The organism is Pandoraea pneumonica (assembly GCF_049918595.1).
Classification (GTDB): domain Bacteria; phylum Pseudomonadota; class Gammaproteobacteria; order Burkholderiales; family Burkholderiaceae; genus Pandoraea; species Pandoraea pneumonica_A.
Genome location: NZ_JBNCRZ010000002.1, coordinates 1,209,943 through 1,267,613, shown reverse-complemented (window position 1 = coordinate 1,267,613; position 57,671 = coordinate 1,209,943). Strand labels below are relative to the sequence as shown.

Sequence of the window (57,671 nt, the reverse complement as noted above, 5' to 3'; positions counted from 1 at the left end):
GGCAAGACGACAACCATGCGCGCCGTGTCAGGCATGATCAAGCCGACGTCCGGGGAAATTACGCTCGGCGAGAAGCGCATCGACGGCCTCGATTCGCATCGCATCGCCAAACTCGGTCTGGCGCACTCACCCGAAGGCCGACGCGTGTTCGCCACCATGTCGGTGACCGACAACCTGCGTCTCGGCGCTTTCCCGCGCTTGACCGGCAGCCGCCCGCGCGGCGATGTCGCCGCCGATCTCGAGCGTGCGATGGATCTGTTCCCACGCCTGAAAGAGCGCCGCAATCAGTTGGCGGGCACGCTCTCCGGTGGCGAGCAGCAGATGCTCGCGATGGCCCGCGCGGTGATGCTGCGCCCGGACATCGTGCTGCTCGACGAACCGTCGATGGGCCTCGCGCCGATTTTGGTCGACGAAGTGTTTCGCATCATCGGCAACCTGAAGTCCGAAGGGGTGACGATGTTGCTCGTCGAGCAATTCGCGGCGGCGGCACTCGCGGTGGCCGACTATGGCTACGTGCTGGAGAACGGGCGCATCTCGGTGCACGGCCCGGCCGAGCGTCTGCGCAACGACGATGCCGTGCGTGCGGCCTATCTCGGCGGCGGTCACTAAACGTCAAAACGGGCAGTCCTTGCGGGCTGCCCGTCTCGTCTTGCCGAATCTGCGAACTGCCGCGTTGGCGTTCTAGCGGTTCACATCCACGACCACCCGGCCGTGAATCTCTCCCTTCACAATGCGTCGTCCGATGCCGATGGCGTCGTGCAAACCCACGTCGTGCGAAATGCCGCCGAGCTTTTGCGGCTCGAGATCGCGCGCCAGACGCTGCCACGCCTGTTCGCGCCGCGCGCGCGGACACATCACACTATCGATGCCATGCAGCGTGACGCCGCGCAGGATGAACGGTGCCATGTTCGCCGGGAAGTCCATACCCTGCGCAAGCCCACACGCAGTGGCGATACCGCCGTAGCGCAACTGCGCGCACGCGTTGACCAGCGTGTGCGACCCGACGGAGTCGACAACCGCAGCCCAGCGTTCTTTCTGAAGCGGTTTGCCGGGATCGGAGAGCAGACTTCGGTCGACGACTTCGGCAGCGCCCAGCGCTTTCAGATAATCGGCCTCGTGAAGCTTGCCGGTCGACGCCACGACGCGATAGCCGAGCGAGCTAAGCAGCGCGATGGCGACCGACCCCACACCGCCTGACGCCCCGGTTACCAGCACGTCGCCGTGATGCGGTGTGAGTCCGCTGTGCTCGAGCGCCATCACCGAGAGCATGGCGGTGTAACCGGCGGTGCCGATAATCATGGCGTCGCGCGTCGTCAGGCGTTCGGGCAGGCGCACCAGCCAGTCGCCTTTGAGACGCGCTTTCTGCGCCAGACATCCCCAATGCGTTTCGCCGACGCCATAGCCGTTGAGCACGACGCGGTCGCCCTTTTGCCACGCCGGATGCGACGATTCGAGCACCGTGCCCGCGCCGTCGATACCCGCCACCATCGGCCATGCGCGTACAACCGGGGCGCGCCCGGTGATCGCCAGACCGTCTTTGTAGTTGATCGTGGAGTAGTCGATGGCGACGAGTACGTCACCGTCGACCGGGAGGGTATCGTCTTCCAATGCGGTGACGGCGGCCTGCGTGGCACCGTCGGACTGCGTCAGCAAAATGGCGTTGAACATGCCTTGGGGTCTCCGAAGCTGAAGGGGGGAACTTCGCTACCGCTTACTGCCAATGAAAAATTGCCGAGCGATGTGGCGGCCGGGGCCGCCGTGACAAGCTATCGCGGGAGTGCCGCAGCAATGGCATCGCGGGTTTCTCGTGTGAGCACGCGAACCAATTCCGCCGCCGGTAAAACGCGCGCGAGCGGCGCGGCTTGACCGGCCCATTGTGCCGCATAGCCGCTGTGCTTGTGGGCCTTGGCGGCGGCGTTGAGCGACTTGCCCGCGTCGTACGTGATCGGGTAATCGGGAATGGCCGGGCGGCCCGGCACTTGTTCGAGTTCCCAGAACCGATTGGCGAGACCGCGCGCTGGGCGTCCGGAGATGGCGCGAATCAGTGCCGTACGCGGTGGTTCTGCGCGCGTAAGGGTCTCGCGATACGCGGCGTCCGCGCCCGATTCCGGACAGGGAACAAAAGCCGTGCCCATTTGTGCGGCCTGTGCGCCAAGGGCGAGCACGGCGGCAATGCCTGCGCCGTCCATGATGCCGCCCGCTGCGATCACCGGCAGCGAGGTGAGTGTGACCAGTCGGCGCACGAGCGCGAAGGTGCCCAACTGCTCGTCTTCGGTGCGTTGCCGGTCTCCCTCGTCGTTGAAGCGTCCGCGATGGCCACCGGCTTCCCAGCCTTGCGCCACGATGGCATCGATACCTGCCGCTTCGATGGCGGCCGCCTCTTTCTCATTGGTCGCACTGGCAAAGAGCACGATGCCCGCGGCTTGCAAGGCATCGATCCAGTCTTGCGACGGCAAGCCGAAGTGAAAGCTGATGACGGCCGGGCGTTCTTCGAGAAACATCTCGTACATCGCCGCGTCTTCCACGAAGCTCAGATAAATCTCGCGCAACGACGCCGGCGGCTGCGCATCGAACTGCGCGAATTCGGGCGCGAGATAGGCGAGCCATGCGGCTTCGCGCGCGGCATCGGCTTTCGCCGGCACGTGCGTGAACACGTTGACGTTAAACGGACGGTCAGTCAGCGCGCGCGTTTGGCGGATGACCTCGCGTGCGGCCTTGGCATCCATATTGCCGACGGCGAGTGAACCGAGCCCGCCCGCGTTGGAGACAGCGGCAACCAGTGCCGGGGTGGAGGCGACGGCCATAGGCGCCTGAATAATGGGCGTGGTCAGGCCGAGGCGTTCGGTGAGGCGACGTGTTGTCATGGGGGAGCCTGCGATCAAAGCGTGGCCGCGAGTTCGCGCAGGGCGTTGAACGACTCGTGCAATTCGGCGCGCAATACACCGACCAATTCGGCAGCAGGCATGGCTCGGGCGAGCGGTGCCGCCTGACCGGCCCATTGCGCGGCGTAATCGCTGTTGCCCTTGGCTTTGGCTGCCGCATTCAGCGCCTTGCCCGCATCGTAAGTCACCGGATACGCGGGTAGCAGCGGACGCTCGACCGCTTCCTCAAGTTCGTAAAGACGATTCGCGAAACCACGTGCGGGGCGCCCGGAGATGGCGCGAATGAGCGCAGTGCGTGGTGGCGCGCCACTCGTGAGCCGTTCGCGATACGCAGCGTCGGCGGCCGATTCCGGACAGGCGACGAACGCGGTGCCGAGTTGCGCGGCTTGCGCCCCGAGGGCGAGCACAGCAGCGATACCTGCGCCGTCCATGATGCCGCCCGCCGCAATCACGGGCAGCGACGTGTGCGTGACAAGCAAGCGCACCAGGGCAAGCGTGCCGAGTTGTTCGTCGTCGGTCGGTACGCGATCGCCGAGGTCTTCGAAGCGTCCACGGTGTCCGCCCGCTTCATAACCCTGCGCCACGACGGCGTCGATGCCCGCGGCTTCGATCGCGCGGGCTTCCGCCAGATTGGTGGCTGTGGCGAACAACGTGATCCCGGCAGCGTGCAGCGCATCGATCTTGGCTTGCGACGGCAGGCCGAAGTGGAAGCTGACGACGGCGGGACGCTCTGCGAGCACCATCTCGAACATGTCGTCGTCGGCCACGAAGCTCTTGTAGATCTCGCTCAGTGTGGCGGGCGGAGCGGCATGGAAGCGCGCGAATTCCGGCGCGAGATAGGCGAGCCATGCCGCATCGCGCGCGGTATCGAGCTTCGCGGGCGCGTGACAGAAGAAGTTGACGTTGAACGGCTTGCGCGTCAGCGCGCGCGTGTCCTGAATGGCTTTGCGGGCGGCTAGGGCGTTGACCGAGGCTACGCCCAGCGAACCGAGTCCGCCTGCGTTCGAGACGGCAGCGGCCAGCGCGGGCGTGGACGTGCCGGCCATAGGCGCCTGAATGATCGGGGTGAGCAAGCCGAGACGCTCGGTGAGCGGATGAGAGGCAGGGGAGCTACGCATGGCGATCTGCACCTTTCATGAGTCGGTGGGTTCAGTAGGGGGCGGCAGCGAGGACGCTGCTGGGATGAAGCCGACAACGCAGGGCGAATGTCCACTATGGCACATGCCCAACGCGATAAAAGATACCACTGAAATGCATCTTTGTGCCAACCACCCCGTCTGAATTCACGGGGTGGTGGATGGCGGTGTGTCGGGTTCGCCCATCAGATCGGCGGCCCGCGACCGTGTCATGTCGGCACGGCGGAAGTAGCCGACGACGGTGGCCACACTGGTGTGTCCGGTCATTGCCATGGTCTCGGCCAGCGGCACTTGTTGGTGCGCGGCTTCGGTCACAAAGCCCGAGCGCAGTGAGTGCGCGGAGAAGTCGCCTTCGAGCCCGGCGAGTTGGCAGCGCTCGCGCACGATGTCGCGCACGGCGGCTTCGGAGAGCGGCTCGCCGACATGGCCGCCACGTCGCACGCGCCTGAATATCGCCCCTTCGGTAATGCCCGCCGTCGCCAGCCAGTCGGTCAGTGCCGCTGCCGCTGCGCCCGTCACGGGCTTATCGTTTTCCGCGAGATCGGCGCCGTGCTGATTGGTTTTCGACCACGTGAGCGTGAACACGTAACTTTCCGGCCCGGTGCGGCGCACGTTCTCGCACGTTGCCCGCACGACTTCCGAGCGGCGACGCCCGCCACTCGCCCAGGCGAAGAGCAGCAACGCCCGGTCGCGCTTGCCGCGCAGCGACTCGTCGCAGGTGGCGAGGAGCTTGCGCAGTGGCTCGCGCGTCAGGGCGTCTTTCTTCGTCGTGCGCACACCCCGTTTTGCATAGGCGCGCCGTGTTTTGGCGAGCAGTTCGCGCACCGCGGGGTCGGCGCACGGATTGGGCAACTCACGCGAAGTATGCAACTTGGCCATGACGCTGACTCGATGAAGCAGCGTGGCGAGCGCAGGCGGCCCGAGGTGTGCCTTGACGCCTTCCGCGACGAGTGCGGCGTCGAGGGCAGGCGGCATCTCGGTCGTCAGCCCGTGTTTGCCTTGGTGCATCGCGTGATCGACAACGAATTGCACGATGACGGCTGGTGGGAGGGGAAGCGGCAGGCTCAGTGCCGCCGCGCCATCGCCCGTGTTCACTGATGCCGCCGATGCCGCCGATTGCACGTTCGCAGCGCCAAAACGTAGTCGATACCAGCTCAACCAGTACCGCATAGCCGATTGATAGCTCTGCCGCGTATTGGGCGAGTCGCCTTCGCGCACCAGGGCGCGTGCCGCATCGCGGGCAGCGGCGTCGAGTTTGGCCGGATCGAGCGGTGCGGGCAGGTGAGAGGCCTCCGCGTTGACGGGCACATTTCGCTGGTTTGGTTTCAGGGGCGGCATGTTGCTGAATTGGGTGTGAGACGTAATTTTTCTATCAAACATATTATTTCATATGTAATATGTAGAAAATATAACGTATGTAGTAAATAGATAACGATAATCTTCACTTATCGTGGGTTATTTGGCAATGACGTTGTTTCCGTGTTGATTCAGCCGTCAGACGAATGAAGGAGTGCCCTATGAATGCCATGTCACCGAAGAACGCCGCCATGCCGGTGCCGTCACCGCGCTCGGCCGGGCGCGGTATTTCGGAGCAGGACGTCTGGTCGGCGGCCGATACGTTGTTGATGGCGGGGCAGCGACCGACGATCGAGCGCATTCGGCAGCAGTTGGGGCGCGGTTCACCCAACACCGTGAGCCCATATTTGGACGCGTGGTTTGCGGGGCTGGGCGCGCGCTTGCAGGGTGTGATGCCCGGAATGCCCGGGATGGCGGGACTGCCCGAAGGCGTTGCGATGCCGGAGAGCGTCGCCCGAGCTGCGATGGACTTGTGGGCGCGGGCGTTGCAAGAAGGTCGCGACGCCTTGGCCGAGGAAGCGGCGGCGCGGCGTGCCGTGCTGGATGCTCGCGAGGCGGAACTCGCCGCGGAGCGCGAAGCATTGGAGCAGGCGCGGGCGGTGCTGCACGAGCGCGTGGCGTCTGCGGAAGTTGCTGCTGCGGATGCGCGCCAGGCCCGCGACGAAGCGCAGGCTCAGGCCCGCCGGGCCGAGGCATTGTTGATCGATGCACAGGCCGACGCGGTGACGTCGCGTCAGGCGCTGGCGGACGCTCGCGTGGCAGCGCAGGCCACGCTTGAGGCACATGCGCAACAACGCACGGAATGGGATGGTGAGCGTCAGCGTTTGAGCGAGCGCGCCGAGGCCAACGAGCGGCGTCTGTTGCTGGAACTGGATACCGCGCGCGAGTCGATCAAAGCCTTTCAGCAAGAGCGCAAGCAAAGCCAGCGCCAGTTGCAGGACACAGAATCCGAACTCGCGGCACTGACCGAGGCGCAGCACGAACTGCGAGCTTCGAAGGCGGTACAAGATTCGCTCATCGCGCGCTTGCGAGAGCAGGTCAGCGCGCAGGAGGCGCTGGTGTCGATGTATCAGGCGTCGTTGGCGGCGGTGCCTGCAACGGCCGGAAATCTGGGTGCCACGGGGGCTTTGGTTGGGCGCAAACGCCGCGCGAGTTACGCTGCGGCACCGGCCACATCGGTGCTACGCCGCTCGCGCAGGGCTGGGTAACTGGCGCGCCGCTTCGCCGACTACTTCGCCTGTGCGAGGGCTGACGCCGGGGCCTCCCACCCGCCACCCAACGCCCGGAACGTCGCCACCGCCGCGCGGGCGTTGTCCGCTTGCACGCGTGCATCGGTGTCGCGCACGGTCAACAACTGACGGTCGGCATCTAGCACTTCATAAAGACTGACCGTCCCCCCGGTATAGGCATCTTGTGCGCTGTCGCGCGCTCGCGTCTGCGCTTCAACTGCGCTAGCGAGATCTTTGCGTTGTTGCTCTAACTCGACCAGCGTGACAACGGCGTTCTCGACATCTTCCGTCGCGTGCAGCATCGCCAGCCGATACTGCGCTAGCGCCTGCGCATTCGCACCGCGTGCCTGCGCCACTTCCGCGTCGATCCTCCCAAAATCGAACAACCGCCAACGCAACCCCAGGGCCGCTAGCGGCTGAAAGGTCGCCGCACTCGGCACGCGCCCGCCCGCGAGCGTATCGAAGCCAAGCACCCCCGAGAGCGACAGCTTCGGGTAGTACTCGGCGAGCGACGCCCCAATGCGCTCATTGGATGCCGCGAGTTGTCGTTCCGCCGCAATGACGTCGGGCCGGCGGCGCAGCAAATCGGCGGGGGCACTAGCGTCGCCAATGGCGGGGATCGCCAACGGACGGGCGTGCAAATCGTCGTCCTGTGTGGCGACACTCATACTCCGTGCATAGGTCCCCGGGGCGGCACCCATCAACACATCTAGCCGATTGAGTTGCGTCTCGCGCTCGATGCGCAGTGGCGGCAACGTCGTGCGCGCCTGTGCGAGCAGCGCTTCCGATTGCGCTATTTCGCGTGCCGTTGCCAGACCATCTTTCAGGCGTAAGCGCACGATTTCCACGAGCTTCGCATCCGTCGCAATCTGGTCTTCGGCGATGGCCAGTCGACGCTGCGCCGCGCGCACACGGAAGTAGGCGTCGGCCGCTTCGGCCACGATGCTCACACGCACGCCGTCACGCTGCGCTTCGGCGGCTTGCGCCAGTGCGCCAGCGGCTTGTGCCGAGCGCTGCAAGCCACCGAACAGATCCAACTCCCAACTGGCGCCCGCGCCAATGTCGTAGATCGTCATGTTCCGGTTGTAGCCGGGAAGGGCGCGCGCCACCGTGCCGAGCGGGCTTTCGAGCGACTGATGTTCGCGCGTGACGCTCCCATCCAGCGTCAACGATGGCAAACGCTGCGCCCCGGCCTGCCGGGCTTGAGCGCGCGCTTGTTCGACACGCGCCATAGCGGCCTGCAAGTCAAGGTTCTGTGTCAATGCCTGCTGCACGATGCCAGTCAGTACCGGGTCGTGAAAGCCTGTCCACCAGTCGTCGAGCGCCGGGGCGTCGGGGCTGCCGTTTGCCGTTTTGTGTGCGGCGTCGCGTTGTGCCAACCGTTCACTGGTCACGAAATGTGCGGGTAAATCGGCGGCGGGCTGAACGTAATCGGGGCCGATGGCACAACCTGCGAGCACGGTGACAGACATCGCCAGCCATGCGTGTCGCAGCGTCGGGAGGGGCATTTTGGCGGATGTCGGCGAAGGGTTAGTCATGGGCGGCAGAGGTTCGATCGGCGAAAGATAACGAGTTACTTGCAAGATGATAGTTGCAACTCTATACTCACTTTCATTCTGAAAGCAACCCCTGTTTGTCGATGTCGTTTTCTGCATTTCGGCATCGCGATTCCATGACCCCACGCCAAACGAAGAAGGATTGACCCCCATGACTTCCCCGAGCACTGCGGCCCCGCAAGCCACTCCGGCCAATCAATCACCTGCGGCGCTGCCGTCCAAACGCACGCGAGGGCGGCTCGTACTGCGCGGTGCGGTCGTCGTGGCGGCCATTGCTGCGCTTGGCTATGGCGTTCATTGGTGGACGACGGCCCGGTTTTTCGAATCGACGGACGACGCGTATGTGGGTGGCGACGTCACGGTGTTGGGTCCGAAGGTGCCGGGCTACATCGCGCAGGTGCTGGTCACCGACAATCAGGCCGTGCATGCCGGTGACGTGCTGGTGCGCCTCGACGACCGCGATTACCGCGCCGCGCTAGCCAAGGCCGAAGGCGCCGTTGCGGCACAGCAGGCGCTGCTTGCGAATCTCGACGCCACGGCGCGTTTGCAAACGGCGGTGATCGCACAGGCGCGTGCCAGTGTGGTTGCGGTGGCGGCCGACGCGCGCCGTGCTCGCGACGATCAGGTGCGTTATCAAGACCTCGTCGCCAAGGCGGCTGTCTCTGTCCAAAGCGCGCAAAAGGCCGATGCCGACTACAAGCAGCTGGCCGCCAACCGCGACCGGGCGGAAGCCGGGGCAGTGGCTGCCGAGCGGCAGCTCGATGTGATCGCCACGCAGAAGCAGCAAGCGCAAGCGGCGTTGGCACAGGCCGTGGCCGAGCGCGACATTGCGAAACTCAACCTCGAAGATACGGTCGTGCGCGCACCGGTCGATGGCACGGTCGGCAACCGGCGTGCCCGTGCGGGGGCGTATGCGTCGGCGGGTACACAACTGCTGGCGATCGTCCCGGCGCATGGGCTTTGGGTGGACGCCAACTTTAAAGAAGGCCAACTTGCTCGGTTGCGCCCCGGCATGCCGGTGAAGATCGAAGCCGACGTGCTGCCGGGCCGTGTGTTCCACGGGCACGTGGCCAGTCTGGCACCGGCGACGGGCGCGCAGTTCAGCGTGTTGCCGCCGGAGAATGCGACGGGGAATTTCACGAAGATCGTGCAGCGGGTGCCGGTGCGCGTGCAACTCGACGACGCGGACGGCCGACTCGGTACGCTGCGCCCGGGGCTGTCGGTCACGGCGGAAGTCGATGCGCGCGGCGATGACGGCGCAAGCGCACCGGCTGCGCCCAAGGTGGCGGCACGATGAGCGCCGCACATACGGGTGGGGCACAGCCGGCGGGGCTGCCACTACCGTTAGCACCCGACGCGCAGACTGCCGACGCACGGCTGAGGCCCGGCCCGCCCGCTGGCGAGCCCGCGAGTGAGTCGGCCAACGAGTCCGTCAATGACGCACGCCCCAGTTCGCCGTTGGGCCCGGGTGGTGCGAGTGGTGGTTTCTCCGCCGATTCCATGTCGACAAGGGCCAAGGTCATCGCCTTCATGACGATGGTGGTGGGCATGTTTATCGCGCTGCTCGATATCCAGATCGTGTCGGCGTCGCTGCGGGACATCGGCGGCGGGCTATCGGCTGGGGCGGATGAAACGGCGTGGGTGCAGACCAGCTACCTGATTGCCGAGATCATCGTCATTCCGCTCTCGGGCTGGCTGTCGCGCGTCATGTCGACACGCTGGATTTTCGCGGCATCGGCGGCGGGCTTCACGGTGGCGAGTTTGCTGTGCGGCGCGGCGTGGAATATTCAGAGCATGATCGCGTTTCGCGCGCTGCAAGGGTTTCTCGGCGGCTCGATGATTCCGCTCGTGTTCACGACGGCGTTCGCGTTCTTCAGCGGGCCGCAGCGCGTATTGGCGGCGGCGGTGGTCGGTGGGTTGTCGTCGCTGGCGCCGACGCTCGGGCCGACCATCGGTGGATGGATCACCGACAACTATTCATGGCACTGGCTGTTCTTTATCAATCTGGTGCCGGGCATCTTCGTAACGGTGATGGTGCCGCTGCTGGTGCGCATCGATCGCCCGAACTGGTCGCTGCTGCGCGGGGCCGATTATCTCGGCATGGCGTTGATGGCGGTGTTTCTCGGCTGTCTTGAATACACGCTGGAAGAAGGGCCGCGCTGGGATTGGTTTGGCGACGCGACGATTCGCACGACGGCATGGCTGGCCGGGCTGTGCGGTATCGCGTTTCTGTGGCGCAGTCTGACGTACGCGCAGCCGGTGGTCGACTTGCGCGCGCTCAAGGAGCGCAATTTCGCACTCGGCTGCTTCTTCTCGTTCGCGACCGGTATCGGCATTTTTGCGACGATCTACCTGACACCGGTGTTTCTTGGACGGGTCCGTGGGTTCTCGGCGTTCGAGATCGGCGTGGCGGTGTTTTCCACCGGCATCTTCCAGTTGATGTCGATTCCGCTCTACGCGATGCTCGCCAACCGTGTGGATTTACGCATCTTGATGATGGCCGGGCTGGGCGCCTTTGCCTTGTCGATGTGGCAGTTCTCACCGATTACGCACGACTGGGGCGCGGCACAACTGATGTTGCCGCAAGCGTTGCGCGGGGCCGGACAGCAGTTTGCCGTGGCGCCGATTGTGACGCTCACGCTGGGGAGTCTGCCGCCCGCGCGGCTACGCCTCGCATCGGGGCTGTTCAACCTGATGCGCAATTTGGGCGGCGCGATCGGCATTGCGGTGTGTACCACCGTCCTCAACGACCGCACGAATCTGCACTTCTTCCGGCTCGCCGAGCAGTTAGGCGAGGGCGGTCCGAATGTCAGTGCATGGCTCGCGGGCGTAGGGGCGCGCATGAGTGCGTCGGGGCTCGACGCGGTGGACGCGCAAACGGCGGCGCTGCGTCAACTCTGGCTGCTCACGTTACGGGAGGCCCAAACCATTACGTTCGGCGACATCTACGGCGGCATGAGCCTGATGTTCTTCGCGGTCACCTTAATGGTGCCGCTCATGCGCCGGGTGGCACCGCCCAAGGCGCCGAGTGCCGATGCGCATTGAAGCCGAAAACGCCAGTTGGCTTGCCCGCTGGCGTCGACGCGCTTATGCTCACTTGCATGGTAATAGGCAGCGCCGGTCATTCCGGTGATGCCGGATAGGAAGAATTCGCGAGGACCCGATATGCAACGAAAGACTTTCCGCGACATGCAATGTCCCATCGCCCGCAGCCTGGAGCGCGTCGGCGAATGGTGGAGCATTTTGATTTTGCGCGAGGCGGGCTACGGGACGACGCGCTTCGACGACTTCCAGCGCCGACTCGATATCGCGCCGAATATGCTCACGCGCCGACTTCATGCATTAGTTGAAGAAGGGCTGCTAGAGCGCCGTCAGTATTGCGATCGTCCGCCGCGCTTCGAATATGTGCTCACCGATGCGGGACGCGATTTCCGGCCTGTGCTCTGGGCGTTGCTCGCGTGGGGAAATCGGCATTTCGCGCCTGAAGGTATTTCGGCGCAGCTGATCGATCAGGAGACGGGCAAGGTGGTTGAGCCCGTCGTGGTCGACGCCGTGACCGGCGTGCGACTCGATCCGAAGCGGCATGTGCCGAGTGCCGGGCCGATGGCGAATGAGGGAATGCGCGCGCGACTCGCCCGCGCGGCGGCGTTTGCGACTGGCCAGCCGCTGCCGGACCTGGCGGCCGCAGACGCGCCGGATGTCGATGGCGAACCGGTCGACGTGGCCGACACCGCCCACCGGTAATCCGGCCCGATCAGGCCATTGCCGGGGCGGGCGGCGACGCCAGCAACCGGGCAAACGCTTCGCTGGTCAGCGGCTTGCCGAGCAGGAAGCCTTGCATTTCATCGCAAGCCAGCGTCTTGAGTGCGGCGCGCTGCGAGTCGGTCTCCACCCCTTCGGCGACCACATCCATATCCAGCGAGTGGGCGAGCGCGATGATGGCCGACACCACGGCGCTGCCTTCGCGCCCATGCGTATCGAGGCCGTTCGTAAAGAACCGGTCCATCTTCAACTGCTTGACCCGGAAGCGTTGCAGATACGCGAGGCTCGAGTAGCCAGTGCCGAAGTCGTCGATGGCGACTTCGAAGCCACGTTCTTGAAACGCACGGATCACGTCGATCGTGTGTTGCGCGTCGAACATGGCCACCGTCTCGGTGATCTCGAACATCAGCCGGTCGCAGTCGATACCTGCCCCTTCCACAATGGCCACAATGTTTTCGATTAGCGACGATTGCGCCAGTTGCCGGGGCGACAAATTGATCGCGACCTTCACCCGCGGCAAACCTGCGGCGTCCCATGCCCGGATGTGTTCGCACGTCGCGCGCACCACCCAGTAACCGATTTGCACGATTTGTCCGGTGCGCTCAGCCACCGGGATGAAGTCCGCCGGCTGCAACTCGCCGAACTGCGGATGGGTCAGGCGCAGCAGTGCTTCCGCGCCCGCCAGCGCCTCGGTGTCGCCGCGATACTTCGGCTGGAAGTGCAGCGAGAAGTATTGCTCGTGTTCCGCGTCGTGCAGCGCTTGCTGAATCTCCCACGTGCGTTGCGCCGCCGCATTCATGCGCGGCTCGAAGTAGCGGAAAATGCCGCGTCCCGCCCGCTTGGCTTCGTACATAGCGGTATCGGCGTGCTTGAGCAGGATGTCGATGCTTTCGCCGTCGTCGGGATAGACGGCCACACCGATGCTCGGCATCACATGCAGCGATTGGTTGCCCACGCGCAGGCCGTCGCGCATATCGTCGAGCAGGCGCTGGGCCACGCGGCCCGCGACTTCCGGCGACGACAGCGAGCCGAGCAGCACCACGAATTCGTCGCCGCCAAGGCGGGCCACCACGTCGTCGCCGTTCACGTTCTTGCGCAGCCGCTTGGCAAAAGCGCGCAGCACATCGTCGCCCACGTTGTGGCCGAGCGAGTCGTTAATCGTCTTGAAACCGTCCAGATCCATGAACAACACCGCAAAGCGGCGTTGGTCGCGGCGCGAGTTGATCAGCGTGCGCGCGGCGGCGTCGTGCAGCGCGCGGCGGTTGGGCAAATCGGTCAGCGCGTCGTACGTCGCCATACGGGCGATCTGCGTATTGAGTTGCAGCACCGAATTGGCGAGGAAGCTCGTGCGCGCATCGAGCCGCGAGACGAGCAGGGTGGTCACCAGAATCAGGAAGGTGAACATGCTCACCGTCGTGACCAGCCACGGCGAGCTGACCGAGCTGGCGGCACCGCAGATGGCGCCCGGCGCGAAGTTGGCTGCCGCCATGCCGGTGTAATGCATGGCCGTGATGGCCAGCCCCATGACCACGGCCGCACCGATACGCTTGGCCATCACGTAACGCAGGCTGCCGTCGCGCAGGGTCTGGGCAATCCATAGCGCCGCCGTGGCGGCTGCGATGGCGATCAGGACCGAGGCTGTGAACAGCAGTGGGTCGTACTCGATCCCGGGCTCCATGCGCATGGCGGCCATGCCTGAGTAGTGCATGGCGGCGATGCCCACGCCGAGCGTGATGCCGGCACCGGCCAGACGCCACGCGGTAAAACGTTCGTTGGCGACGAGCCACAGCGCGGCCCACGAGATGACAATCGCGATGCCGAGCGACCCGGCGGTAATGACGGGGTCGTATCCCAACGGGATGGCAGCGTGCGACGTCAGGGGCGACCAGGACGGCGACAGCGAGAGCGCCAGCATGCCGATGAAGTGCATCGACCAGATGCCGATGCCCATGGCGGTCGCACCGACGGCCAGCCACGCGTGGCGCATGCCACGGTGAGTCAGGAGATAGATGCGCCCTGAGAGATCGAGCGCTGTGAACGACGCCAGTACGGCAACCGCGAGCGATAACGCAACGAGCCAAACACTGTACGAACTCGACATAAGAAAACCGACCGAAAAGTCCCGCTTATCTGGTTATCGGCAACTTCGGCCGATAGTTGAGGGCGCGCGTCAGAAATTTTCCGACACGGCGTTTGCCGTCCACGCGAATGCGACGCGCGCCGGGGGATTGGCCTGCAACCGGCGTCCTGCGCCGATCTCGACAGTCCCCATGCCATAGTGAATAATCCGTTCATACCCGCCCCCACCCGACATTTGCCGGGGGATGCGGCCGACGCAGGTGCCATCGACCGTCATCGACCCGATGCCGGACGCATGCGCTCTCGGCGGCGTGCCGGGGCTGCAAAATCGGGGGCAGAATTCGACAGCCCTCGATTTTGCCTGATTTCTTCGGGTTTTCCTCGCACTGCATCAATCTTGATGGCCAACTTGCCCGCAGGAGCCGTGATATGCGCAATCGCATGGGGCTGTTACCTGACACTCCCCCGACCTCGACGGGGCCCGTAGCGCCAGTCGAGCCCGTGGTGCCGTTCGAGACACGTGTGGCGGCTGGGCGCAAGCTACGCGAAAAAACGCCCCGCAGCAGCCAGTCGCACCTTGGCAACACCGACCGCGACATCATCGAGCTGCTGCGCATCAGCAGTGAAGGCCGGGTGGCCTCGCTGGTACCTCTGCGCTATGGCCGCATGCTCGCTTCGCCGTTCGCGTTCTACCGGGGCAGCGCAATCGTGCAGGCGCATGACCTTGCCGGTACGCCGAACTCGGGCCTGACCATGCAAATCTGCGGTGACTGCCATCTGGCCAACTTCGGCGGGTTTGCCACGCCCGAGCGCGCGCTGATCTTCGATCTGAACGACTTCGACGAAACCGCGCCGGGGCCGTGGGAGTGGGATCTCAAGCGGCTGGTGGTCAGTCTGGTGCTGGCCGCGCGGCAGTTCGGATTCGGTGACACGCTCGGCGTGGAGATGGTGCGCGCTGCGGTGGATAGCTACGCGCGGCGACTGGACGAATACGCCCACATGTCGACCATTGCCCTCTGGCATGAGCAGATCACATTCGATCGCATGCTGAATCTGGCCGAGACCGACCGGGTGCGCGAAGGGGTCAAGCGCGGTATTGCCCGCGCGACCGGGCGCACCCACGAAAACGTACTGCCCAAGTTTGCGCAACAGGTCGGCGATCACTGGCAGATTCGAGACGCGCCGCCGACGGTCTTCCACGTGCACGGCGCCACCACGCTTTTCGGGCCAGAGGACGACTGGCTGGGCCTCGGCGATTGGAACACGCTGTTCAGCCCGGTCTATAAGAGCTACGTCAGCTCGTTGCCACCGGATCGGGCACGCATGCTCGCCAACTACACCCAGCAAGATCTGGCGTTCAAGGTGGTCGGCGTGGGCAGTGTGGGGACGCGGTGTCTGGTGTTGATGCTAATGGATGCGCACGAGCAGCCGCTGTTCCTCCAGTTCAAGGAAGCCTCGAAGTCGGTGGTGTCGCGCTTCTTCAAGAACGTCACGCCGAAACACGACGGCCGTCGTGTCGTCGAAGGTCAGCGTCTGATGCAAGCCGCATCGGACGCGTTCCTCGGCTGGGGTAGCGGCCCGTTCGGGCGTTGCATCTACGGGCGGCAACTGCGCGACATGAAGGTGTCGGCGCAATTCGAACTGTTCCGGGCGGACGGTTTCCGCGAGTACGCCGCCTTGTGCGGCTGGGTGCTCGCCCGGGCGCATGCGAAAGCGGGTGGGTGTGCCGCAGAGCAGGTCGGCTATGTGGGGAAGGGCATTCGGCTTGGTGAGGCGCTGATTCATTACGCCACCGATTACGCCGACCAGGTCGAGCGCGACTACGAGGTGTTCCGCAAGGCTTGCCGCGACGGGCGTCTCGAAGCCCGTACCGATGCCGATATGGCTGCCGACTTTGCCGCTTGAGGGTGTCGCTTGAGATCACCGACGCAACGCCTATGGGCGCGTACCTTACTCGCCGTTCGCCGGACCGTGCGGTGGGTGTCGCGCACACCGACGCTGATTGTCTGGTCCGGTGTCGCGATTTCCGTATTGCTCATGGGGGTGGCGGCAGCGCTGCTCTACGAGGGACGGGTGCTGGTGCTCGCGCGTGCCGCCGACAACCAGCGCAATATCGCGCAGGTGCTCCAGCGCGACCTTGAACTCAACTTCCAGCTTTATGAGGCGTCGCTCGATGCCGTGGTCAAGCTGCTCGCGCGGCCCGATATCGACGCCTTGCCACCTGCGTTGCGCCGAGAGCTGATCTTCGAGCGGGCGGGCGCGTCGCGGCACATCGGGTCGCTGGTGGTGCTCGATACGCAGGGCAACGTGGTGATCGACGCGGCCAGCGAGATTCCGCGCACGACCAATCTCGGCGACCGGGATTACTTCCTCGTGCATCGCGATCATCCCGACGCTGGGCTTTACGTGAGCGGTTTTATCCACTCTCGGCTGCGCAACAACGCACCGACGATGGTGCTCAGCCGTCGCATCGCCAAGCCGGACGGGTCGTTTGGCGGCATCGTGTCGCTCTCGGTCGATATCGAGTACTTCCGGCAGCTGTTCGATCACATCGAAGTCGGGCGTCAGGGCGTGATTCTGCTGCTCGGCAAAGACGATGCGATCTTGATGCGCAAGCCGTACGACGCGTCGGTGATCGGCAAGACCATGGCGCAGACGGGGCGCTACGAGGCGATGCCACCGGGCCGCGACAATCAGCGCATTTACCCCATTCGCTTCGAAGGGCGGCCGAGCCTGATGTCGCGACAATTCCTCGATAACGCGCCGCTTACGCTGATTGTGGTGACGTCGAGCGACGACGCGCTTGCGCCGTGGCATAAGCGTGCCATCGAGCTCGGTGGCCTGTTCGTCTTGCTGCTTGCGGGGTTTGTCGGCACGTCGTTTCTGCTGGCGGCGCAATTGCGGCGGCGCTTGCGGGCCGAGAGAGAACTGCGGCTGCTCGCGCGCACGGACGGACTCACAGGGTTGTCCAACCGTCGCTCCCTCGACAAGATTCTCGCCAACGAATGGCGGCGCATGCGGCGCGGCGGGCAGTCGATGTCGGTGGCCTTCGTCGATATCGATTGGTTCAAGCGCTACAACGACACGCATGGCCATCAGGCCGGTGACGCTGCGCTTGCTGCGGTGGCCAGTGCCATCGGGGCGGCGCTGCAACGCCCGTCCGACAGCGCAGGCCGGTACGGCGGCGAGGAGTTCATTGCCGTCATGCCCGATACCGATGAGGTTGGCGCGCAGCGCGTGGCCGAGGCGATTCGCTTGCGCGTCGAGCGGCTCAATCTGGAACATGCGACGAGCGACTTTGGTCGCGTGAGCGTGAGTGTCGGCGTGGCGTCTCGCCGCCCGCACGGTCGCGAGACCGTCGACGTACTGGTGAAGGCTGCCGACGACGCGCTCTATCAGGCGAAGTCCACCGGCCGAAATCGTGTGACCGTCGCACCGAATGACGCTGAATAGGGTGTCGATTCGCCGGGTTTCGTAGGATTTCTCCGATAGCGGACGGGGTGGCGGGCGTGATTTCGTCCGCTCTCATCGCATTTCTTCAAAATTTTCCTCATCTCACTCCACTTTTGATTGGTTTTGTAACCAATTGAATTGGCTTGTCTTTTTGGCCGGCATTGGCGCTACCTCCGCGTTTGTCCCGTTCTTGCCAGCATTCGCCTACACGTCTTTCAGATTCCGCCGATTCGCCCGGCGAAACCGCCTATCTACAATCGGTTTCAACAAGTCCAGTGACAGACACGAAAGCAAAGCGCTGCACCGGATACGAGATCAAGTCCCCGGGCGAGGGGATACACAAGAGACTCTTTTGGGAGGTCACAAATGAAACAAGCCAATCTGCTCAAGCTCATCATGGCAGGCGCACTCGCCACCACCGGTATCGCAGCCCACGCGCTGGATCAGGGCGGGATTATCAAGATTGCCGACAACGCCGGCGCCAGCGGTGCCATGAGCGATACGGGCCGCAAGATCGATGACTCGGCGCTGACCGCCAAGGTCAAGGCCGAACTGCTCGCCAAGAAGGACGTGCCCTCGACCAAGGTGCACGTGACCACCCGTCACGGCGTGGTTCACCTCACGGGTTCGGTGCCGCAATCGGCCCAGAAGACGCTCGTCGTGGATACCGTCAAGGGTGTCGATGGCGTGGTCGACGTGAAGGACGACATCAAGGTGATGGCGCAGTAACCCCGCAGTAACTCCACCGTCATCGCCGCTGCATTCGCTGTAGATCCGTGACATCCGTGATACAGGCGTCGCAACGAGACTCTCGAGTCCGTTGCGGCCTCACTGGAAGACAAGGAGAGACATTATGACTATGCAAACCGGCCGGGGCCCCGCGCCCCAATCAGGCGCGCGCATCGTAGGCGCCACCACTAAGCTGCCCGATGGACCGGGCCCGTCGGTGATGGCTGCCGACACCCTCGACGCCGAAGACGTCGTGAACCCCGCAGGCGAGAGCCTCGGCAAAGTCAAACACATCATGCTCGACGTGCAACGCGGCACCGTGGCTTACGCCGTGCTGTCGTTCGGCGGCTTCCTCGGCATGGGCGACAAGCTGTTCGCCATTCCCTGGCACGCCTTGCAACTCGACGTGGAAAACAAACGATTCATTCTCAACATCGACAAGGAAGTGCTTAAGAAAGCACCGGGGTTCGATAAGGACCACTGGCCCAGCATGGGCGACCTGCATTGGGCCGAACAAGTCCACACGTATTACACCGTCGACCCGTATTGGCATTGAGCCGGGAGGCGACCTGCTCATGCCGCGCACATTCGTTACACCCCGCATTACACCTATTACCCGCCGGCTGACGCAGGCCCCCCGCCTGTACGCGCATTTGCCCGAGCCTTTCGACCCGAGCAAACCGCCCGGGACACCGCCGCCCAAGTCGCCCCCGAAAGAGGACGAACCGACGCCGATGCCCCCGCCTGACCGACCGCTTGATCCGCCCGTGGAGGAGCCGCCGTTGCGCCCACCCGGCAAATACGTCGCCAGCATCAGTGCAGTGGGCCTGGTTAGGTAACGCCAGCCCGGCAAGGGAGAAAAGTCATGCTTGGCACCATCTTGTTGATTGTTTTGATTCTGATGTTGATCGGTTCCGTGCCGGCCTGGCCGCACAGCCGCGGCTGGGGGTACTACCCGTCGGGCGGTCTCGGTCTCGTCGTCCTGATTGTGCTGATCCTCGTGCTGATGGGACACATCTGACACAGAGGAAGCGCTGTCCCCCAATACGATGGTTCCGGCCCCCGCAGCCAGTGAGCCATCGTACTTTTCCGGCCCCATGGGCCGGTCTTTTTTTGTGCGGCCGGTGCTGACCTCGATGCGTCATTTTGCATTGCAAGGCAAATCGGGGAAATATGGCGGAAATTGCCCTGTTTGATGAAGTTTTGGGGTTGCTGCATTGCAGCGCACGCCCAGCAACGTTGGGCGGATTGACGTAAAATCGGCCGCTATGAGTTCCCCCCAAGTCCTTTCCGTCGATGCAGCCGAAGCGCTGCCCCCGTCGTCCATTCCCGTCTGGCTTTCGTTCGTCGCACTCGCGATGGGCGGTTTTGCGATCGGGACGGGCGAGTTTGTCATCATGGGCCTGCTGCCCGATGTCGCCCGTGGTCTGAACATCACCATTCCGCAAGCCGGTCATGCCATCAGTACTTATGCGCTGGGCGTGGTCATCGGTGCGCCGCTGCTTGCCGTGCTTGGCGTGCGCTTGCCGCGCCGTGCGTTCCTCATTGCCCTGATGGCGATGTTCGCGATCGGCAATTTCGCGAGCGCGATGGCGCCGGGCTATCTCTCGCTGATCGGCCTGCGCTTCTTGAGCGGCCTGCCGCACGGCACCTACTTCGGTGTGGCCGCGTTGGTCGGCGCGTCGCTGGTGCCTCCGCACCGCCGTGTGCACGCCGTTGGGCAAGTAATGCTCGGTCTTACGCTGGCGACACTCTTTGGTGTGCCGCTTGCCGCCGGGCTTGGCCAATGGCTGGGATGGCGTGCGGCCTTCGTGCTCGTGGGCGCGATCGGCACGCTCACGGCGATCCTGGTTTGGCGCTGGGTGCCTAATGTCCCGGCTCCGAAGGGCGCCAGCCCGCTACGTGAGTTGGCGGCGCTGCGTAGCTCGCAGGTCTGGCTCACGCTGGGGATCGGTGCCATCGGCTTTGGCGGCATGTTCGCCGTGTTCAGCTATATCAAGCCGACGCTGATGCAAGTGGCTGGCGTGCCCGAAGGTTGGGTGCCGTTCTACCTCGCGCTGTTCGGTATCGGGATGGTCGGCGGCACGATCATCGGGCCGCGCCTTGTCGGTGCGACGTCGCTGATGCGCGCCATCGGCGGCACGCTCGTCTGGTCGGCATTGCTGCTCGGGGCGTTCACGTTTACCGCCGCCAGCCCGTGGCTCGCCGGGGTCAATGTGCTGGCCATCGGCACGATCATCATCATCGGCCCGGCGTTGCAGATTCGGTTGATGGACGTGGCGGGCGAGGCGCAAACACTGGCGGCGGCGCTCAATCACTCCGCCTTCAATATGGCCAACGCCGCCGGCGCATGGCTCGGTGGCGTGGCGATTTCCGCGGGTTACGGCTGGACTTCGACCGGCTGGGTCGGTGCCTTGCTGTCTTGCGCAGGCATGCTCATGTTCTTCTGGGCACGCCAGGACGCGCGCCGGAAGGCTCGATAACACAACCCCTGCATCACGAACGTCGCGAAGAAGGCGAGCGGATAAGCCCACCAGATGCCGGTCAATCCGGCGATCCGCTCGAAGATCAGGGCAGCCGGCACTTCGATGCCGAGCAGCCCGATCACCCCCAGCAACATCGGCACCCACACCTTGCCGCCCGCGCGCATCGCGCCAGTCACGATGGCGGTCAACCCCATCACCGGCACGCTCCACGCCGTGACGTAAAGCAGATGCGTCGCGAGCGCCAGCACTTCAGGGTCGGTCAGGAAGCCGCGCATGATGAGCGGTGCCGCTAGGCAGACCAACCCCGTCAACATGCCTGTCATCCCCAAATTACATAGGAAGCCCGTACGCACGATGGCATCGATGCGCTCGCTGCGGCCTGCGCCGATGGCATGGGCGCACAAGATCGACGCCGTAATGCCGAACGTCATGATGGGCAATTGCAACCAGCTCATCACTTGCGTGACGGCGCCGTAAGCAGCGGTCGCGTTCGCGCCGTGGCGATTCACCATACCGAGCAACGCGATTTCTGCGATGGCCATCGTCAGCATTTGCATGGCGGCAGGCACACCGATGCGCAGGATCCCTCGCGCAAGGTCAGGCCGAAATTGCACGTTACGCCACAGACCCGCACCGGGCGCCAGCGCATGCGCTTTGCGGCGCCAGTACATCACCATCCAGATCAGGGCGACGGAGAACGCGAGCAGGGTCGACGCGGCGGCGCTGGCCACGCCTAGCTTCGGCAACGGTCCCCATCCGTAAATGAATGCCGGTGTGAGACACACGGCCAGCACGGTTGCGATCAGCAGCGTGAACAGCGGCGAGACGGCGTCGCCCGTGCCGCGACTCATCGACGTCGTCAGCCAAAGCAAATACACGATCGGCATGCCGATGAGCATCCATCGGGCATAACGCGTGGCGTCGTCGATCACTGCCAGTGGCGTACCGAGGGCGCGCATGAGCGGTGCGGCAAGCCAGCCGCCTAGCACGCTGGTCACGACGCCAGCGACGAGCATCATCACGAGCGCCGTCGCTGCGATATTTCGAACGCGCACGAGATCGCGTGCGCCCCACGCTTGCCCGATCATCACTGTGGCACCCGCCGATAGGCCGATGACGATCGCCAACAGGAAGAAGAATACGGGGAAGAACGCAGACACGGCAGCAATGGCTTGTGTACCGATCAAGTGCCCGAGGTAAATGCCGTCGACGGTGCCCGCGATCGATTGCAACGCGTTGGTCAGCATCATCGGGACGGCGATCAGCAGCCACGTGCGCCACAACGGGCGTGGCGGAGTGGGTGGGGGTGCTTTGATTTCGTTAGTCATGGTTGTCTCAAGGCAAACTTGCCGGGAAATTCCGGGCAAAGGGGGGCCCTCCGGTGCGGCGGTCCGACCGGTGAGCGGGAATGAAAAGGGTGTCGGGGCGTGGCCGCGCGACGTATGCCGCAGCGGCGCCCGGTGAGTTACTCGTTCATGAGCGCGACGAGATCGTCGGTGGACGACAGACGCTTCAGATACTCACGCACGTCTTCCGGCCATTCGGCGATACGCGTGTCGAGGGCGTCGAAGTCATTGGCGAACAGCGCACGCGATGCTTCTTCGAACTGAGGAAGATCGCCAGCGATGGTCGACATGAAGCGATACGCGCGCTCCTGGGCACGTCGCGTGAGATCGCGATTGGCGAACTTGCGGCGAGCTTCGTCGACCAGCTTGCGCAACGCGACGGAAGCGCCACCGGGTTGATCGGCCAACCAGTCCCAATGACGTGGGAGCAGTGTGACTTCACGCGCGACGACGCCGAGCTTCGGACGACCACGGCTCTTGGTCGGCGCTTCGGGGGCGTCGACAACGTCTACTGGCGCATCGGCAGCCACGACCGGTACGGCGACGGGCCGGTAGCGTTCACGGATATCGGCGGCAGTCCCTCGGACATCCACGTCGCGCGTGTCACCGGTGAGGTCGTCGAAGATCAGGACGGGTAGGTGCGCGTCGACGAGCGAGGCTTGTTGGAACGCAATGGCAGCGTCGGCGAGCGAGCCAGTGGCAATGCGGCGCATGCCGCGAAAGACGGTATAGGCGGGGGCAAAAGCGGGGGTGGCGGGCACGAGGTGTCTCCGGTATGAGTCAATACCGGCGAATATTACCCGGGTGTTATTGGTTTTGCAATATTACCCGGGTAATAATTTTGGCGTGCTGTGGATCAGGCCGTCAGGGCTACGCCGCCCGAAAGCCGTTCAAGGACGGTGGCACGCACGGCGCCGGGGGCATCGTCGAGCAGCTTGGGCCAGGCGGCCTGTGCCTCAGCAACCGTTTCGCGGGCAATCGTCATCATGCGGCCGACGCGTAAGAGTCCGGCGCCCTTGAGGAGCGCTTCGAGGGCAGGCCAGTCGAATGCCCGCAGCGTCTTGTCGATGGCACGGTTCACGCCGTAATGCGACGCGGGCACGTCGTGGAAAAACGCCGCGACGCATACCGGGTCGTAGACCGGCGCCAACTGCGGCGTATGGGCATCGGGGTAGGTCAGCGCCCAGTTCTTGAGGTGCGCATCGGTATTGCCTAGCAGGATGAAGGCGATTAGACGGCGCATGAATTCCCGCACGTCTTGCACCGGCTGCGCCGAGAGCTGATCGAGCACGCGCAGCATCGTGCTGTAGTCGATGTCTAGCCCGCGCCCGTATTTGCTGCGCGGCGGGTATTGAAGCACTTGCGCGAACTCTTCCATATGCACGCGCCGTCCGTCGGGTAGCCGGTCGAAACGGGGCACCGCGAGAATATGTTCGAACGGCACTTGCTCCGGCAGGTCGGCGTCGCGGCGCGAGATGATCTCGGCCTTGGCGCAATCGAGGCCCAGCGCTTCGCACAGGCGATAACCCGTGAATTCGTTCTCGACCAGATCGGGGTGGCGAGTCGTCGGGAGCTTCAGGATGACGGACCCGGCCCGGCCTTGACGCTTGACGACGTAACGCCGTCCGTCACGCACGGCCGAGAATTTGGTCACTACACCGGGCAGCGAGGCAGCATCTTCGACCGGCGTGTCGACAAAGCCGGGCTCGATCATTTCGAGGCCGAGTGCCGTGTGCCAGCGATGCACGACGTCTGGCACGCCTTCGCGTGGCGGTACCGGTTCGACTTCGAGGGCGCCCATCAGGTCGTGGCCGGCCGCGGCGAGCAATTCGAATTCATCGTCCGGGCTGCAACGCCGCTCGGCGGCTAGTCGCTCGCGGTTGTGTCCTTCCGGCAGCAAATTCTCGAAATAGACAGGCCAGCGGCCATCGGTGCGCACCAGACGGGCGTCTTGGGGCGACGTGAGAATGTCGCGGGTGGCATTTTCATTGGCGCCGCGGTAGGCGAGCGATAGGGTGGGACGTCGCGCGTCGGCGATGTATTCCTCATCGAACGACATGCGCAAAATATCGCCGTATTGCGACAGATAGCCGACCGGACGGCGACTGCCGTCGGGCATGTGCAGATAGGCACGCAGGTACTTGATGTTCATGAGCGGGAAGGCGGCACGCGCGTGTGGGGTGTCGCGGAGGCGAGGGTTTCGACGATGGACGGCGGCGCTGCTACGCCACTGGGCTGTGCCAGATACTTGCCGCCGGAGCGCAGAAACGCTTCGACTTCCTGACGCAGGCTCGCGGGGACGAGCATCGGTTCGAGGCCGAGGGCGCGTGCCATCTCCAATACGGTGGACATCCGCGGATCCAGCGCCCCGGACTCCGCCTTCTGGACGGTCATGCGAGACAGGCCCGCGCGCTCACCGAGCTCGGATTGGGTGAGCCCAGCGTCTTTGCGAGCCGTGATGAGAGTGTCAAGAAAGCTCATCTTGATATGCTTTTTCTAAGAAATGATGCTTTATCTTAGCAGCACATCCCGCATCTTGCCAAAAAAGATAATGTAAGCAATCTTATTTGTGAAAAAGCTAATCAATGTTAGCTTTTTGGGGGGTTACTCGTCGTGAAATTTGCCGCGTGAGGCTTTTACGCGCGAGCGAACTTGTTTGGCATCTCGACGCCGGAGTTGGCTGCCCAGTGTGGGACGGGTGGGGATTCTGCGGCGTGGCGGGACGGCGGCAGCGTCGACGAGCGCCTGCAAGCGTTCCAGCGCGTCGGCACGATTGAGTTCCTGCGAGCGGTGTTGTTGGGCCTTGATAACGATCACCCCGTCTTGCGTGATGCGGTGATCGAGGCGGGATAGCAGACGGGCTTTGACCTCATCGGGGAGCGACGAGCGCATGACGTCGAAGCGGAGATGGATGGCGCTGGAGACTTTATTGACGTTCTGACCACCGGCGCCTTGAGCGCGCATGGCGGTGAGTTCGACGTCTTCGGGGGCAATGAGAGTGCGACGGTTCATGCGGTAAGCATAACGTCCCGGTCATGTGGCTCACAAGCGGGCAGTCGTGTTAGCGGCGAGGCTGGAGAGATCGAGCCCCGCTCCAGCGGCATGGCATGTTGGGATGCCATGCCGCTGGAAACGGGCGCTTGCGAACGGGCAAGCGAGATTAATGCGGCGGCGCGACCACCACGAACTGTACGGTCGTGCCCGAATACACGGGCTGATACCAAGTCGAGCCGCAATGCTGATAGGCCACGTTGCCGACGATAGTGCTCACACAACTGGGCGGAATCGTTGCCACCGTTGAACCGATGATGGCGGCAGAAACGCCGATGGTGACCGCTGCCGCGACCGGGTCATACCAGCCGCCGCCCCAGCCCCAATAGGGTGGTGGGGGTGGCGGAGGAGGCGGCGGCGGCGGGGGCGGATGCGGCCCCGGCCCCGGTCCGGGACCCGGAGGAGGTGGCGGCGGATGCGGCCCCGGCCCTGGACCTGGCCCTGGACCTGGACCTGGCCCTGGACCTGGACCTGGACCTGGCCCCGGACCCGGACCTGGCGGATGGGGACCTGGCCCCGGCCCGGGTTGCGGCGAGGGGTTCGGTCCCGGGCCGGGCGGTTGACCGCCGCCGTGGGGCGGTCCACCGGATTGGCCGCCATCGGCGTGCATCGGGGTGTTGCCTCCCGGGCCGCCGCCTCGTTGCATGCCACCTGCGCCAGCGTTGGGGCCAGCGCCGTGCGCCATGCCGCCTCCGCTAAAACCGCCGCCATGCAGACTGGTGCGTGCACCACCGCGGAAGCCAAAACCGAAGCTTTGGGTCGAGGCAACCGCAAACGTGGCGGCGACCGCGAGGCACGCCCATCGCGTTGCCGATGAGGGTTGGGAAGTCGCGCGCATCATTGCTGACCTCCCGCGGGTTGACCGGGAAGCGCGTCTTGCGGCGGCCCGGGCGGGCGCATCTCGACACGCTGCGCACCGGCAGGCACTTGATAGGTGAACGTCCCCGCCGCGAATTTCGGGTTGAGATCCCAGCGGTAATTGACCGCATGCGTCGGTCGCGACGGCTGCGACGTATCGGTAATGACGAAGCGGCAAGGCAGTGGCCGCGACCCCGTCCGAATCCATAACTCCCAATCCACGTCGGGTTGCTGATACGCGTAGTGATTGCACCACTCGCCATTCACGCGATCGAGCCCGATGAATACAGCAGACCGAAGCCCGGCAACATCATCCGGATCCATGCCCCAATAAAACAGATCGGCCAGCGGCAGCCCGATGCCGTATTTCTGGTCGATATCTTTCACCAGCGCGTCGATGGTTGGCGGTGCCGCGACCTGACTGTAAAAACGCTTGCCTTGTGTTTCGTCGTAGAGCGTGAAGGTTTTGCCGTCGTAAACAAAGCCGCGATTGCGCGCTTGTCCGACTACCACGGCACGCACCTTATTAGGGCGCTGCACGGACATGTCCGTGTGATGTAGGAATCCCACGTTTTGGCCCGTGCTTAACACGGCATCGGTGACCGTGTCCCCTTCAACGCGAAATCGCTGCAAGGTTCTTAGATAGCGGCTCATTTGCGTCAATGCATCGACAGCGCCTTGTTGCTTCTCGGGCATGCCTTGCACCGGAAGTGTGCTGTCCGAAGCGGGCGCTTGCGCGAGTACGGCAGGCGATGCGAGCGCGACAGCGGCGATGCCGCATGTCAGTGAACGGATGAGGAAATGCGTAGGCGAACGTCGGAGAGACATAGATGGCACTGTGTGACCTCATTCCAAGCGATGGTTTGAACGGGACGACAACAACGTGCACAACGCTGCGAGTCAGCGTGAGAGGAGGAACTAGGTTAGTGATTCGGAATGCAAACTGTCAAGGCGAAACGCATCATCCAAATGGATTAAGAATTGCATAACGTAGATGGGTGTATTTGTAACAAGTTGTTTCTGATACGGTGAATGGTTGGGTGGAAATTGTTGAATCGGCAGGAATGAACTATTGATCGGCATCAAAAGAATTCAGTGGAATTTGCTTACCTAAAGGCTTGCTGGATCTTGACAGGATGCGGGTTGCGCGGCCGAGCGTAATTTTAATAATCGAACGTTCCTTGGCATTTGGTATGCAAAACAAAAATATCTTGCGGGAATGAATTATTTTGTTACTATCGCCGGGAAACATTCAGTAATAGGTACGCGCTACCTGGCACCTGAAAATTGTTTCGGATAATTAACTATTTGCAGAATTCACGTGTTGGATTCTCATTCGACGATAACAAAAAGGACACACCATGAAGCTCACGCAAGCGATGATTCTGGCCGGCCTGTTGTCACTGGGGCAGGCTGCCTATGCACAAACGCAAAGCGCTGCGCCACCCGCACCGATCGTGCGCGGCGGCATCGTCGAATTCCGTACCACGCTGCTTGGCGTCGACGCCAAGAACCGCACCATTCAAGTCGCGGACGATCACGGCAAGCCGGTGACCTTTGTGGTCGGCCCCGAAGTCAGAAACTTCGAGCAGATGCGCAAGGGCGACAAGATTGTGGTGGCCTACGAGCGCGCCATTGCCATTTCGGTCGCACCGGGCAACGGCATTCGTAGCAGTGTCGTGACCGACGACGCCAACCGCGCTACGCCGGGCAATCGTCCGGCCGCCGATGCGTCGCGCAATATCAAGGTTGTCGCAACAGTGCAGAAGATCGACCGCGCCGCGAACGTCATCACCCTGCGCGGACCGAAGCGCGTCGTCGATATCGCCGTGCAAGATCCGTCGTTGCTCAACGGCGTGAAGGTCGGCGATTCAGTCAACGTGGATTACACAGAAGCCGTGGCCGTTGCTGTGACACAAGACCCGGACGCCAAACGCAAGTGGGCCCCGCCGCCCCCGCCGCCGGCACCTAAGCCGTAAGGCAAGCGGCGGACAGTCGGTTTGAACTTCGATCACCGGTGCACCACCCTTAACGCACCGGTGATCGAGCCCCCCAAACGGCAAGCGTCCACGACTGGAGGTCGTCATGGCACGGTCCGCTCTGAAGTTCGACGATGCGACATACGCCGCATTGCTCGCTGCCGCCCGCGATGCGGATACGGCAAACCCGCATAACAACCCCGCGTTTCTCGATGCCTTCCTGCACGACGCCTGGCGCGCCGCGCATCGCATCTATGGTGCGCAAACGTATCTGAAGCTGATGGGGCTGGCCGGTGTCGCCCGTCGCCCGAGTGCAGGTACGGTGCAGAAGGCGATCGTTCGCGCTCGCGCGGTCTATGAAATGCCGATGGCGCAGTCGCACGCGTCCCAGCCGGCGAATGCGCATGCCCTCTGGGCGCAACAGCTCGAGCAGAATCTGGCGCGAGCCATGACGCTGCTCGACGCGTTACCCGACGGGCATATGCCGACGGGGCACGCTAGCGTCGAAGTGGCCGACGCCATGCGGCGCGTGCAACATCTCGAGCGGGAAAATCTGGAATTGCGGGCGAGGCTCGCCCAGATGACCGTGGCAGCCGCCTATGCGCGCGAAGCGCTGGGAGAAACGCTGACTGGGTTCACGCCCCAGTCGCTTGCGTCACACGTATCGCACGCAGCGCATTTACCGCACGCGGGCAACCACGGTCGGTAAGGCATCTGGAGCGCCAGCGTTCGCCGAACCTGCCGGGCCGCCAGTACTCAACGGCTCGGCAGGTGCCGATGGCCCCCGTGACACCGAAAATCCAAACGTATTGAGACCGCCTGCACTGTGTGCCCACACGGTGCCGCCATGCATTTCGGCGATGGCTTTCACGATCGCCAGCCCAAGCCCGTGATTCTCGCGGCTGTTAGTGCGCGACGGTTCGGCGCGGTAAAAGCGATCGAACAAATGACGAAGCACTTCCGGTGGAATTGGCTGCCCCGGATTGGCGACTTCGATCCGTACCTGATCGGCATCGTGGGCAGGCTGTGCCGGTTGCGAAATCCGTACGTCGATGGTGGCGCCGGGCGTGCAATGCTCGATGGCGTTCATCACCAGATTGGCGACGGCGCGCCCGACAAGTGCTTTGTTCACATGCGCAAAGGCGCTGCCATGCAGCCGCGCCGTGACTTGCGCTTCTTCCAGCGGAATTTCTAAAAACTCCAGCGTGTGTGCGGCTTCGCTCGCAATCGATACGCCCATGAGGCCCGTCGCGCGCTCGCCTTGATCGGCTCGCGACAGGAACAGCATGTCGTTGATGATCGTGCGCATGCGGCCCAGTTCTTCCAGATTCGATTGCAGCAGCGCACGCAAATCCTCCACCGGCCGGTCACGCGTGAGTGCCACTTCGGTCTGACCGATCAGGATGGTCACCGGCGTGCGCAGTTCGTGCGCGACGTCGGCGTTAAACGATTCCAGCCGCTCGTAGGCGCCGTCGAGCCGGGCGAGGGCGCCATTGAACGAATGCGCGAGATCGTCGAGTTCGACGGGTAGCGAGGTGGTGTCGAGCCGCTGGGAGCGATTGTCCGGGCTGATTTGCGACGCTTCACGCGTGAGTCGCGTGAGCGGTGACAGCCCGAGCCGCGTCACGGAATAACTGAGCAACAGCACGCCAAGGGCGCCGAGCGCCGACAGCGCGGCGAGGCCAAGCCCAAAGGCACGCAGCGTGCGCTCGTTAGGGGAGTAGCTGGCGGCCACCTGAAGCGTGACCGCCGGGCGCGAGCCATACGGCGGCAGAATTTCGCGCGTGGTCAGCATGTCGTCGCCGCCGCCATCGGGTTGCAAGCGCACGTAGCCGTTCGATAAGCGTTTGACGAACATGCCGCCGACCGGCGTGCCGAACGTGAAACGCGGGTCGTCGCTCGACACGGCATAGGTCGTCGTGCCGTCGCGCGGCGTCATATCGCTGAGCTTCTCGCGCACGATCTGCCACTTCTCGGGCGTGCCACCGTGATAGACGATGATGTGGGCGATCTGCGCGCGATCATCGAGCGACTCGCGCAAGTGCCGCTCCAACTGCACGCGCAGCATCATATAGAGCGCCGTGCCCACCAGCGCGAACACCGATAGCGCGACCACCGCGAACATCGCGGCGAGTCGGCGGGAGATCGAATGTTTCATCATGGCGGCGCGGCCTTGTTGCGCTCGGCTTACGCCTCGCGCACCTCCAGCACGTAGCCCATGCCGCGCACGGTGTGCAGCAGCTTGGTGTGGAACGGCCCGTCGAGTTTGGCGCGCAGACGTTTGATGGCCGTCTCCACGACGTTCGTGTGACTGTCGAAATTGACGTCCCAGACCAGTTCGGTGATGGCGGTCTTCGACAGAATGTCGCCCTGACGGCGTGCGAGCACCGAGAGCAGTTGAAATTCCTTGGCGGTGAGATCGAGGCGTTGACCATCGCGTGTGGCGCGGCGGCCGATCAGGTCCACGTAGAGGTCGCCGACCGAGATCAGTGTCGATTCCTGCACACGGGTACGGCGCGCGAGTGCGTGCAAGCGCTCGACCAATTCGATAAACGAGAAGGGCTTGGTGAGATAGTCGTCGGCCCCTTCGCGCAGGCCACGCACGCGGTCGTTCACATGATCGCGGGCGGTCAGCATGATGACCGGCGTCGACTTGCGCTCGCGCAGCGAGCCGAGCACCGCAAAGCCGTCGCGCTTGGGGAGCATGACATCGAGCACGATCACGTCGTAGTCGAACTCCAGCGCCAGGTGCGTGCCTTCTTCGCCATCGAGCGCCACGTCGACCACCCAGCCTTGCTCGGTTAGCCCGGAGCGCAGATAGTCCACTACCTTATGTTCGTCTTCAACGATCAGTACTTTCATGTCGTCACCTCACCTTTGCGCATTATACGAGTCAGTGGCGAGATCCGACGGCAGCCATCCGCCGCCCAATGCCTTGACCAACGCGACCGATAACACCAGTTGCTGACCACGAATTTGTACGTCCTGACGCTCACTCGCGAGCAGACCCTGCTGTGCGGTAATCACGCTCAGGTAAGCGGTCAAGCCTCCCGAGTAGCGGTCGTTGGCGAGACTCAGCAGGCGCTGGGCATCGACCACCGCCGCATGAGACTCGCGCGCTGCGCCGTCGAGTACCGACAGCCCGGTCACGCCGTCCTGCACTTGCTGGAAGGCGGTGAGCACTGTCTGTCGGTAATTCGCTTCGACCGCGCGATAACCGGCGCTGGCGTAATCCACACCGGCGCGGCGGCGTCCGCCGTCGAAGATGACTTGCGAGGCCGCCGTGCCCAGCGTCCACAGCAGGCTGGGCGCGGAGAGCAGGTTGGCAAAGTCGGTGGCTTGCCAGCCAATCGACGGGTTGAGCATCAGGCTTGGGAAGAACGCGGCTTTTGCCACGCCGATCTGCGCGTTGGCTGCGGCCATGGCCCGCTCGGCTGAAGCAATGTCGGGGCGTCGTTGCAGCACGTCGCTCGGCACGCCCAGCGGAATAGCGGGGAGCGTATCGGTCAGCGTGCCTGCTGGTACCGAAAAGGCCGGGGCGGGCACACCGACGAGCGCAGCAATCGCATGCTCGTACTGATCGCGCTGCTGATGCAGCAGTTTGGCCTGCACGCGCGTGGTATCGAGTTCCGATTGTTGTTGCAGCACATCCAGACCGGACACAGCCCCGAGATCGTGCTGGGCGCTCACGTAATCGAGCGCCTTTTGCTGCAATGTGACCGATTCGTCGAGCACCTTGATCTCGGCGTCGAGCGCACGCAACTGGAAGTAGGCCGTAGCGAGCTGGGTGGTCAGTACCAGTCGTGCGTTGGCGAGGTCGTCGCCCGCCTGTTCGGCAGAGGCTTGTGCGCCTTCGACCTGACGGCGGATGCGCCCGAACAGGTCGGTGTCGTAGTTCACGCCGAGGCCGAGCTGCACGTTGTTCTGCACGGTCGACATCATCGACGACGAGTAGCTCGTGAGCGGGCGGTTGGCCGAAATGCGCTGGCGTGCCAGTCCGAACGACGCATCGACTTCGGGAATGCGCTGCGCCGACGTACCGGCCAGCGTGGCTTGTGCCTGTTCGTAATGCGCGACGGCGGCCGCCAGCGTCTGGCTCTGTGCCAGTGCCTGCTTCTCGAGGTCGTCGAGTGCGGGCTCATGGAACGACGTCCACCAATCGGGCTGCAACGGCGCATGCGACGGCTGGGCCAGCCGCCAGTAGCTATCGGTTTTCCAGTCGGGCGGTGTCGAGACTTCGGGGCGTTGGTAGTCCGGCCCGACCGCGCAGGCACTCAGCAGCGCGGCGGCACCCACGACCACGGCACCCAGCCGGAAGCGGCGGGCACTTGCGGCGTGCGATACACGGCGAAGGGCGCCAACTGGCCCACCAGCAGTCGAACCGGCGCGTACGCTCCCGCTCACGATTGCGCTCCTTGCGCACGACCGTTGTTCGCGTCGTCTTCCGGCTTGCTATCGGGCTTAGTATCGGGCTTTGCACCCGCTTTACCGCTCGGAGCCGCTTTGGTCACCAGCGCCTTGGCTTGCACATGGTCACCGTCGTCGATCGAGTCGCTCGGGTTGATGATGACGCGGTCCGTCGGCGAGACGCCATCGGCCAGTTCCAGCGATTGCCCCAGATCCTGTGCAATCACGATCTTATGCAGATGCACCACGCCCTGATCGTCCACCACGGCCACGCGCGGGCCTTCTGCACGGAACAGCAGCGCGTTGGACGGCACGCTCAGATGCGCACGCGCCGCGCTCGGCAGCGCCAATTGCACATAGGCGCCGGGACGCAGCTTGCCGTCCGGGTTGGGCAGCGACGCTTCGATTTGCAGCGAGCGCGTTGCCACGTCGATGGCGCCGGACACGTGCGTGATCTTCCCTTGGAAGTGTTCACCGGGCAGTTCAGCTTGCGTCACCACGACCGGCTGGCCGACGGCCACGCCTTGCGCATAAGCCTGCGGCACCTGCACGTAGACACGCAGCGGATCGGTCTGCGCGAGCGAGAACAGGGCGCGACTGGTGCCGCTACCGGCGTCGATCAGGTCGCCTACGTCGACATTACGCTGTGTAATCACGCCATCGAATGGCGCGACGATACGTTTGAACGATTCGAGCTGTTGCAGGCGCTTCACGTTAGCGTCGGCGGCGGCCAGATTGGCGATGCCTTGCGTGTAAGTGCTTTGACGCTCGTCGAGTTCTTGCTGCGAGACGGCGTCGCGCTGACGCAGTTGCTGCCAACGATCCAGCGACGACTTGGCCAGCCCGAGGCTCGCATTGATTTGATTGCGCTGGGCGATGGCCTGCGCGAGTTCCTGATCGATTTCCGGCGTGTCGAGATCGGCAAGCAACTGGCCTTGCTTCACGCGCGCACCGATATCGACGTAACGGCGCAGCAGGTAACCGGTGGCGCGGGCGTAGATCGGCGACTCGACGGCACCGCGCAGCGTGGCGGGCAGCAGGGTTTCGCTGGCCGAGGTCGTCTCCGGCGTGACGAAGCTCACATACTGTTTGGCGTTTTCGGTGGTCACATTGGCGACGTCGCGCCGTTGCAGGGCGTTGGACACGGTGGTGCGGGCCGCACCGGCGATGAGCAGCACGGCCACGACGATCAGCGCGATCTTGGCGCGGCGGAATTCGCCTTTGCGCGGCGGCAGTTGCCGTCCGTCGGCCGGGTCGTGCTCGGGGAGGGCCAGTTCGGCGTGATGTTTCTCGGTCATGTCAGTCAACCCATCAAGAAGCAGTTTTTTTGCGACGCGCGAGTCGGGTATGCACCCCGGCGAACACGAGCGGCACGAAGAAGAGTGTCGAAACCGTGGCGAACATCAGGCCGCCGATCACGGCGCGTCCCAGCGGTGCGTTTTGTTCCGCGCCTTCGCCGAGCCCCAGTGCCATCGGCACCATCCCGATAATCATCGCGAGCGCCGTCATCAACACCGGGCGGATACGGCCAGCACCGGCTTCCAGCGCGGCCTTGAGCGGCGCCATACCCGACTCCATGCGCTGGCGGGCGAAGGCGACCACGAGAATACTGTTCGCGGTGGCCACCCCCATGGTCATGATGGCGCCGGTAAGCGCAGGCACCGAGAGCCGAGTGCCTGTCAGGAATAGCATCCAGACGATGCCAGCGAGCGCGGCGGGCAGGGCGCTCACGATGATGAGCGGGTCGACCCACGACTGGAAATTCACCACGATGAGCAGGTAGACCAGCACGATCGCCATCGCCACGCCGACGCCGAGCCCCAGATACGAGCTTTGCATCGTGCTGACCTGACCGCGCACCACGATCTGGCTGCCGCGCGGCAGGTTTTTACGGGCTTGGTCGACCAGCTTGTTGATGTCACCCGCCACGCTGCCGAGGTCGCGACCTTCCACGCTCACGTACAAGTCGATGACCGGGCGGATGTTGTAGTGGCTGACCACCGCGAATTGCTCCTTCGGCACCACTTTCACGAAGTTGGCGAGCAACTGCGGCTGGCCGTTGTTGGCCGTGCCCGCCACCGGCGTGCGCAGCAGGTCATCAATCGAACTCACGCGGTATTGCGGGGCCTGCACCGACAGGCTGTATTCCACGCCGTTCTGACTGTTGAACCAGAAACCCGGCGACGTCTGCGAGCTGCCCGAGAGCGAAATCAGCACGTTCTGCGCGACGGCGTTGGCATTCAGGTTCAGTTGCTGAAGGCGCGTGCGGTCCATGTCGAGATGCAGCGTCGGGGCATTCACGCGTTGCTGAATATGGGTGTCCACCGTGCCCGGCACTTGCCGCACTTGCTTGAGCAGCTTCGTTGCAATGTCGAAGTTGGCGAGTTGTTGATTGCCGCTGATCTGAATGTCGATGGCGGCAGGCAGACCGAAGTTGAGAATCTGCGTAACGATATCGGCGGGCTGAAAGAAGAACTCCACGCCGGGGAAGCGTTGCGGCAGGATCGCCCGCAGCTTGTCGATATAACCGGCGGTCGGGTGATGGCCTTCGTTCAGCGCGATCTGAATCTCGCCATCGAGCGTGCCGATGGTGCCCGCGTTGCTATATGAGAGGTTGATACCGCTATACGGCAGCCCGAGGTTGTCGAGAATCGTCTCCAGCTCGTTGGCGGGGACGACTTCGCGCACGACCTTTTCCACTTCGTCGGCAAGACGGGCGGTTTCTTCGATCCGAGTGCCGGTGGGCGCGCGCATGTGCAGGCGGATATCGCCTGCGTCGACCGTCGGGAAGAAGTCCGCACCGAGCGCGAACACCAACCCCATCGACAGCACACAGAACGCCAGGAAGCTCAGCGCAAACATGCGGCGGCGTACCAGCAGGTTGGAGAGCACCACGATGTATGCGCCGCGCATGCGCTCGAAGCCAGCGTCGAACCGCAGGTAAATACGGCGGAACATCCCCGGCTTCGCATTCGGGGCCGGCTGATGTGCGTGGCCCATGAGCAGCATGGCGAGCGTGGGCACGAGCGTACGCGAGAGGATGTACGACGCCAGCATCGCGAACACCACCGCTTCGGCCAGCGGCACGAACAGGTAACGCGCCACGCCGGTCAGGAAGAACATCGGCACGAACACGATACAGATACACAGCGTCGAGACTAGCGCAGGCACGGCGATTTCGCCCGCACCTTCGAGAATCGCCTCGTGTAGCGGTGTGCCCATGTGCAAGTGCCGTTCGATGTTCTCGATGGTCACTGTCGCATCGTCCACGAGAATACCCACGGCGAGCGCCAGTCCACCCAGCGTCATGATGTTGATCGTCTGGCCGAGCGCATGCAGTGCCAGCAGCGACGACAGGATCGACAGCGGAATGGAGATGGCGATGATGCAGGTGCTGCGCCAGTTGCCGAGGAACAGCAGAATCATCGCGGCCGTGAGGGCTGCGGCGATCAGCGCTTCATGCACCACGCCTTGCACGGCGGCCTTCACGAAGACCGACTGATCGAACAGCGCCGAGATTTTCAGGTCGGCGGGCAGGGCGGCGCGGGCTTCCGGCAGGATGGCCTTGAGCGAGTCGACGACCGAGAGCGTCGAGGCGTCGCCCGTCTTCATGATCGACATCAGCACGCCGCGCTGGCCGTTCTGACGCACGATATTCGTTTGCGGTGAAAAGCCCGTGCGAACGTGCGCGACTTCCCGCAGGTACGTCGTGGCACCACCGACCGTGCGCACCGGAATATTGTTCAGACCTTCGACGGTCGGTGGCGAGCCGTTCATGTCCACGTTGTATTCGCGCGGACCGATCTTGGCCGTACCGGTTGGCAGAATCAGGTTCTGGGCGTTGACGGCGGCCACCACGTCTTGCGCAGTCAGGCCCTTAGCGAGCAGGGCGCGCGAGTCGATGTCGACCGAGATCAGGCGCGTCTTACCGCCGTACGGGTAGGGCACCGCAGCGCCGGGAATCGTCACCAGTTGCGGGCGTAGGAAGTTGAGCGCCGTGTCGTTGAGCGCCGGTTCCGACAGGCTCGGGCTCGACAGACCCAACTGCATCACGGGAATCGACGACGCCGAGTAGCTGATGACCAGTGGCGGTGTGGCCCCGGGCGGCATCTGCTTGACCTGCGCTTGCTCGACGGCCACCACTTGCGCAATGGCCGTCTGCACGTTGGCGGTGGGTTGCAGGAAGATCTTGATGATGCCGATGCCCGGCAGCGACTGCGACTCGATGTGCTCGATGTTGTTGACGGTGGTCGTCAGGCCGCGTTCGTTGCCGGAGATCATCCGGTCGGCGATGTCTTGGGCAGACAAGCCGGTGTACGTCCAGATCACGCTGATGACCGGGATGTTGATTTCCGGCAGCACGTCCACGGGCGTGCGCATGAGCGTGAGCGGCGTGGCGAGCAGAATCATGATGGCCATCACGATGAACGTGTAAGGCCGTTTGAGCGCAACGTTAACAATCCACATGGTTCAGACGCGCTCGGGCGCAGTCGCAGCTAGACGTACAGACAAGGGCCGGTCGACGGCCACGGCCAGTGGGCGGGTGGCGTCGGTCCGGGCTAGGGTCAGCCGATGTGTCGGTGCGCACGACAACGCACCCGCGGCATGGGCCCCGGAACGCCGCCATAGTAGTGGCGCACTGCCAACGCCAAAATGACGCCAAAATGGCGGAATTGCCATATAACGGCGCACGCCCCGCAGAGGCCCGTCCGATAAGGCTTTGCGTGGGGGGATTGCAAAGGGAGTGGCATATTACGGTGTGTTGCGTTATATATTAGGCACACCAAAAGTCGCCGCCCGATAGCGTACGGCGTGCGACGCAGTCGAGAACCCCAGCCCCACGCAGGAAAGCAATGACTGAACGTCCGACGTCTCCTCCCCCCGAACCTCAACCGGTGTCTGGCACCGTCACCCGCAGCGCCATCTTTATTGTTGCGACCGTTCGCGACGATGCCGCCGCGCATGCGACGGTACGTGGCTGGTGCGCCGATGCCGCCGCTTACGTGCGCTCAGTGGGCAAGCGCGTGCCGTCCGGCAACCTCTCGTGCGTTGTCGGTTTCAGCGACAACGCGTGGGACCGCCTGTTCGGCGACCCGGCCCCGGCAGAACTGCATCCGTTCCGTGAATTCGGTGCGGGCAAGCGCCATGCCCCGGCAACCCCCGGCGATTTGCTGCTGCACATTCGCGCCGATCAGATGGATCTTTGCTTCGATCTGGCGACGCTCATGCTGAACAAGCTGGGCGATGCCGTGACCGTGGTCGATGAAGTGCACGGTTTCCGCTATTTCGATATGCGCAGCATGGTCGGCTTTGTCGACGGCACCGAGAACCCCGTGGGTCAGGAAGCTGTCGACTTCACCGTCATGGGCGACGAAGACCCCGAGTTTGCCGGTGGCAGTTACGTGCTGGTGCAGAAGTATCTGCACGACATGACCGGTTGGAATGCGCTGCCGGTGGAAGTGCAGGAGCGCATTATCGGGCGCACCAAGCTCTCGGACGTCGAGCTCGACGAAGCCGTGAAGCCGAGCAATTCGCATAGCTCGCTGACGACGCTCGAAGAAAACGGTAAGGAAATCAAGATTCTGCGCGACAACATGCCGTTCGGCCGCCCCGGTTCTGGCGAGTTCGGCACGTTCTTCATCGGCTATGCGCGCTCGCCTGCGCCGATCGAGCAGATGCTGGAAAACATGTTTGTCGGCAAGCCGCCGGGTAATTACGACCGGTTGCTCGACTTCAGTACGGCGGTGACGGGCGGGTTGTTCTTCGTGCCGTCGGCGTCGTTGCTGGAAGAATTGGCGGACCGCGAGCCGGTTGCGGCTGCGACGGAGTCGCCGGTGATCAAGACGTTGATCGATGCGCAGCCGATGAATACGGCGGTGCTCGACGCTACCGCTTCCTCCCCTAGTAATGCGAGCGCTGCCCCGGTGGCAGGTTCGTTGAATATCGGATCGCTCAAAGGAGTTTCTCAGGCATGAATAACCTGCATCGCGAACTGGCCCCCATTTCGAACGCCGCATGGGAGCAGATCGAAGAAGAAGTCGCGCGTACGTTCAAGCGCACGGTGGCTGCGCGCCGCGTGGTCGACGTGAAAGGGCCGGGCGGCCTCGCGCTGGCTGGCGTGGGCACCGGTCATCAGAAGTCGATTGCCTCGCCGTTGAAGGGCGTGGACGCACGTCAACGTCAGGTGCTGCCGCTGGTAGTGCTGCGCGTGCCGTTCGAGTTGTCGCGTGAGGCAATCGACGACGTCGAGCGCGGCGCGAACGATTCCGACTGGCAACCGGCGAAGGATGCCGCGATCAAGCTGGCTTATGCCGAAGACCGCGCGATTTTCGACGGTTATAAGGCTGCGCAGATCATCGGCGTGCGTGAAGGCACGTCGAACCCGGTACTGCCGCTGCCGAAAGACATCGCGGATTATCCGACGGTGATTGCCAAGGCATTGGAGCAACTGCGGTTGGAGGGTGTCGACGGTCCGTACAGCGTGCTGCTGGGCGCGGATGCCTACACGGCGGTTGCCGAAGCCAACGATCAGGGCTACCCGATTCTCGAACACATCGGCCACATCGTGAGCGGCGAGATCATCTGGGCACCGGCTATCGACGGCGGCGCCATCGTGTCGACGCGCGGCGGTGACTACGAGATGCACATCGGACAAGACCTGTCGATTGGGTATTTGGATCACAACGCCGATACGGTGCGGCTGTATCTGGAAGAGACGTTTACGTTCCTGATGCTGACGGCTGAGGCGAGTGTTTCGGTGGCGCCGGGTGTGGCGGCTAAGACGGCTAAGGCGAAGTAAGGCGGCTTAGTCGCTTGAATGTAAAGAGAAGGGCTGAGGGCCGATTGCGCGGTGTCCTCAGCCCTTTTCTATTTCCAAACCGTTTTCTGTGATTTGGGTGCGGGCATGTCGCAGGGATTATGCCTCCACGGTGAAGTTGTCCAGGTATGTAAACTGGCCATTGTCTGTGAACACAATAGATTTAATGTCTGCCTGATTTCGTGAGTATTGAAACCATGCGGGTTTCTGACTTCCTTGAGGCGGAGTGGTCCGCGAATGCAGATGCTTTCCGTTGGCATCGTAGAAATCCACTTGGCACAAGGCGGTACCAGTCTCGCATCCGAGACGTATGCGACGAATTGGGAAGTCAAACTCAACGTTGACTTTCGCAGCAAGCAGAAGCTCTAGAACTTTACCCCGGATAGGAGACGAATCCGGTAACGAATAGTCATACAACCGAATAGCAACCTTTCCACGCAGATTTTTTACATTCATGAATGCGAGAGGTACGACGCCATTGACAGGAATGTTTTCGAATTTTGCCGATTCGAAGTCCTCGGTAAGCGTCGTCGGCATCTTGTCAACCGTGTAGGTTCTCAGCGGGAACGTAACCGCATCAGCCACGTTAGCTGACCCGTCGAACGTGACTTTGAACACGATCCTCAGCGTCGAGCCGTCTGCGAGCGGCGCAAAGTAGCTAGCAGGCACCTGCCGATTTGTAAGCCCGACCTCAACGTGCTGCGCATTCACCAACACCCCATTCGCCTGCCGATAGGTATGCGGATTGCCATCAGCATCAGTCCCTTCCAAATCCAGCCAGAACCGCTGGCCTTCAGCAATGAACGGCCACGGCGGCGTGACGGTGACGACACCGCCATTCGCAACCAACTCCAGATCAAGTTCATCGCCGTCAATGTCTTTGAGTTGCGGCGTAGGCAGCGGCCCTCCTGGCGAGGTATCCAGCGCCAGGACATTGAGCATCAGCGGATCGGAAACACCAGCCGACGCGCCATCACGCCGGACTTCGTACGTCACCGTCACAGTTCGATCGATGTTAAATGGCACGACTGCCGGATCGAGCGCGATGTCTCTTGGCACGCTGCCCACAAAGATCCAGTCGGATTGATAGCTCCCATCAGCACCGTTGCCTGCCCACGTAACCCGCACCTCATCGGTCGGTTGTGCGCCGTTGTAGAACACCGTGGCCGTGAGTGAGTCGGCGGCATCGAATGGGTCGAGTTCGTTACCACTGGCCTCTTTGATACGAGGCGAGGGCAACACAAGCGCAGCCGTGCGAATCCGAAGGGTTCTGATGTCGGAAACGTCTTCTCGCCCGTCAACGAAGCGCGTGACGGTGTAGTAGACGTCGACATCCTCTCCGAGGTTGTCCCGAAAGACTTTGACAGGCATGAGCACGGTGAGGGACTGCCCGGTACCGCTGCCGGGGACCCCGCGAGAAGCGGTATCGGAGCCTTTCGGGCCGTCCACGTGCACGGTCACGACATCCCCGGCTTCCAAGTCGGCCTCGGCGGGGGCGACGACAGGCACGTCTCCTGTGATGCCTCCCGGATCGAGCTCATCGTCGACGGCATCGGGCAAGTCGGGCGCAGGCAATAGCTGAACTTCGCCCACGGAAAAGCGCAAGGTGCCGGATTTGATCGTGGCCCCGCCGCGTTCGATCTCGTAATACACGCTGACGTGCCGGTTGCGGCTTTCGTCGATGAGATTGCGGGCGATGTCGAAGGGGAGCGCTTTACCTGCCGTACCGGCATTGACCGGGAACCAATCGGTGTAACTTGTCGCGCCAATCCAATGCATATGCACCACGTCCCCGGCCTGCGTCACACCCGCCGGAACGTGAGCGACCGTGCCGCCGGGGTTGGCATCGGGATCGAGCATGCCGTCGGCGACGCGATCCACAGTTGGCGCTGGCGGTTGGTCCGATCCACCCAACACGGTTAGCGTCAACGGCACCGAGGTCTGCGGCTTGGGTTGTGGCGTGGCGCGCGCCGCTTCCCCAAAAGCGGTGACGGTGTAGGTGATATAGCAATGACCGCCAGCGGTGCCTTCGACGGTCGCTTGCGGCACGGTAAAGGTCATTTCGCGGCCGACGTCACCGCCAAAGACGGGCCGTTCGTCGTCGAAGTCGACCGGCGAGCCATCGACGGCGAAGCCGACCCAATCGATGCGTACGGAATCTCCGGCCCCTTGCCCGGGGTAGATCGGCACAACGACCGTGGCGCCGTTCGGGGCGGTATGCGCCGAGTCGAGTTGACTGTTGACGGCTTCGCGCACACTGGGCGGTTCAGAGAACGTAGGATCCGGCTGATCAGTCGGTGGAGAGAGCGGCATTAAATCACGAGCATTCATGGTGCACTCCGCAAAGGGCTGAGAGAGGAATGTCGTGACGTCGGAGCGAGATCGCGATCTCTTTCCATTCCTGAGCGTTCAAGTGTCGAAGGCTGTCAGGACGGAACGATGGCACGGCATGGGATGTCGCGTTCAATCTCCCACGGCGAGTGAAGGCTCGACAACTGTCAACGTTGACAGGGTGGCCAGTACGGCGCGGTGACACGCCTACCTGCATATCGGGTAAAGCGCCTTTACCCGATATTCAGCTATTCCTCATTTACGCGAATATCAACTGAAGTGAAAATCCCGGCATTTAAGGTAAGTCGCCATGAATCACCTCGTCACGGTGCCGATGCAACTCGGCGAAATCTTGCGCTCGGCGCGTCGCGCGGCTGGACTGACTCAGCGTGAAGCTGCGGTGAGACTGGCATTGAGTCAGAGTCGTATGTCGGCGCTAGAACTGGACCCTCGAATTATTTCGGTCGAGCAGTTGATGGCATTGATGGGGCTTTACGGCCTCGACCTCGTAGTTCAGTCGCGGGACGTCGCCCCGGTGACTTCCGATATGGCGTGGTAGTTGACGGAAGTCTTATCGCCCATGCTCGCCGTTAGCGACGACCGGTCACTTCTGCACGATAAAGTTGTCCAATTCTGTCACAGTGCCGCGGTCGGTGATCTCGACAGACTTGATGTCTGCCGTATCTCGCGCGTAGTCGATCCACCGATAGCGCTCGCCGTTGTATTTGGGCGGGCGAGCCGTTTGCAGCAGTTTTCCATCGGAATCGTAGTAGTTGAACTCGCACGAAGAGTCTCCGGCAGCGCATCCGAAACGCACGCTACGCACCGGAAAATCAAACTCGAACTTGGCCTTAGAGTTCGGCGAAAGCGTGAGTATGTTCCCCCGGGTAGGTTGATCCGCCTTCCACCTGGACGTATTAAAGAACACGATCGTGCCCGACAAGACCGTGATGTCCATAAATGAGAAAAACAAAGGGTCTTTGATGGGGACACTGAGGAGGCGGAAAACGTAATCCGACTCGAAGTCCTCGGTGAACTGCTCCGGCGTGTCCATGATGCGCTCCCAAAAGTTGATGGCGGTTTTACTGCCCGTGCTCGCCGTTAGCGACGACCAGTCACGTCTGCACGATAAAGTGGTCCACTTCCGTCAATGTGCCGCGGTCGGTGATCACGACAGACCTAATGTCTGCCGTATCTCGCGCGTAGTCGACCCACCGATCTGGCTCGTTGTTTTTTGGCGGGCGAGCTGTGTGCAGCAGTCTTCCATCGAAATCGAAGTAGTTGATCTCGCACGACGAGTCACCGGCAGCACATCCGAAACGCACGCTACGCACCGAAAAATCAAACTGGAACTTGGCCTTCGAGTTCGGCGAAAGCGCGAGTATGTTCCCCCGGGTAGGTAGCTCCATTCTCCACCTGGACGCACGACTGAACCCGATCGTGCCCGAAAGGACCGTGATGTCCATAAATGCGAGAAACACAGGGTCTTTGATGAAGCGGTCGAGGAGGCGGTGAACGTAATCCGACGTGAAGTCCTCGGTGAATTTCTCCGGCGTGTCCATGATTCACTCCCAAAAAGTACGAGAAAGGCATGTCGTGACGTGGAGTACGTAACGATGGCACGGCAGCGTGGGTACGTCGCTTTCAATCTCCCACGGCGAGCGAAGGTGCGACAACTGTCAACGTTGACAGGTGAACGCAACCCTCGGCGTATCTATCAGTGAAAACAAAAATGGCCCTGTGTAGACAGGGCCATCGTCAACAAACCACCAACTGCGCGAAAGCTTACTTCTCCGCCGCCGGTGCAGCAGGTGCCGCAGGCACCGCATCCCCGACCATCGGCTTCTCGATCATCACGCGACGGTTATCGCGCGCAATCACCTTCATCGGCAAGCCGAGTGTTTCCAGCACCGTGAACTTCTCCGGATCGACAAGGGCGAGCGCCTTGGGCGCAGCCATCCAAACATCGGCAAACTTGTTGAGCGTCGGAATCCAGCTATCCGGGGCTTGCGAGATGCCGAACTCCAACTCGTCCTGCACCGCGACCATGGTCATCGGCTGTTGCAGGTAGTACGGCATCGTGTGGTCGAGCGTGCCCACCGAATAGAAAGGCGTATCCGGGCCCAGACGCTGCATCTCAGCACGCACCGCCGGTACCAAATCGATCCCCGAGCTGCCGCGACCGAACGCCTCATGCCCCGAGCCGCCGATCATCGTGAAGGCAAGCCACGTGCCCGCGAACGCAATCAACGCCTGCTTCGTGCTGCGCTTCGCCAACCAGTAGGTAATGCCAATCCCGATCAGCCCAGCAAAGCTCGCCGCATACAAGTAGTACGAGAACTCGCGATACGCCTCGACCGGGTTACGGCTGTCAGAGTGGTGCGACAGGAACACCAGACACGTCACGATCGTCGCGACGAACAGCACCACCGAAAACACCAGATGCTTGCGCAGCGACTCGCGAGTCAGGCTAGCCAACCCGAGACCGATGAGCATCGCGAGCGCCGGTGCAATCGGCAGCACATACGAAATCAGCTTCGAGTGCGAGACCGAGAAGAAGCAGAAGATCAGGATCGCCCAGACCCACAGCATCGTCACCGGACGGAAGCCGTTCGCCTGACGCGGTGCAGCGCGCGACGCCGAAATCGTCCGCGGCAGCATCGACAGCCACGGCAGGAAGCCCACGATAATCACCGGCACGAAGTAATACAGCGGGCCGTTACGATGGTGATCCGGCTTCAGGAAGCGGTTGAAGTGCTCGTTCACGAAGAAGAAATCGAAGAACGACGGGTTACGCGCCATCACGGCGGCGAACCAAGGCACCGTGACCGCCAGCAACACGATCAGGCCACTCACGATATACAGACGCTTCCACAACGCCCAGTCACGCGCGATCAGCGTGTAGACCACCAGCACCGCGCCCGGCAACACCACGCCGATCAGGCCCTTGCTCAGAATCGACAGCCCCATGGCGGCCCAGCACAGCCACATCCAGTTGCGCGTTTGCGTGTCGGTCAGCCCCGGGCGTTGCGCCAACAACAGCGCGCACAGCACGATGGCCATCATGAACGACAGGCCCATGTCCAGCACGTTGAAGTGACCCAGCAAGGCCCACAGCGGTGCGCTCGCCAGTGCAATGGCGGCGAAAAGACCCGCACGTGCGCCGAACACCCGGCGTCCGGTGTAACCCACCAGCAGCACGCCGCCGAAGCCAGTCAGTGCCGTCCACAGGCGCGCTTGCCAATCGCCCAGACCGAACACCATGAACGTGAGCGCATTCATCCACGTTTGCAGCGGCGGCTTCTCGAAGTAGAGATAGCCGTTGTAGCGCGGCGTGACCCAATCGCCGGTGACCAGCATTTCGCGGGCCATCTCCGCATAGCGGCCTTCGTCGCTCGGGATCAGGTGCCGCCAGTTGAGCAGGCCGAACCAGACCAGCGCGAAGACGGCCAGCAGCCAGAGGAGGGCGGCGGGAGAGATCGGCCAGGGTTCTAATCCGGCGTCACGTTGAGGGCGTGTGGTCATGAATGCGAAACTTTCCGGTCTTGTTGAATTAATGGAACGGGGGTTGCGAAACATCGGGGTTCGGCAGCGTCACGCGGACATGCAACCCGCGCGGTGCGACCTGACTGGCGTCCTTCAAATGCACGTGACCGCCGAGGCGGTCGACGATGGCACGTACGATAGCGAGTCCCAGACCTGTGCCTTCTGTGCCCAGACTGCCCACGTGCGACTCTCGTATCTCGTTGGCACGGTAGAACGCGTCGAACACGCGCTCGCGCTTGTCGGCGTCGATACCCGGGCCCGTGTCGATCACGTCGATCGCGGCCTCGGCGCCCGTGGCCGACAGCCGCACCGATACCGTGCCGCCCCCCGGGGTATAACGCACGGCATTGCCAACAAGATTACTCAGCAGCGTGACAATCTCGCGTTTGGTCCCCGCGACCCGCAGGCCCGGGGCCGCATCGACCAGATCGAGCACGATGTTCTTGCGGTCGGCGAGCACGAAAACGTCTTCTAACGCTTCGTGCACCGCAGGCAATAGCGCCAGTGGGGCGGCTTCGGCAGTGCGGGCGCTTTGGGCACGGGCGAGCGTGAGCAGCTGTTCGAGCAGGCCGCGAGTGCGTTGCAAGCCGCTCTTGAGTTTGGTCAGGCGCGCACGCGTCTCGGTGTCGAGTGCCACTGGCGCAAGGGCGCGATCGAGGTTTTCCGACTGAATCACCAGTGCCGTGACCGGCGAGCGCATCTCGTGCGCGGCGTCGGCGACGAAGCGGCGTTGTTCATCAAGCGCCTTGGCCAGTCGTGCCAGCAACCGGTTGATCGAGACGATAAACGGTTCGATTTCCTTGGGTGCGCCCGCCGCATCGAGGGCGCGCAGATCGGTATCGCGTCGCGCATCCACGCCCTCGGCCAGTTGTTGTAACGGACGGAAGGCGCGTCGCACGGTCAGCAAAATGGCGCCGATGAGCAGCGGCACGAAGACGACGAACGGCAACGCGGTGCGCAGACCGCTGTTGCGGGCGATCTCATTGCGTCCTTCCGTCGGTTGAGCCACCACGATGCGCAAATCCGGCGAAATGGTGCGCACGTAGGCGCGCCACGTGTGGGCGCCGCGTGTGGTCGGGTCTACCGTGTGGAAGCCGTCCGTCAGCGAGACGGGAAAGGTGCGCCCCAGCGCCTGCACCGTCAGTCGGTAATCGTGATCCTGAATCGGCAAGGCGTGAAAGGCTTCGTCGGCACCGTTCAGGTTGCTGGTGTCGACGAGTGCCGCGAGTTGCAGTAGCTGATCGTCTTGAAAGCGATACGCCTCGCGAAAGGCGGCCGCGTAAGAGACCAGACCCGCGACGATGCCCAGCGCCACCGCACAAACGGAGAGCGTGACCACCAGACGCGACTGCAACGAACGCATCGTCATGCCTTGGGCACCAACCAGCCAGCACCACGAATATTGCGGATGACATTCGCACCGAGCTTCTTGCGGATGGCATGAATCAGGAAGTCGATCATGTTGCTCTCGATTTCCTCGCCCCAACCGTAGAGGCGATGCTCCAACGCGTCGCGCGAGAGGATCGTGCCCGGGCGCAGCATGAGCGCGTGCAGCAAGGCGTACTCGCGTGCCGACAGCACGCATTTGTTGTCGCCGTAGGTGGCTTCGTGCGTTGCGGGGTCGAGCGAGAGGGCGCCGTTCGTGAGGACGGGTACCGCCACACCGGCTTGCCGACGGATGACAGCACGCATGCGGGCGAGCAGTTCACCCACTTCGAAAGGCTTGACGACGAAGTCGTCGGCGCCGAGATCCAGACCTTGAATGATGTCTTCAGCGCCGTCGCGCGCCGTCACGACGATGATCGGCGTGTGTCCGCCCGATCCGCGGTGGGCACGCAACACATCCCAGCCGTCGCGCCCGGGCAGGCCGAGGTCGAGCAGCATGAGGTCGTAGGTGTGGGCGGCCAGCGCCGAGAGTGCTGCCTCGCCGTCGCGACACCAATCGGCGGCATAGGAGGCGTCTTTGAGCGCCTGCATCATGGCCTCACCGATCATGTCGTCGTCTTCTACGAGCAATATCCGCATGGTTTTCCGAAATTCCTGCGGCGCTACGCAAGGCGCGCGCCAGATCACGGTGGTCCCCATTGAACCACTGAGGCGCACGATAGCGCGCGAAACTTAGGAGAAACTTAGTGAAGGTCGACGCGTGCCGGCGCGACTATGCCATGAAATGGTGCAATTAAACAAACACTTAGAGGGTTTATTTGAAGTTACCTCCGATCTTCGGGAATTTGACCGGGCGAATCGTGAAAGTCACCTATGTGGCACGCGGGGAAGATGGATCCGCCAATTCAACGATGACGGAGGGTGAAATGATAAGTGGCACACATGGCGTAAGCGCAGCAGTAGCGCAGTGGCAAGCGATGGGGCAGTCGCCGGAGGGGCGCTCGACTGCCGGGGCGTCCGCGCCGACGCCGGACGCTCGGCTGCAAGCCTTAGCTGCGCAACTACCGATTCGATACAGTCAAACGGTGAGCGATATCTGCTCTCACATCGTGGGGGCGATTCATCGTGTTGGCACCCTTGATCCTGAGATTGGCAATGAAATGGTCGTGCCCGCCTATATGGACGACACGCAACGGGCGCGCTTGATGCAAGTGGTCGAGGCTTCCCTAAGCCTCGAACTACCCCACGCCCGGTTTCCGATTGGCGAGCGCCTGACGGCCAGAACGTTGATGAGCCTCCGACGTGACGAGGTGCGAGCGAGATTGAATCCCGATTTGATGTGGTTGGCGGATGGTCTTGCAGAAATTGGGGAACGCAAAATGGCGGCACTGCTGGCTAGCGAGACGGCCCCTCCGCCTGAACCAACGGGGTGGGTGAGTTTCGGGGAGGACGTGTTCGGTCCAGAGGTGGAAGAGGCCTTTGCCGAGCCCGAACCCGAAGCCGGTTTCTTCGATTGGTTAGGCGACGAGTCGGTAACGGAGGTACTCCACAGATTTGTCCTCGACGTCGGCTTTGTGATCAGTGCCGCGCTCCAGAAATTTCGCTGGGCGGGGTCTGGTGTGGATCCTAGTCGGGGTATCGACTATGAACGGGTTGCGCGGCTCGCCCCTCCGCGACCCGATCCGTCACGGCCCTCCGACGGACCGGAGATACCGCTAATTGAAGGCTCGTCGGCACCCTTGCACCGAGCGCTGATGGTCGCGGGCTCAACCGATATCGCAACGGCACCCAGCACGCTCTGGCTGAATACCTGCTACCCAAGTCTCACGTGATTTGATCCGACGTGAGCCGCCGTCTTTCACCGTCAAAGGCTTGCGGCGGTGAAAGACGGCTTTCTGCCACGGGAAGGGCGTGGTGCCGCTTACAACGCGCGCAACGTCTGCGCCGCCGCCACCATGTTTTGCAGCGCTGGGATGACTTCCGCCCATTGACGGGTCTTCAGGCCGCAGTCTGGATTGACCCACAGACGTTGTGCCGGAATTCGCTCGGCGGCCTTTTGCATCAGCATCACGATGTGCTCTTGCGTCGGGATGTTCGGCGAGTGGATGTCGTACACGCCCGGGCCGATCTCGTTCGGGTACTGGAACGAGTCGAACGCGTCGAGCAGTTCCATATCCGAGCGCGACGTCTCGATGGTGATCACGTCAGCATCCATGTCGGCAATGGCCGCGATGATGTCGTTGAACTCCGAATAACACATGTGCGTGTGGATTTGCGTGTCGTCCTGCACGCCATTGGCCGTAATGCGGAACGACGCCACCGCCCAATCCAGATACGTTTGCCATTGCGCGCGGCGCAGCGGCAGCCCTTCGCGCAGCGCGGCTTCGTCAATCTGGATCACACGCACCCCGGCTTGCTCCAGATCCAGCACTTCTTCGCGAATCGCCAGGGCTAGTTGGCAGCACGAGACCGAGCGTGGTTGATCGTCGCGCACGAACGACCAGTTCAGAATCGTCACCGGACCGGTCAGCATGCCCTTCATCGGCTTGGTGGTTAGCGACTGCGCGTACTTGATCCACTCGACGGTCATCGCCTTCGGACGGCTGATGTCGCCGAACATGATGGGCGGCTTCACGCAACGCGAGCCGTACGATTGCACCCAGCCGAACTGGCTGAACGCGTAGCCTTCGAGCTGCTCGCCGAAGTATTCGACCATGTCGTTGCGTTCGGCTTCGCCATGCACCAACACGTCCAGCCCCAATGCTTCCTGCTCGCGCACACTGCGCTCGATCTCGGCGCGCATGGCGGCCACGTAGCTCGCCTGATCCAATTGGCCCGCCTTGAACTGACTGCGGGCAGCGCGTATTTCGGCAGTCTGCGGGAACGAACCGATGGTGGTGGTCGGGAACAGCGGCAGGTTCAACTTGGCAGCTTGCTTCGGCGCGCGCTCGACGTAGGGGCGCTGACGGCGGCCCAGCGAGGCTTCGATCTTCGCCACCGCAGCCTTGACCGCCGGGTTGTGCACACGCGGCGACGCACGGCGGCTGGCGATGGCGGCGGCATTGGCAGCCAACTCGGTGGCCACCGCGTCCCGACCTTCGTTGATGGCGCGCGCTATGACGTTGATTTCCGTCAGCTTCTGCTTGGCGAAGGCGAGCCACGACCGGATTTCGCCGTCGAGCTTCTGTTCGCTATCCAGATCGACCGGTACGTGCAGCAGCGAGCACGACGGTGCGATCCACAGACGCTCGCCGAGGGATTTTGCGATCGGTTCGAGCCATTCCAGCACCGCGGCCAGATCCGACTTCCAAATGTTGCGGCCATTGACGACACCGAGCGAGACGACGTTGTCAGCGGGCAGCGCAGCGATAACCTTGGCGACTTCGGTCTTGGCGTTCACGGCGTCGAGATGCAAGCCATCGACCGGCAGGCGGCAGGCCAGCGGTAGGTTCTCGATCAGCTCGCCGAAGTACGTGGCGAGCAGACGTTTGACTGGCGCAGCAGCGAGCGCGGCGTAAGCCGTCTCGAATGCCTTTTGCCAATCGGCACCGAGTTCGGTCACCAGAATCGGTTCGTCGATCTGCACCCATTCCACGCCTTGCGCGGCGAGGGTTTCGAGCAGTTTCACGTACACCGGCAGCAGACGCGGCAACAGCGCGAGCTTGTCGCTATCGTCCTTGGCTTTGCCGAGCCACAGGTACGTGACCGGGCCAATGATGACCGGCTTGGCCTTCACGCCAGCGGCGCGAGCTTCGGCAAGTTGTTCGATCAGGCGGGAGGCGTCGAGCGAGAACGTCGTGGCGGCCGAGAATTCCGGGACGATGTAGTGATAGTTCGTATCGAACCACTTCGTCATTTCACCGGCAGCGACACCGCCGCAGCAGTCGGCGTGGGCTTCGGCGCGCTGGGCGGAGCGTCCACGCGCAACGCGGAAGTAGTTATCTAGTGCATCACCGTGGAAGCCCTGCACGCGCTCGGGCAGGTTGCCCAGCGTGAAGCTCATGTCGAGCACTTGATCGTAGAACGCGAAGTCGCCGACCGGTGCCAGATCGAGGCCCGCCTGATCTTGCCAGTGACGCTGACGCAGCGACGCGCCCAGCGACTTCAACTCGTCGCGCGACGATTGGCCTTTCCAATACGCTTCCAGACCGAACTTCAGTTCGCGCTTCGCGCCAATGCGCGGGAATCCGAGATTGTGTGTCTTTGCCATGAGTCTCTAGTGACGTCGCCGCCAGATGAGTGGAACCGTGACGACGATCTTAGAGACATCTACCAATGAATAAAAATGGTCTTAATTCAGGTTGATATTAGTTTTGTTCATGTGGTCGTGCGTAAGAGGGCGGTGCCAGCGACCGCGAAACCTCTCGCAGCACCTCGATGAGTGCCAGCGCCGCGGCGTTTGGCGCTTGTCCATACAGCACGCCGACGGTGGGTGCGACGTGGTTAAAGCGCAGGCCGAAGTCATGCAGGCTGCTGCCTAGTGGTGAGCGGGCGACGCCGAGCGTCGAGGCAAGGAAGAGGCATGGCATCGCCTGCGCGGTGCTCGCGTTCGTCATGAGAGACGTCGATTCCATCACGATGCGCGGCGCGGGCAGCCCCTGATGGGCGAACTCAGTGTCGATAGCTCGCCGCATGGGTGTCCCCGGTGGCGGCACGATCCACGGAAAACGTGCGGCGTCGGCCCACGTCGGCGTCGCGATACGTGTCAGCGGATGGTTGTGCGCACCGAATACCCGCACGTCATCGTCGTACAAGGGCACGACACCCAGACCTGCATTCATCGCGGCAGCATCGAGACGGCAAACCAGCAGATCGATCTCATGCCAATGGGCGCGCGGCAGCAAGCGGTCCAGTGTCTCTTCGAACAAGTTGATACGTAACGCGGGCCCCGTTTGTTCCAGCATGGCAAGCGCTTGCGGCATCAGCACGCTGGCCATCCCCGGCAGAATGCCGACGTTGACGGGCTGCCCGAGTCCATCGCGTAACGCTTGCAGCGCTGGGGCGACGCCCGCCAGATCGGTCAGCATGCGCTCGGCACGCTCCAGCAGTGCCTCACCGTAGGGCGTTGGGCTCACGCGGCGCGTCGTTCGCTCGAACAGCGATACCCCCAACGCCTCCTCAATCTCCTTTAGCCATTTCGACAACGCCGGTTGCGTGATCGCCGCTGCTTCTGCGGTGCGCGCGAAGCTGCGCGTGCGGCCAAGCCAGCGCAACGTTTCCAGATCGCGGATGCGCAACTTTCGAAGTACCGCGGGAATCTGGCGAGACAGTCGAACGGGGTCGTCGACGAGTCCGTTGTGACCCGCGGTGTGCGCTGGGGAGGTGGGGGCTGTCGTCATGACTTGAACTGGTAGGTGCGTCAACGCGCTATTAATGTCACTCAGGTAATGAATATAGCGTCACTTTTCATCGATAGGTGCTGAATCTTGCCAAATAATGAGATTCCGTTACCGCCCGATGCGTGACATCAAATGACAATCGACAACAACGATGAATTGAATGCCGGGACTTCCGACAGCGCCGCAAAACCGTCTCGCCGTAACTTTCTGAAGCAAGCCGGTGCCGCGGTAGCCTCCGCCGGACTGGCCTCATCCGCCGTGGCAGCGTCCGCCGCCGCGTCGCGTGGTGCCGCGTCACCGGACGACGGCTACGTCATGCCTGCCGAGGCCCCGCCAGCACCGCCGAAGGGCTACAACATCCTATTTATCCTCACGGATCAGGAGCGGCATTTCGACAAATGGCCGTTCCCGGTACCGGGGCGTGAGCGTCTGCGCCGTGAGGGCGTGACGTTCGTGAATCACCAGATTGCTTCGTGTGTTTGCTCGCCGTCGCGCTCGACGGTCTACACCGGGCAGCACATTCAACACACCCGCGTGTTCGATAACTGCGGCATTCCGTGGCAGCCCGATATGTCGCCCGACATCCGCACCATCGGCGACATGATGAAAGACGCGGGCTATTACGCCGCCTATCTGGGCAAATGGCACTTGAGCGGCAAGCTGCACCACAACCACACGCCGTACGACACGCCGACGGCGGAGTACAACGAACTGATCAAGTCGTATGGCTTCGACGACTACTTCGGCGTCGGCGACCTGATTGGCCGGGTGCGCGGCGGCTATACGTACGACGGCCTGACCACCTCGTCGGCCGTGTCGTGGCTGCGTGGGCGGGGCGCGCAACTGGGTAGCGAGAACAAGCCGTGGTTCATGGCGGTGAATCTCGTCAATCCGCACGACGCGATGTTCCTGAACACCGATCCGGTGGGCGTGAACCAGCAAAACGCCAAGCCGCCGACCCTCGGTAACGCCCGCCCGCCGCGCGATGCACTGTACGACGCGCACTGGGACGTGCCACTCGCCGCCACACGCAAACAAGCCTACGACGCCCCGGGACGCCCGGCCGCGCATGGTGTGTACAACGCCGCGGAAGGCGTGCTGGTGGGGGACTATCCGATCGACGATGCGCGGCTGCGCGTCTATCAGGACTATTACTTCAACTGCATCCGCGATTGCGATACGCACGTGGTGACGCTGCTCGATACGCTGCGTGAACTGGGCATCGACAAGAACACCATCGTGGTGATGAGTGCCGATCATGGCGATCACGTCGGTGCGCACAAGCTGGTCGGCAAGGGGCCGACGACGTATCGCGAGCAAAACAATGTGCCGTTGGTGATTCGCCATCCGGCGTATCCGGGCGGCAAGCAATGCGCAGCGTTGAGCTCGCACGTCGATATCACCCCCACGCTGCTCGGGCTGACCGGGCTGGACGCTGCCGGTATTGCCCGCATCGCGGGCGAGGCAGCGCACGGGCACAACCTGACGCCGTTGCTGCGTGCGCCGGAACGGCAGGGTGTCGATGCCGTGCGCCCGGCGGCCTTGTTCAACTACGCGATGCTGCTGTTCTACGACAGCGAATGGCTCGCGCAGGAGTACGCCACGTTGCGCGAGAAGGGCGTGCCGATCGAGGAGATTCATCGGCGGGTGATGGCGCGACAGCCGGACTTCCGGCACCGCGGCATGATTCGCAGTGTGTTCGACGGTCGCTACCGGTTCTCGCGCTACTTCTCGCCGACGCAGTTCAACCGGCCGACATCGCTCGAAGCCCTGTTCGCAAACAACGACGTGGAGCTGTACGACCTGCATGCCGATCCGACCGAGTCACGCAATCTCGCGCTCGATGCTCGCGGCAATGGCGAGTTGCTGATGGCGATGAATGCGCGCTTGAATGAGCGGCTCGATGCCGAAGTCGGTGAAGACCGACCCGACATTCTGCCGATTGTGGATGGGCGGGTGCAGTTCACGTTCCAGAAGGCGGTTACGGCGCCTGCGCGCTAAGCGACAAACGATGTCGTGACGGGCGGGGGCGCGCGGGTTTGCGTGCTAACCTCATGCGTCTCCTTTCGTCACGACCTCGCATGAAGAAACGTGAATTTCTGACCAGCGCCGTTGCGCTCGGTGTCTCGGCGCCCGCGCTGGCAAAACCGCAGGTATCGCCCCCGCCAGCCGGCACCACGCCGATTATCACCGTCAGTGGCGCCATCGCGCGCTACAACCGGGGGCCGGTCGATCCGGCGCTCGATCAGCTTTTCCATAAGCAACTGGTGCAGTTCGAGGCGGCATATACGTTCGATTTTGCCGCGCTTGTTCGCATGCCTGCGCAAACCATCCGGCCGACATTGGAATACGACGCCAAGCCGCACTCGCTGCGCGGCCCGCGTCTGGCCGACGTGCTGACGCAAACCGTCATGCCGTCGAACCCGGCCACGCAAATCTTGCTGCGCGCACTCGACGGCTATGTCGTCGCCACGACGCTCGGCCAGTTACGCGACTATGACTTCCTGCTCGCGACCCACCTCGACGATAAGCCGCTCGCGCTTGGCGGCCTCGGTCCGTTGTGGGCGGTCTACGACCCGGCAGCTATCCCGGCATTGGCTGGCAAGCCGCTCAAGGAACAATTCACACTGTGCCCGTGGGGCGTGTATCACATTCAGGTGAACGCGGTTTCCTGAGCGGCGCTGGGGTGACGTGGCGTTATTGCGCCGGGGCGATGGCTCCGCCCGGCGCAACGGCCTTGGCGGGGGCACTCGGTGCTGCGAGCGGCGGCGGATTGATCGTCTGAAACGCCCGTACCCCCTTGAGCGATTGCACCGGATCCAGTTCGTCGACATCCTCGTGCAGGATGCGGCGAATTTCCAGAATGGCCTGCGGCGTCTCTTGCACGCTATGCCCCGAGACAATCACGCGCTCGGAAGCTGCCCCATCCAAATGTGCACTCGTGTACGGCACCACGCCGTCGCTCGATTCGTTGAGCGGGCCTTTGGCGTCGCGGCGCGCGATGATCGAGTGGTATTGCACTTGCGGTGAAATCTTCAGACCGGCGGCGGCTACCACGTAGGGATCGTTGTCGCGCAACTGGTCGATGCTGTTGGGCACGTAGCGCGTCTTGCCCTCGGAGGGGTTGTCTTCCGAGCCGGTCGCGTAGTGCAGCACGTCGTCGATGCCCGAGAGCAGCGTGACGGGCAGCTTGATGAGGTTGGAGATCCAGCGTCCGATACGGTTACGGGCGAACGGTGTGCCGCGATGCGGCGCGGCAATGAAGATCGCCCGCTCGAACTGCGGCACCGGCCCGAAGTGGAACAGCGGATCGAGTCGGTTGCGGGCGCGTTCCAATTGCTCGCCATCGAGGTGGTAGTCGTCCTGAAACGCGTTCCATAGCTCGTCGTTCGCGCTCGACACCATCAACCGGGCGATCACGCCGCCCATGCTATGCCCGATGACGACGGCGTCGTGCGAGGCGGCCGACAAGCCATCCGGGTCGAAGTGCTCGAGCGTCGCGTCGAAGGCTTTGCGAATCGCCATCGCGTTCACCAGCAGCGGCGCGTTGGTCGGGTAATACACCTGCCAGATCTGGAACCGCTCACGCAGCGTCGCGTCGCCCTGAATCTCATTGGCCAGATTCACCCACGCTTCCGGACTGCTCGCCAAACCATGCAGCATCAGGATGACGCGGCGGCTCGGGTCGAACGGCTGCATCAGATAGATGTGCGGCCGGTCGATGCCACGATCTCGCCCGAACAACGTGCGTAGCGATTGCTCGGCAAAGCCCGAGCGCGCGAGCCACAAGCCATATCCCGCAGTGAAGTTGCCCGCGAGCGGCACGGTCTGACCATGCAACTCGACCGACGCCTGCCGGTACGGGTCGTACACGACAAGCGTGGCGACATGCGTGGACAGAATCTCGTCGAGCGTGAGGCCGTCGAAGCGAAGCAGCAGCGTGAGCGACGGCGACGACATTTCGCTGAACTCGGGGCCGGTGTTCGGATCGGTCGCGCGATGAAAGTCTCGCGACGCCTGACTCTCGCGGTTCGTGCGGGCGCGGCTGCCGGGCGTTTGGTCGTTACTCGTGTTGGTCGAATAGACGCCATCGTTGTCCGGGCCAGTCGAGGCGTCGCCACGCGGTGCCGGGGTACGGCGACCGGCAACCACCGCGTCCGCAGCGGACTTTTCGTCGAGCACGGCCACCAGTTCCGCGCCGAAGCCGTCGCGGCGGTACGGGCTGCGAAGGCCCGCGAAGCGCAGCGTCGACGCGGGCAATACCTCGCGCGGCTGCGTATGGTTATCGGCAAAGCGCACGCTGCTCGCATCCACCGGTAACGTCCAGCCCGCGATCTTGTCGCTGCCGGTGCGTTGCACCCGGCGGAACAGCGCCACCGAGAACATTTGCACCGCGTAGTTGTAGTAGTCGCGCACCTGCGTCTGACGGTCCTCGAAGGCGCGCTCGCTGGAGGGGCGGTCGCCATAAAACAGATACGCATAGGCGTAGCGCGCGGTGCGCAGCCAGAGGTCGAACTGCGAGTCGTTCCAGAGCGTGTCGCTGGCTGGGGTTTGCGCAACGGCTAACTGCATCGACATTTCAGCCATGGCGGCCAGACGCCGGTCGATATCGATTTCCTTGGCGCGTCCGAGGGCATCGATGCAGTCGAGCGACGGCTTGGCACAAATCGTCTCGTCCAGCCCGGCCACGCGAATCGTCTCGTCCGTCGATGCGCTGAGCTTGCCCGTCGACAAGATGTCGCCGCGTTTCATCGCGATGTACTGCTCCGGGCCGAGCGAACGCACTTCCACCATGGCGCAGCCGCTGAGCCACACGGCGCTGGCCACCAACGTGGCGATCGGCAGCAGGCGTTGCCAAAGGGTTCGGGCGTTGGCGTTCGGTACCGCGGGAATTGCCGAGGAATGCAATGCAACGATCACGGTGTCACCTTAGGATCGTCGCCGGGCACGCCTTGGCGGATCAGTGTCGAGAAGTCGGGGGAATCGCCAGCGGCCAGCGCACGTTTGACGAAATCGCCGCGCGACTGCAACTGGTCGTAAGTGAAGCCAGGCGTGAGGCCGCCTTGGTCGTAGGCGTATTCGGCGAAGTAGCCCGAGAGCAGCAGGCGGTAGTCGAGCGGCAAGCCGGGCGCGATGATGCGCGCCAGTTCGAACACGATGGTCGTGCAATTACTGGTGAGCGTGTTGTACCACTCGGGGGTGCGTTGTAGGTCGCGGGCCCGCTCCAAATAGCCGACGAACACCTTACGCAGTTCCGCAGCGGGGATGTTCAGCCGATAGAGATGTACGTCTTCGCCACGCACGTTGCTGCGCACGCGCAGGATATCGCGCTCATCGGCAGCGACCAGCGTGGCTTCGAAGTCCTTGAAGAAACCGCCGACGGCCGAGAACGACTGCCCGCGCTTTTTGCGAATTTCGATGGAGAACACCACGCGCTGGCCGTCCGAGAACCCGAACGACACCAAGGTATGCGCGATGGCCGGGCCCATCCAATACGACAGCACGAGATCGGCGCTCACGAGTTTGTCGAGATCGTAGCGGCGCGTTTCCCAGCGGGGCGTGAAGTCGGTTTCGGTGCGCCATTCGAAGTTGCGCACGTTGCCAAGCGTGACCTGCGAGCCGTTCCAATGCGGGTCGAGCAATTGCGCGACATCGGGTGCCCAGTCGCGCGTGTTCGACGGCCGTAGCGTCTGCCACCAGGCGATGAGCACAATGGCGGCAATCAGGAAGGCGAGCGGCCAGCCACGTAGCGGTGCACCGGCGCGCACGCGCAATAGCGCGATGATCGCCGCGGCGCCAAGCACGACCCACAGGGCAATGACGGCGTAGCGCGCGAGCGCTGGGCCGGGGCATTGGTAGGCCAGCGCCATGGCGCCCCAGGCGCAGGCGCCCAGCACGATAAGGGCGAGGAGGGTGCGCAGCACGTAGACGTACCACGCAATG

Annotated in this window: 46 protein-coding genes (2 of these 46 only partly in view); 19 read left to right on the top strand and 27 right to left on the bottom strand. The window is 63.1% G+C overall.

The features are described 5' to 3' along the window. Positions 1–609, top strand: partial view of an ABC transporter ATP-binding protein gene (locus ACPWR9_RS12100; RefSeq protein ID WP_150678317.1) — the 3' portion only. Its footprint begins 114 nt before the window's first position; the window shows 609 of its 723 coding nt (coding positions 115–723); the start codon falls outside the window, past its left edge; it ends in the stop codon at positions 607–609. A gap of 72 nt (positions 610–681) precedes the next feature. Here ACPWR9_RS12100 and ACPWR9_RS12095 read toward each other — a convergent pair whose 3' ends face one another. The 4 genes from ACPWR9_RS12095 to ACPWR9_RS12080 all read right to left on the bottom strand — a co-directional run bounded on the left by ACPWR9_RS12095 (position 682) and on the right by ACPWR9_RS12080 (position 5,356). Continuing rightward, positions 682–1,668 (bottom strand): MDR family oxidoreductase, encoded by a 987-nt coding sequence (locus tag ACPWR9_RS12095; RefSeq protein ID WP_426296712.1) that lies wholly within the window; start codon positions 1,666–1,668, stop codon positions 682–684. Between the two features lie 98 nt (positions 1,669–1,766). Next, positions 1,767–2,864 (bottom strand): NAD(P)H-dependent flavin oxidoreductase, encoded by a 1,098-nt coding sequence (locus ACPWR9_RS12090; RefSeq protein ID WP_426296713.1) that lies wholly within the window; start codon positions 2,862–2,864, stop codon positions 1,767–1,769. Positions 2,865–2,878: 14 nt separating this feature from the next. Then, complete coding sequence (locus tag ACPWR9_RS12085; RefSeq protein ID WP_426296714.1) at positions 2,879–4,000, bottom strand: NAD(P)H-dependent flavin oxidoreductase; 1,122 nt, start codon at positions 3,998–4,000, stop codon at positions 2,879–2,881. Between the two features lie 165 nt (positions 4,001–4,165). Beyond that, the gene (locus ACPWR9_RS12080; RefSeq protein ID WP_426296715.1) at positions 4,166–5,356 is read right to left on the bottom strand and encodes a site-specific integrase; all 1,191 of its coding nucleotides are present in this window, start codon (positions 5,354–5,356) and stop codon (positions 4,166–4,168) included. Between the two features lie 179 nt (positions 5,357–5,535). Between ACPWR9_RS12080 and ACPWR9_RS12075 the strand changes: the two genes are divergently transcribed. Then, complete coding sequence (locus ACPWR9_RS12075) at positions 5,536–6,582, top strand: DNA-binding protein (RefSeq protein ID WP_426296716.1); 1,047 nt, start codon at positions 5,536–5,538, stop codon at positions 6,580–6,582. Between the two features lie 20 nt (positions 6,583–6,602). Here the strand turns inward: ACPWR9_RS12075 and ACPWR9_RS12070 are convergent, their stop codons facing one another. Further along, positions 6,603–8,111: an efflux transporter outer membrane subunit gene (locus tag ACPWR9_RS12070; protein WP_426296717.1), complete on the bottom strand. Its 1,509-nt coding sequence runs from the start codon at positions 8,109–8,111 to the stop codon at positions 6,603–6,605. Between the two features lie 199 nt (positions 8,112–8,310). Here ACPWR9_RS12070 and ACPWR9_RS12065 point away from each other — a divergent pair, with 199 nt between their 5' ends. The 3 genes from ACPWR9_RS12065 to ACPWR9_RS12055 all read left to right on the top strand — a co-directional run bounded on the left by ACPWR9_RS12065 (position 8,311) and on the right by ACPWR9_RS12055 (position 11,903). Continuing rightward, positions 8,311–9,456, top strand: a complete 1,146-nt coding sequence (locus ACPWR9_RS12065; RefSeq protein WP_426296718.1) for an efflux RND transporter periplasmic adaptor subunit — start codon at positions 8,311–8,313, stop codon at positions 9,454–9,456. A gap of 203 nt (positions 9,457–9,659) precedes the next feature. Then, positions 9,660–11,204, top strand: coding sequence for a DHA2 family efflux MFS transporter permease subunit (locus ACPWR9_RS12060; RefSeq protein WP_426297931.1), 1,545 nt, complete (start codon positions 9,660–9,662; stop codon positions 11,202–11,204). A gap of 120 nt (positions 11,205–11,324) precedes the next feature. Next, positions 11,325–11,903: a winged helix-turn-helix transcriptional regulator gene (locus ACPWR9_RS12055; protein ID WP_426296719.1), complete on the top strand. Its 579-nt coding sequence runs from the start codon at positions 11,325–11,327 to the stop codon at positions 11,901–11,903. A gap of 10 nt (positions 11,904–11,913) precedes the next feature. On the opposite strand, the gene ACPWR9_RS12050 is transcribed toward ACPWR9_RS12055, so the two are convergent. Next, positions 11,914–14,022, bottom strand: coding sequence for a putative bifunctional diguanylate cyclase/phosphodiesterase (locus tag ACPWR9_RS12050; RefSeq protein ID WP_426296720.1), 2,109 nt, complete (start codon positions 14,020–14,022; stop codon positions 11,914–11,916). 407 nt (positions 14,023–14,429) lie between these two features. Between ACPWR9_RS12050 and ACPWR9_RS12045 the strand changes: the two genes are divergently transcribed. From ACPWR9_RS12045 to ACPWR9_RS12020, 6 genes are all read left to right on the top strand, one after another. Continuing rightward, positions 14,430–15,905 (top strand): DUF2252 domain-containing protein, encoded by a 1,476-nt coding sequence (locus tag ACPWR9_RS12045; protein ID WP_426296721.1) that lies wholly within the window; start codon positions 14,430–14,432, stop codon positions 15,903–15,905. 75 nt (positions 15,906–15,980) lie between these two features. Continuing rightward, a complete protein-coding gene (locus ACPWR9_RS12040) occupies positions 15,981–17,453 on the top strand; it encodes a diguanylate cyclase (protein ID WP_426296722.1) in 1,473 nt (490 codons plus the stop codon). A 366-nt stretch (positions 17,454–17,819) separates the two neighbouring features. Continuing rightward, entirely contained in the window at positions 17,820–18,182 is a 363-nt protein-coding gene (locus tag ACPWR9_RS12035; protein WP_426296723.1) for a BON domain-containing protein, read from the top strand. Positions 18,183–18,306: 124 nt separating this feature from the next. Further along, positions 18,307–18,738: a PRC-barrel domain-containing protein gene (locus ACPWR9_RS12030; RefSeq protein WP_426296724.1), complete on the top strand. Its 432-nt coding sequence runs from the start codon at positions 18,307–18,309 to the stop codon at positions 18,736–18,738. A gap of 309 nt (positions 18,739–19,047) precedes the next feature. Next, entirely contained in the window at positions 19,048–19,203 is a 156-nt protein-coding gene (locus tag ACPWR9_RS12025) for a DUF3309 family protein (protein ID WP_426296725.1), read from the top strand. Between the two features lie 247 nt (positions 19,204–19,450). Next, positions 19,451–20,665 (top strand): MFS transporter, encoded by a 1,215-nt coding sequence (locus ACPWR9_RS12020; RefSeq protein ID WP_426296726.1) that lies wholly within the window; start codon positions 19,451–19,453, stop codon positions 20,663–20,665. Here ACPWR9_RS12020 and ACPWR9_RS12015 read toward each other — a convergent pair. From ACPWR9_RS12015 to ACPWR9_RS11990, 6 genes are all read right to left on the bottom strand, one after another. Next, a complete protein-coding gene (locus ACPWR9_RS12015; protein ID WP_426296727.1) occupies positions 20,563–21,996 on the bottom strand; it encodes an MATE family efflux transporter in 1,434 nt (477 codons plus the stop codon). The two genes, ACPWR9_RS12020 and ACPWR9_RS12015, sit on opposite strands and share 103 nt — an antisense overlap. 137 nt (positions 21,997–22,133) lie before the next feature. Further along, positions 22,134–22,775, bottom strand: a complete 642-nt coding sequence (locus ACPWR9_RS12010; RefSeq protein WP_426296728.1) for a DUF2239 family protein — start codon at positions 22,773–22,775, stop codon at positions 22,134–22,136. A 95-nt stretch (positions 22,776–22,870) separates the two neighbouring features. Continuing rightward, positions 22,871–24,166: a type II toxin-antitoxin system HipA family toxin gene (locus ACPWR9_RS12005; protein ID WP_426296729.1), complete on the bottom strand. Its 1,296-nt coding sequence runs from the start codon at positions 24,164–24,166 to the stop codon at positions 22,871–22,873. Beyond that, on the bottom strand, positions 24,163–24,495 hold the full coding sequence (locus ACPWR9_RS12000; RefSeq protein WP_426296730.1) for a helix-turn-helix domain-containing protein: 333 nt from the start codon (positions 24,493–24,495) through the stop codon (positions 24,163–24,165). Before ACPWR9_RS12000 ends, ACPWR9_RS12005 begins: the two co-directional genes overlap by 4 nt. Before the next feature lie 123 nt (positions 24,496–24,618). Continuing rightward, entirely contained in the window at positions 24,619–25,026 is a 408-nt protein-coding gene (arfB, locus tag ACPWR9_RS11995) for an alternative ribosome rescue aminoacyl-tRNA hydrolase ArfB (protein WP_426296731.1), read from the bottom strand. Between the two features lie 876 nt (positions 25,027–25,902). Further along, positions 25,903–26,619 carry a DUF2092 domain-containing protein gene (locus ACPWR9_RS11990; RefSeq protein WP_426335080.1) on the bottom strand — a complete coding sequence of 239 codons (717 nt, stop codon included), beginning with the start codon at positions 26,617–26,619 and terminating at the stop codon, positions 25,903–25,905. Between the two features lie 665 nt (positions 26,620–27,284). Between ACPWR9_RS11990 and ACPWR9_RS11985 the strand changes: the two genes are divergently transcribed. Next, entirely contained in the window at positions 27,285–27,902 is a 618-nt protein-coding gene (locus ACPWR9_RS11985) for a hypothetical protein (protein ID WP_426296733.1), read from the top strand. A gap of 106 nt (positions 27,903–28,008) precedes the next feature. Beyond that, positions 28,009–28,611, top strand: coding sequence for a hypothetical protein (locus ACPWR9_RS11980; protein WP_426296734.1), 603 nt, complete (start codon positions 28,009–28,011; stop codon positions 28,609–28,611). Here the strand turns inward: ACPWR9_RS11980 and ACPWR9_RS11975 are convergent. The 5 genes from ACPWR9_RS11975 to ACPWR9_RS11955 all read right to left on the bottom strand — a co-directional run bounded on the left by ACPWR9_RS11975 (position 28,582) and on the right by ACPWR9_RS11955 (position 36,776). Then, positions 28,582–30,060, bottom strand: coding sequence for a heavy metal sensor histidine kinase (locus tag ACPWR9_RS11975; RefSeq protein WP_426297933.1), 1,479 nt, complete (start codon positions 30,058–30,060; stop codon positions 28,582–28,584). The two genes, ACPWR9_RS11980 and ACPWR9_RS11975, sit on opposite strands and share 30 nt — an antisense overlap. A 29-nt stretch (positions 30,061–30,089) precedes the next feature. Next, entirely contained in the window at positions 30,090–30,764 is a 675-nt protein-coding gene (locus ACPWR9_RS11970) for a heavy metal response regulator transcription factor (protein WP_039375692.1), read from the bottom strand. Between the two features lie 9 nt (positions 30,765–30,773). Beyond that, entirely contained in the window at positions 30,774–32,213 is a 1,440-nt protein-coding gene (locus ACPWR9_RS11965; RefSeq protein ID WP_426297935.1) for an efflux transporter outer membrane subunit, read from the bottom strand. Positions 32,214–32,302: 89 nt separating this feature from the next. Continuing rightward, a complete protein-coding gene (locus ACPWR9_RS11960; protein ID WP_426296735.1) occupies positions 32,303–33,607 on the bottom strand; it encodes an efflux RND transporter periplasmic adaptor subunit in 1,305 nt (434 codons plus the stop codon). Positions 33,608–33,620: 13 nt separating this feature from the next. Then, entirely contained in the window at positions 33,621–36,776 is a 3,156-nt protein-coding gene (locus ACPWR9_RS11955; RefSeq protein ID WP_426296736.1) for an efflux RND transporter permease subunit, read from the bottom strand. 386 nt (positions 36,777–37,162) lie between these two features. On the opposite strand from ACPWR9_RS11955, the gene ACPWR9_RS11950 reads away from it, so the two are divergent. Continuing rightward, positions 37,163–38,284, top strand: a complete 1,122-nt coding sequence (locus ACPWR9_RS11950; protein ID WP_426296737.1) for a Dyp-type peroxidase — start codon at positions 37,163–37,165, stop codon at positions 38,282–38,284. Further along, on the top strand, positions 38,281–39,108 hold the full coding sequence (locus ACPWR9_RS11945; RefSeq protein WP_426296738.1) for a family 1 encapsulin nanocompartment shell protein: 828 nt from the start codon (positions 38,281–38,283) through the stop codon (positions 39,106–39,108). Before ACPWR9_RS11950 ends, ACPWR9_RS11945 begins: the two co-directional genes overlap by 4 nt. 117 nt (positions 39,109–39,225) lie before the next feature. Here the strand turns inward: ACPWR9_RS11945 and ACPWR9_RS11940 are convergent, their stop codons facing one another. Beyond that, positions 39,226–41,457 (bottom strand): hypothetical protein, encoded by a 2,232-nt coding sequence (locus ACPWR9_RS11940; RefSeq protein ID WP_426296739.1) that lies wholly within the window; start codon positions 41,455–41,457, stop codon positions 39,226–39,228. 310 nt (positions 41,458–41,767) lie between these two features. On the opposite strand from ACPWR9_RS11940, the gene ACPWR9_RS11935 reads away from it, so the two are divergent. Continuing rightward, on the top strand, positions 41,768–42,016 hold the full coding sequence (locus ACPWR9_RS11935) for a helix-turn-helix domain-containing protein (RefSeq protein WP_426296740.1): 249 nt from the start codon (positions 41,768–41,770) through the stop codon (positions 42,014–42,016). A 45-nt stretch (positions 42,017–42,061) separates the two neighbouring features. Here the strand turns inward: ACPWR9_RS11935 and ACPWR9_RS11930 are convergent, their stop codons facing one another. The 5 genes from ACPWR9_RS11930 to ACPWR9_RS11910 all read right to left on the bottom strand — a co-directional run bounded on the left by ACPWR9_RS11930 (position 42,062) and on the right by ACPWR9_RS11910 (position 47,028). Then, positions 42,062–42,511 carry a hypothetical protein gene (locus ACPWR9_RS11930; protein WP_426296741.1) on the bottom strand — a complete coding sequence of 150 codons (450 nt, stop codon included), beginning with the start codon at positions 42,509–42,511 and terminating at the stop codon, positions 42,062–42,064. Positions 42,512–42,572: 61 nt separating this feature from the next. Then, a complete protein-coding gene (locus ACPWR9_RS11925) occupies positions 42,573–43,019 on the bottom strand; it encodes a hypothetical protein (protein ID WP_426296742.1) in 447 nt (148 codons plus the stop codon). A 223-nt stretch (positions 43,020–43,242) separates the two neighbouring features. Then, positions 43,243–44,982, bottom strand: coding sequence for a glycosyltransferase family 39 protein (locus ACPWR9_RS11920; RefSeq protein WP_426296743.1), 1,740 nt, complete (start codon positions 44,980–44,982; stop codon positions 43,243–43,245). Between the two features lie 28 nt (positions 44,983–45,010). Then, on the bottom strand, positions 45,011–46,372 hold the full coding sequence (locus ACPWR9_RS11915) for a sensor histidine kinase (RefSeq protein ID WP_426296744.1): 1,362 nt from the start codon (positions 46,370–46,372) through the stop codon (positions 45,011–45,013). Further along, positions 46,369–47,028, bottom strand: a complete 660-nt coding sequence (locus tag ACPWR9_RS11910; protein ID WP_426296745.1) for a response regulator transcription factor — start codon at positions 47,026–47,028, stop codon at positions 46,369–46,371. Before ACPWR9_RS11910 ends, ACPWR9_RS11915 begins: the two co-directional genes overlap by 4 nt. A 221-nt stretch (positions 47,029–47,249) precedes the next feature. Here ACPWR9_RS11910 and ACPWR9_RS11905 point away from each other — a divergent pair, with 221 nt between their 5' ends. Further along, entirely contained in the window at positions 47,250–48,221 is a 972-nt protein-coding gene (locus tag ACPWR9_RS11905) for a hypothetical protein (protein ID WP_426296746.1), read from the top strand. Positions 48,222–48,310: 89 nt separating this feature from the next. Here the strand turns inward: ACPWR9_RS11905 and metE are convergent, their stop codons facing one another. Together metE and ACPWR9_RS11895 are read right to left on the bottom strand one after the other, a co-directional pair. Next, positions 48,311–50,599: a 5-methyltetrahydropteroyltriglutamate--homocysteine S-methyltransferase gene (gene metE / locus ACPWR9_RS11900; protein WP_426296747.1), complete on the bottom strand. Its 2,289-nt coding sequence runs from the start codon at positions 50,597–50,599 to the stop codon at positions 48,311–48,313. 97 nt (positions 50,600–50,696) lie between these two features. Then, complete coding sequence (locus ACPWR9_RS11895) at positions 50,697–51,728, bottom strand: LysR family transcriptional regulator (protein ID WP_426296748.1); 1,032 nt, start codon at positions 51,726–51,728, stop codon at positions 50,697–50,699. A 132-nt stretch (positions 51,729–51,860) separates the two neighbouring features. Here ACPWR9_RS11895 and ACPWR9_RS11890 point away from each other — a divergent pair, with 132 nt between their 5' ends. Together ACPWR9_RS11890 and ACPWR9_RS11885 are read left to right on the top strand one after the other, a co-directional pair. Continuing rightward, positions 51,861–53,729, top strand: coding sequence for a sulfatase-like hydrolase/transferase (locus ACPWR9_RS11890; protein WP_426296749.1), 1,869 nt, complete (start codon positions 51,861–51,863; stop codon positions 53,727–53,729). An 80-nt stretch (positions 53,730–53,809) separates the two neighbouring features. Further along, positions 53,810–54,403 carry a molybdopterin-dependent oxidoreductase gene (locus ACPWR9_RS11885; RefSeq protein ID WP_426296750.1) on the top strand — a complete coding sequence of 198 codons (594 nt, stop codon included), beginning with the start codon at positions 53,810–53,812 and terminating at the stop codon, positions 54,401–54,403. A 22-nt stretch (positions 54,404–54,425) separates the two neighbouring features. On the opposite strand, the gene ACPWR9_RS11880 is transcribed toward ACPWR9_RS11885, so the two are convergent. Both ACPWR9_RS11880 and ACPWR9_RS11875 read right to left on the bottom strand, forming a co-directional pair. Continuing rightward, complete coding sequence (locus tag ACPWR9_RS11880) at positions 54,426–56,648, bottom strand: esterase/lipase family protein (RefSeq protein WP_426296751.1); 2,223 nt, start codon at positions 56,646–56,648, stop codon at positions 54,426–54,428. After that, on the bottom strand, positions 56,645–57,671 hold the 3' portion of the coding sequence (locus ACPWR9_RS11875; RefSeq protein ID WP_426296752.1) for a DUF4105 domain-containing protein. It continues 47 nt past the right edge of the window; 1,027 of the gene's 1,074 nt are visible here — the last part of the coding sequence; the start codon falls outside the window, past its right edge; the stop codon is at positions 56,645–56,647. Before ACPWR9_RS11875 ends, ACPWR9_RS11880 begins: the two co-directional genes overlap by 4 nt.

Coding starts and splice junctions, on each gene's coding strand:
- ACPWR9_RS12035 (WP_426296723.1), top strand. CDS start 17,820: ATGAAACAAGCCAATCTGCTCAAGCTCATCATGGCAGGCGCACTCGCC.
- ACPWR9_RS12090 (WP_426296713.1), bottom strand. CDS start 2,864: ATGACAACACGTCGCCTCACCGAACGCCTCGGCCTGACCACGCCCATT.
- ACPWR9_RS12055 (WP_426296719.1), top strand. CDS start 11,325: ATGCAACGAAAGACTTTCCGCGACATGCAATGTCCCATCGCCCGCAGC.
- ACPWR9_RS12075 (WP_426296716.1), top strand. CDS start 5,536: ATGAATGCCATGTCACCGAAGAACGCCGCCATGCCGGTGCCGTCACCG.
- ACPWR9_RS11910 (WP_426296745.1), bottom strand. CDS start 47,028: ATGCGGATATTGCTCGTAGAAGACGACGACATGATCGGTGAGGCCATG.
- ACPWR9_RS11975 (WP_426297933.1), bottom strand. CDS start 30,060: ATGAAACATTCGATCTCCCGCCGACTCGCCGCGATGTTCGCGGTGGTC.
- ACPWR9_RS11885 (WP_426296750.1), top strand. CDS start 53,810: ATGAAGAAACGTGAATTTCTGACCAGCGCCGTTGCGCTCGGTGTCTCG.
- ACPWR9_RS12080 (WP_426296715.1), bottom strand. CDS start 5,356: ATGCCGCCCCTGAAACCAAACCAGCGAAATGTGCCCGTCAACGCGGAG.
- ACPWR9_RS12005 (WP_426296729.1), bottom strand. CDS start 24,166: ATGAACATCAAGTACCTGCGTGCCTATCTGCACATGCCCGACGGCAGT.
- ACPWR9_RS11920 (WP_426296743.1), bottom strand. CDS start 44,982: ATGACCACACGCCCTCAACGTGACGCCGGATTAGAACCCTGGCCGATC.
- arfB (WP_426296731.1), bottom strand. CDS start 25,026: ATGAACCGTCGCACTCTCATTGCCCCCGAAGACGTCGAACTCACCGCC.
- ACPWR9_RS11950 (WP_426296737.1), top strand. CDS start 37,163: ATGACTGAACGTCCGACGTCTCCTCCCCCCGAACCTCAACCGGTGTCT.
- ACPWR9_RS11955 (WP_426296736.1), bottom strand. CDS start 36,776: ATGTGGATTGTTAACGTTGCGCTCAAACGGCCTTACACGTTCATCGTG.
- ACPWR9_RS12020 (WP_426296726.1), top strand. CDS start 19,451: ATGAGTTCCCCCCAAGTCCTTTCCGTCGATGCAGCCGAAGCGCTGCCC.
- ACPWR9_RS11990 (WP_426335080.1), bottom strand. CDS start 26,619: ATGCCCGAGAAGCAACAAGGCGCTGTCGATGCATTGACGCAAATGAGC.
- ACPWR9_RS11890 (WP_426296749.1), top strand. CDS start 51,861: ATGACAATCGACAACAACGATGAATTGAATGCCGGGACTTCCGACAGC.
- ACPWR9_RS11970 (WP_039375692.1), bottom strand. CDS start 30,764: ATGAAAGTACTGATCGTTGAAGACGAACATAAGGTAGTGGACTATCTG.
- ACPWR9_RS11935 (WP_426296740.1), top strand. CDS start 41,768: ATGAATCACCTCGTCACGGTGCCGATGCAACTCGGCGAAATCTTGCGC.
- ACPWR9_RS12050 (WP_426296720.1), bottom strand. CDS start 14,022: ATGTCGAGTTCGTACAGTGTTTGGCTCGTTGCGTTATCGCTCGCGGTT.
- ACPWR9_RS12045 (WP_426296721.1), top strand. CDS start 14,430: ATGCGCAATCGCATGGGGCTGTTACCTGACACTCCCCCGACCTCGACG.
- ACPWR9_RS12060 (WP_426297931.1), top strand. CDS start 9,660: ATGTCGACAAGGGCCAAGGTCATCGCCTTCATGACGATGGTGGTGGGC.
- ACPWR9_RS11930 (WP_426296741.1), bottom strand. CDS start 42,511: ATGGACACGCCGGAGCAGTTCACCGAGGACTTCGAGTCGGATTACGTT.
- ACPWR9_RS11985 (WP_426296733.1), top strand. CDS start 27,285: ATGAAGCTCACGCAAGCGATGATTCTGGCCGGCCTGTTGTCACTGGGG.
- ACPWR9_RS11895 (WP_426296748.1), bottom strand. CDS start 51,728: ATGACGACAGCCCCCACCTCCCCAGCGCACACCGCGGGTCACAACGGA.
- metE (WP_426296747.1), bottom strand. CDS start 50,599: ATGGCAAAGACACACAATCTCGGATTCCCGCGCATTGGCGCGAAGCGC.
- ACPWR9_RS12015 (WP_426296727.1), bottom strand. CDS start 21,996: ATGACTAACGAAATCAAAGCACCCCCACCCACTCCGCCACGCCCGTTG.
- ACPWR9_RS11940 (WP_426296739.1), bottom strand. CDS start 41,457: ATGAATGCTCGTGATTTAATGCCGCTCTCTCCACCGACTGATCAGCCG.
- ACPWR9_RS12095 (WP_426296712.1), bottom strand. CDS start 1,668: ATGTTCAACGCCATTTTGCTGACGCAGTCCGACGGTGCCACGCAGGCC.
- ACPWR9_RS11925 (WP_426296742.1), bottom strand. CDS start 43,019: ATGGACACGCCGGAGAAATTCACCGAGGACTTCACGTCGGATTACGTT.
- ACPWR9_RS11915 (WP_426296744.1), bottom strand. CDS start 46,372: ATGACGATGCGTTCGTTGCAGTCGCGTCTGGTGGTCACGCTCTCCGTT.
- ACPWR9_RS12065 (WP_426296718.1), top strand. CDS start 8,311: ATGACTTCCCCGAGCACTGCGGCCCCGCAAGCCACTCCGGCCAATCAA.
- ACPWR9_RS11980 (WP_426296734.1), top strand. CDS start 28,009: ATGGCACGGTCCGCTCTGAAGTTCGACGATGCGACATACGCCGCATTG.
- ACPWR9_RS12025 (WP_426296725.1), top strand. CDS start 19,048: ATGCTTGGCACCATCTTGTTGATTGTTTTGATTCTGATGTTGATCGGT.
- ACPWR9_RS11960 (WP_426296735.1), bottom strand. CDS start 33,607: ATGACCGAGAAACATCACGCCGAACTGGCCCTCCCCGAGCACGACCCG.
- ACPWR9_RS12070 (WP_426296717.1), bottom strand. CDS start 8,111: ATGCCCCTCCCGACGCTGCGACACGCATGGCTGGCGATGTCTGTCACC.
- ACPWR9_RS12000 (WP_426296730.1), bottom strand. CDS start 24,495: ATGAGCTTTCTTGACACTCTCATCACGGCTCGCAAAGACGCTGGGCTC.
- ACPWR9_RS12085 (WP_426296714.1), bottom strand. CDS start 4,000: ATGCGTAGCTCCCCTGCCTCTCATCCGCTCACCGAGCGTCTCGGCTTG.
- ACPWR9_RS12030 (WP_426296724.1), top strand. CDS start 18,307: ATGACTATGCAAACCGGCCGGGGCCCCGCGCCCCAATCAGGCGCGCGC.
- ACPWR9_RS11945 (WP_426296738.1), top strand. CDS start 38,281: ATGAATAACCTGCATCGCGAACTGGCCCCCATTTCGAACGCCGCATGG.